Raw genomic sequence first — 56167 nt, forward strand, 5'->3', positions numbered from 1 at the left:
CTGGCGTGAACAGCATGGAAATCAAGGCGAAAATCGTGAAGAACTTCTTGTAGTCGAAGTCACGCCGCGAAATCGCGTAGGCGTAAGTCGACGTGAACGTCGAGCTCATGATGGTCCCGACCACCGTCACGATGACGGTGATGATGAAGGACTTGCCGACCTGGCCGCCCATGCCGGTCAGGTACTGGTAAGACGCCAGTGTCCAGTGCTTCGGCCAGAACTGGTACCCGTAAAGGGTGATGTCCGATTCCTTGGTCAAAGACAGGATGATGATGAAGAAGAACGGCAGCACACAGCTGAGGGCGAAGATGCCCAAGAAGATGTTGAAGAACAGGTTCGTGCCGGCACTGAACTTGCGGATGTCCACCGCGCTAATCGTTTTTTTCTTTTTAGCCACGAGTTATCCCTCCTAAAACAGTGCTGAATCCGGCTGAACCTTGCGAACAATCGCGTTGGAGCCCAGGATCATGATCGAGCCGACCACCGACTGAATCAAGCCAGTCGCGGTACTCATGCCGATGTCGTTGGTCGTGGTCAACGCGCGGTAGACGTAGGTATCGAACGTCTGCGTCACGTTGATCAACGTACCCGAGGCGCGAGGCAGCAGGTAGAACAGCCCGAAGTCTGACCGGAAAATGCCGCCGATGTTGATGATCAGCATCAACGTGGCAATCGGCAGGATGTGTGGCAACGTGACGTTTTTAATCTGCTGCCACTTGTTGGCCCCATCCATCATGGCCGCATCGTAGTAGGAAGGATCGATCCCACTGGCGGTGGCGAAGTAAAGGATACTGTTGTAGCCGATCCCCTTCCAAACGCCCATGAAGACGATAATGAACGGCCAGACGTACGGCGTGTTGTAAAAGTCGATGGCCGTGCCACCGGAGCTTGTGATGATGTGGTTGATAATCCCCTTATCCGCGCTCAGGAAGGCGTAAAGGAAGTACGCCAGAATCGCCCAGGACAGGAAGTACGGGAACAGCATGGAGGTCTGGTAGACCCGCAGCAGCTTCATGTTGCGCATCTGACTCATGACGATCCCGAAGAAAATGGCAAAGAAGAAGTTGAGCAACAGGAAGGTCAAGTTGTAACCCACGGTGTTGCGCAGGACAAGCCCGAAGTCCGCGGACTTGAAGAAGAAAATAAAGTTCTGTAAACCGACCCACGGGCTGTGGAACAAGCTGTATAAGAAGCCCCCGTCCGAGTATTGGAAATTCTGAAACGCGACGACGTTGGCCAAAACGGGAATGTAGAAGAAAATGATCAGGAAGAGTGTCCCTGGTGCGACCAGCAGGAAAAACGTGCTGTTCTTTTTCATCTTAGCGACGAAACCTTTACTGCTACCCCCGACGACGGCTGACTGCTTAGTCTGCATCGTCATCCCTCCTTATCAATGTATGAACTCATTGTAAGCCCTTCACATTTGTGACACAGTCGTCAAATTTAGGGAGTTAGTTGTCAAATTATTGTTGCAATTATAAGATTTTTCGCTATCCGGCCGGCCGCTGGCGCCGCCACTGACCGGCTCAATCCCAGTGGTGGCCCGGGTTCCCAGCCATAAGCCGGCGCCGACCAAATTGGTTCCCCCGGCGACCAGTCGTTCCCCTACCACGTCAAAGACGCCCACCCCGCGGTTGCGGAATGGGCGTCGTCGTTAACGGTCAGTTGCGGTCGGCGTCGCCGAGCGTCGCGTTGACCAGGCTCAGCACCACGGCCAAAATCACCTGGGCCCCAAAGCCCGAGAAGGTGATGCCGGAGACGAACCAGGTCATCAGGCTGAGCATGAAGCCGTTGAGAATCAGCAGGAACAGGCCGAGCGTCAGGATGGTCAGCGGGAAGGACAGCACCTTCAACACCGGCTTGACCAGCCCGTTGAGGATGCCCAAGACCACGGCGCCGGTTAAGGCGGCGGTCCAGCTGGCGATGAACAGCTGCGACGGGAACAGATGCGCGTAAACCAGAAACACGATGGTGGTCAAAATGACCTTGCGCAGAAAATGCATTAGAAGTCACTCCAGTCGTCGTCGTGATCTTGGTGGTCGCGGTGGCTCGGCTGGGTGGGCCGGGACTGGTGCAGCGTCTCTTCCTTCACGTTGTGGGCGGTTTTACGCGCGTGGTCCAGGTGGTCCTGCCAGTCGGCGTGGTTGCTGCGGTACGGGTGCCCCGCCTGCTTTGGGCCGCCGGCGTTGCGAACCAGCCACCAGATGAACAGGCCGATCACCACCGGCCAAAACAGCACGTGGATCAAGGCGAAGCCCAGGGCGAACACCATCATGATCGCCATCCCGGCGATGAACAGGATGATTGGAATCATCAGAAAAGGCATGTCGATCTCTCCTTTGCTACTTTGTCGGACAAGAATAGCCGCGCCAGCACGACGCGGCCACCCCGCGAATGCCTAATCGTTGTCCGTGTCCTTGAGTTGCACGTTGCCGCTGGTCGTGGTGACCTTCAGCTTCCCGACCCCGGTGCCGGGGCGGTCCAGCGACACCGACTTGGCCTTGCCGGACACGTTGATGCCGCTCATGCGACTCTTGACGCCGCCGAAGCGGGTGCGAGCCTCGCCGGTCACGGCGACGCTGGCCGGCAGCGCAATCTTGACGTTGCCATTGACGGAGCTTGCGGTCAGCTGGGTGAAGTCGGAAGCCAACGTCGTGCGAATCGTGCCGTTGACCGTCTGCAGGGCCAGCGTCTTGGCCGCGCTTGAGACCTTGATGTCGCCGTTGACGGTTTCGAGCATCAGGTCATGCACGGTGCCGTCGGTGACCTTGATCGAGCCGTTGACGCCTTCGATCTCAAGCATCACCGCGGTGAGCTGGTTGAACGTCAGCTCGCCGTTGGTGCTTTTGACGTAAAAGTCCTTGCCGCTCAGTCCGTTGAGAATCAGGCCGCCGTTCAACAGCCGCACGGCCACGTGGTCGTAGTCGCGCTTCGGCAGGTGAATGGTCAGGTCGGCCTGAACGCGGCGGTTCGGCACCTGGAACACCAGGTGATCGTCGTTGGCCTCGATGTGGCTGCGGTCCAAGAAGGCCTGCAGCGGTGTGTCGGCCTGCATCTTGCCGAACAGCTTGATCTCGGCGTTGACCTGAATGCCGGCCTGGTCCCAGGTGTCAATGGTGATGTCACCGTTGGCCACCTTGAGGTCCAAAATCGTGGCCTGGCTGTCGGCAAAATCGAAGGTGTGGCTGAACCGCTCGGTGGCGATGCCTGGCACCCGCACCGTGACGTCCTTCCAGTCCACATTGTCCAGCACGTTGTTCATGGTCTTTTTGACCAGCGAACCGATCTGCGACGTCGCGTCGTTGACCGTCTTGCCGATGTCGGTCAAGGCGTCCTTGGCCTGGTCCTGCCAGTCATCCGGCAGCACCTTTTCGGCGAAGGTCTTCTTGGTCAGCTGGTGCTTTTGGCGGTTGAGCTCGGCGATCTGAGCCTTGAGGTCGGCCACCTGAGTCGCTAGCTCGCCTTGCTTGGTCGTCAGCGTCAGGTTCTCCTGCTTCAGGCGGCCGCGCTCCTTGTACTTCTCCTCAGACAAGGTGTCGAGGTCCTCCATCGTGTCCAGCACGATGATCTGCTCGGCGTTGGCGGCGAGCTTGGCGTTCACGCTTTTGACCTGGGCTTGGGCGGCGTCGAGGTTGCCGGCCAGCTCGGCCAGCTGCGTGTTGAGCAGGGCCAGCGCCTCTTCCGCCGGGGTTTCCTGGTGCGTGTCTGCTTCGGTGTCGTTCTTATTCGGGTCTGCGGGGTCTGCTGTTGGGTGGGTCGCGTTCGTCTGGTCGGCTGCAGGGTCTACGGGTGCGGCAGTTGGGGTCTTGGCCTTCGCCTTCGCGAGGTTTTCAAGGAGCACCAAGGCTTCTTCACTGGTGATCACACCCTGCTTCACTAAATCTAAAATCCGTTCACGTTCATTCATGGTATTACCTCCACGTTTTGACTGCCTCTGTAGTTATAGTATGCCAGCCTGCGCGACGGGGTGCATAGGTCCTAAGGTTGATTTTTGACTCAGCCTCACCGCCGGGCGAAAAAAGGCCCCGCACCAGCGGGGCCTTGCATCACAGCACGTCTTCTTTGGCGTTGGAGTTGAGCTCGAGGAGCTTGCCGGTCTTGAGGTACAAGATCCACTCGCAGATGTTGGTGACGTAATCCCCGATCCGCTCCAGGTACGAGGACACCAGCATGTAATCCATCGAGCTGACGATGGTGTCGGCGTCTTTGGTCATCTCGTCGATGCACAGGTGGTAGACCTGCGTGGAGTAGCCGTTGATGCCGTGGTCCTCCTCCGCGATTTCCCGGGCGCGATCGGCATCTTCTCTGACGTAGGCATCGAGCACCTCATCGACCATCCGCTTGACGGCGCCGGCCATGTCGGCGATCACCTTCTCGATTTCGGGGGTGCGGACCTCGCCCTTGACGCGAATCGTCGACTTGGCGATGGACACCGCGTGGTCGCCCATGCGCTCCAGGTCGGAGCTGGCCTTCATGATGGTCACGATCATGCGCAGGTCCGAGGTCACCGGCTGCTGCAAGGCGATCATCTCGAAGCTGCGCTTTTCAAGGTCGACCTCGCGCTTGTTGATGTGCTGATCGTCTTCGATCACGGTGTGGGCCAGCGCCTTGTCGTGATTCACGAACGCCTTGACGGATTTGAAAATGGCCTCGTTGACCATCATTCCCATCTCTGAGAAGCGCACGTGGAGTTCGTTGAGTTCGTCTTCAAAAAGCCGTCGCATGTCTAGTCCTCCTAGGGCTGTGCCGCTACCCGAAGCGGCCTGAAATGTAGTCTTCCGTCTCTTTTTGTGTCGGGTTGAGGAAGACCTTCTTAGTGGCGTTGACCTCGACCAGCCGCCCCTGCAGGAAAAAGGCGGTGCGGTCGGAAATGCGGGACGCTTGGTGCATGTTGTGCGTCACCAAAATAATCGTGTACTGCTGGCGCAGCTCCAAGAGCATGTTTTCGATCTGGGTGCTCGAGATCGGATCCAAGGCGCTGGTCGGCTCGTCCATCAGGATCACGGACGGCCGCACCGCCAGCACCCGCGCGATGCAGACGCGCTGCTGCTGACCGCCGGACAAAGACAGCGCCGACTTGTGCAGCTTGTCTTTGACCTCGTCCCACACGGCGGCGGCCTTCAGGCTGGTTTCGACCGCCGAATCCAGCGTCGCGCGGTCCTTGACCCCGGCCAACCGCAGCCCGTAGCAGACGTTGTCGTAGATCGAGAACGGGAACGGGTTAGGTTGCTGGAACACCATCCCCACCCGCTTGCGCAGCTGCACCACGTCTTGGGTCGGCGCGTAGACGTCTTGGCCGTCCAGGCGGATGTCGCCGGTGATGGTGACGCCTGGGATCAGGTCGTTCATGCGGTTGAGGGTGCGTAGGTACGTCGACTTGCCGCAGCCGCTGGGGCCGATCAGGGCCGTGATTTCGTTGGCGTTGAAGTCAAGGTCAATGCCGAGCAGCGCCTCGAACTTGCCGTAAAAAAGGTGGACGTCGCGGCTGGTTATCACCTGGTTCGTCATCGTGGCCTCCTTAGCCGAAGTGCCCGGACACGTAATCGTCCGTGGCCTTGATCTTCGGGCGGGTGAAGATCTTTCTGGTCTCATCGAATTCAATCGCCTGCCCGGCGTAGAAAAACGCGGTGTAATCGCTGATCCGGGCGGCCTGCTGCATGTTGTGGGTGACGATCACGATGGTGTACTGATCCTTCAGCGCCATCAGCGTGTCTTCGACCGTCGAGGTGGAGATCGGATCCAGTGCCGAGGCCGGCTCGTCCATCAAAAGCACATCGGGCTTCATCGCAATCGCCCGGGCGATGCACAGCCGCTGCTGCTGGCCGCCGGACAGTGCCAGGCCGCTTTGGTTCAGGTTGTCTTTGACCTGATCCCACAGCGCCGCCTGGCGGAGGCTGGTTTCCACCAGCTCGTCCAAGACGGCCTTGCGCTTTTCGCCGAAGCGGCGCGGGGCAAAGGTGATGTTGTCGTAGATCGACTTGGCGAACGGGTTGGGCCGCTGAAACACCATGCCGATGTGCTTGCGCATCTCGTAGACGTCGACTTGCGCCGAGTTCACGTCGAGGCCGCGGTACATGATTTCACCGGTCACCCGGGTGCCGTCGATGGTGTCGTTCATGCGGTTCAAAGACCGCAGGAAGGTCGACTTGCCGGAGCCGGAAGCGCCGATCAGCGCCGTGATTTTGAAGCGCTCGAAGGGCAACGACACCCCGTGAATCGCCTCGTGGTCGCCGTAGTAGACCTTGAGATCCTTGGTTTCGATCGCAATTTCGTGCTGGTCGCGCGGCAGGTCCTTGATGTAGCGGTCGTCCAAAGCGTAATTTTGCATCTTATCTCCTCACTTCGGCGTCACGCCGCGGTCATCTTCTTGTAGAGGCGGTTGCCCAGGGTACGGGCCAACACGTTGAACAACAAGACGGCGATGATCAACACGGCCGAAGCCCCGGCCGACACCGCGGCGGCGTCGGGCTGAATGCCCTCCGAGTTGATCTTCCAGATGTGAACCGCCAGCGTTTCGGCCGGCCGCAGCGGGTTCAAGGGGCTGGCGATGTTCAGCGGGTTCCAGTTGCTAAAATCCAGCGCCGGGGCGCTTTGGCCGGCGGTGTAGATCAACGCCGCCGCCTCGCCGAACACGCGCCCGGCCCCGAGAATCATCCCGGTCAGGATACCGGGCAGCGCCTCGGGAATGATCACGTGAATCACCGTTTCCCAGCGCGACAGGCCCAAGGCGAGCCCGGCCTCGCGCTGCGTGAAGCTGACCTGGCGCAGCGAGTCCTCGACGTTGCGGGTCAACAGCGGCAGGTTGAACATGGTCAAAGCCAGCGCCCCGGAGATGATTGAGAAGCCAAAGTGAAACTGCAAGACGAAGACCAGGAAGCCGAAGAGCCCGACCACCACCGACGGCAGGGAGCTCAGAATCTCGATAGCGGTGCGAATCACGTCGGTCAGCCAGCTTTTCTTGGCGTACTCGGCCAGGTAAATGCCGGCGCCCAGTGCCAGCGGCACGGCGATCACCATCGACAAAAGCAGCAGGTAAAAGGAGTTGAACAGCTGAATGCCGATCCCGCCGCCGGCCTCGAAAGCCTTGGCCGGGCTGGTCAAAAAGTGCCAGGAGACATGCGGCAGCCCCTGCCACAGGATGTACCCCAGCAGGCTGGCCAGAATCACCACGATCACACCGGCAATGGTGTAAAGCGTGGCGGTGGCGAACTTGTCGACTTTCTTGGGATCCATCACTTCATCTCCCCCTTCTTGCCAATCCAGCGAATCAGCAGGTTGAACGCCAAGGACATCAGGAGCAACAGCAGCGCCAAGGACCACAGCGCGTTGTTTTCAAGCGAGCCCATCACGGTGTTGCCGATGCCCGAGGTCAACACCGACGTCAAGGTCGCCGCCGGGCTGATCAGGTTGGTCGGCAACAGCGCGGCGTTACCGATCACCATCTGCACGGCCAGCGCCTCGCCGAACGCCCGGGCCATCCCGAACACGATGCCGGTCAAGATTCCCGGCATCCCGGCGCGAATCACGACGCGCGAAATCGTCTGCCAGCGGGTGCCGCCAAGCGCCAGACTGGCCTCGCGGTAGTGGCGCGGCACGGCCTTCAAGGCGTCGACGGTCATCGAGGTGACCGTCGGCAGGATCATGACGAACAGCACGAAGGTCCCAGCCAGGATGCCAAAACCCGTGCCGCCGAAAACGTGGCGAATGAACGGCACAACCACGGACAGGCCGATGAACCCGTAGACGACGCTGGGAATGCCGACCAAAAGCTCGATGACCGGCTGTAGCACCTTTTTGCCCAGCGTCGGCGAAATCTCGGTCATGAAAATCGCGGCGCCAACCGCAAAGGGCGTGGCCACCACGGCCGAAAGCAGCGTCACCCCGAACGACCCGACGATCATCGGTAAGGCCCCGACCTGGGCGGCGCCATGCGCGTCCTTGACCGCCGGCGACCAGGTGGTCTTGCTGATGAAGTCCCAGAGGTTGACCCCGTCGGTGAAGAACGTCGCCAGGCCGCGCGAGGCGACGAAGGTGAAGATGGCGACCACCACCACCACGATCAAGGTGATGCAAAACAGGCTGATCAGCTTGCCGCGCCGCTCGATTCGCGCCGAGCGGGAGCGGTGAAGCATCGCTTCTTTGATTGGATCCATGGGCTTCCTCCTAACGCTTGGTGACGTTGCCGTCGGCGTCGCGTTCCACTTGCATCTTCGTCATCGGGATGTAGCCCATTTTGGCCACCAGCCGCTCCTGGGTCGCAGGCGATTGCACATAAGCCAAGAAGCGCTTGGTCAGCCCCGTCGGCTGGCCGCGCGTGTACATGTGCTCGTAAGACCAGATCGGCCAGGCGTTGGTGGTGACGTTCGCGTCGGTCGGCTTGACGCCGCTCAAGGCCAGTGGCTGCACGGTCTTGTCGACATAGGAAAAGGCGACGTAAGACACCGCGCCGGGGGTGCTGGCGACGATCGACCGCACCATCCCCGTGGAGTCTTGCTCCTGGGCCGCCTTGGGCTGGCGGTCCTGCAGCACCCACTTCTCGAACGTCGCCCGGGTGCCGGAGCCTTGGGCGCGGTTGACCACCACCACCGGCAGGTCGCGGCCGCCGACCTGCTTCCAGTTGGTGATTTCGCCGGTGAACAGGCGCCTAAGCTGGACCACGTTCAAGCTGGTCACCCCGACCTGCTTGTTGACGATCGGCGCGATGCCGACGACCGCCACGCGGTGGTCGACCAGCTTGGCCGCGTCGATGCCGTCCTTCTCCTGGGCGAACAGATCCGAGTTGCCGATTTCCACCGCCCCCTGCTGAATCTGCGACAGACCGGTGCCGGAGCCGCCGCCCTGTACGTTGATGAACACGCCGAGGTTGTCGGTTTGAAACTGCGAGGCCGCGGCCTCGACCAACGGCTGCAGGGCACTTGACCCCACCGCGGTGATCGATTCCCCGGCGCTTTGGGCGCCGCACGCGGCCAAAATTGTGAGGCAAAAGGCTGCCAGAATTGCGAGAATTTTCTTCACGTTGGACCCTCCGAATTCGTAACTCTAACCAGTTTAGCAACCCAATGTAAAAATCCTACCCGGCAATTGTAAAAATCATGTAAAATCATTCGGCTTCAGTATACGCCGCCGGGGCCGGAGACGGTACCACGATTTGCACCCGGTAGCGCCGTCACCCAAGGATCGCCGCGTTGCGCCCGGTAGCGCCGGCGAAGCCCACGGTGGCCCTCGTCGCCAAGCGACCGCGGCCGTCCCCCGACGCAGCGGCGCGGGTCGCCGCGGTCCTACGCCACGCTGTTAGGCAGCGTGACGGTGAAGGTCGAGCCGATGCCGACTTGGCTCTTCAGGTGCAGCTCGCCTTGCAGTTGCTGTACCATTTCATGCACGATGGCCAGCCCCAGGCCCGTGCCGCCGTTGTGGCGGCTGCGGGCCTTGTCGACGCGGTAGAACCGCTCGAACACCCGGGCCTGGTCTTCCTCGCGGATGCCGATGCCGGTGTCGGCCACGGCCAGCTGCCAGCCGGCCGCGGTGGCAGCGGCGGTGATGGTGATGCTGCCGCCTTCGCGGTTGTAAAACACCGCGTTGTTCAGCAGGTTACGCACCACCTGCGAAAGCTTGGCCGGCACGGTGGTCACCGTCAGGTCCGTCGGCACCTCGATGTCGATGCGCAGGTGCTTGGCCGCCACCGGCGCCTGCAGCGGCCGCAAGGCGCGTTGCACCAGGTCTTGCACGTTGACCGCCGCGTTGGCCTGGGCGGCTTCCGGCCGCGAAAGCGTCAGGATGTCTTGAATCAGCTGGGTCAGGCGCAGGCTTTCGTCGTGGATGATGGTGAGAAACTGGTCGAGGGTGGCCGGGTCGTTCTTGGCGCCGTCCATCAGGGTCTCGGTGAAGCCGCTGATCGCCGTCACCGGCGTCTTGAGCTCGTGGGAGACGTTGCCGACAAAATCCAGCTGCATCTGCTCGACCTGGCGCAGGTAGGAGACGTCGTAGAGTATCACCAGCACCTGCAGCCGGTCGGTGCCGGTCAGCGCGATCACGTTGGCATCCACCGCCTTTTGGGTGGTCATCAAGGTGACCTCTTGGTGGTGCGACTTGCGGCTGCGGTAGGTGTGTTCGATCAGGCGAGCCAGCGCGTAGGTCTTCACGTCGTCCAGGTAGTTGTGCTGGCGCGGCGAGATCTCGTGGCCGACGAACTGCTGCATCGCAGGATTCGCCAGCAAAACGGCGCGGTCGGTGTCGATCAGCATCACGCCCTGCGGCAGGTGGTCGATCAGCCGGTCGAAGCTGGCCTGGCGCAGCGCGACCTTCTGGCGCAGATGCGCGGCGGTTTGGTCCAGCCGCTCGATTTCGCGGGTCAGCTCGGCAAAGGGCGACCCGGGCGACGCGATGATCGGCTCGACTTGGTGTTCCTTGCGGATGGCGGCGACGTTGTGGGCCATCTGCGCGACGTGGCCGTGCCAGTAGCGGTTGCGGCGCAAAATCCAGGTCGCCAAGGCGGCGCAGCCGGCGGCGTAAAGCACCACGAAGGCGAGCCCCAGCTGCGGCGCGACGCCGAACAACGTGGCCTTTTTCTGCCAGACCCCGACGAAAATATTGTCGCGCCGCCCGACGTAAATCTGCTCGGGCCGGCCGCTGACCAACAGCACCGTGCTTTCGTCGATAATCGTGCGTTTGCGATCCACCAGGTCCTGCAGCAGGTCCTCGCGCTGCGTCTGGGGCTTGCCGGTCAGCCGGGTGATGGTCACGTGGTTGTCTTTGGCCAGCCGCACCGCGACGCTTGCCGTGCCGCCCAGATCCGCGTAGGTGCGATACACCGCCTGCAGGTGGGTGCTTTGCTGGGTGTACAGCAGGTGGTCGACGCCGATCAGCAGTAAGAAAAAGCCTGAGACTGCCGCGATGCATGCCCAGGCGTAGTGCCGAACGACCTTAATCATGCGGCACCTCCATTTGATAACCGAAGCCCCGCACCGTTTTGATGTACACCGGGTGCTTGGCATCGTCTTCGATTTTGTCTCTCAGGTGGCTGACTTGAATGTCCACCATGCGGGTCTCGGCCGGGTAGTCGAAGCCCCACACGCCGTTCAGGATCGCCTCGCGCGACAAGATGTTGCCCAGTCGCGTGGCGAAAAAGGCCAGCAGCTCGAACTCCTTGGGCGTCAGGGTCACCGGCACGTTGCGCTTGGTCGCCCGCATATTGTCCGGGTCGATGGCGAGGTCGCCGATCACAATCTTCGGGGTGCCGCTTGGGCTTTGGGCGACCTGGACGCGCCGGTCGATGGCCTTGAGCCGCGCGATGATCTCGCGCGGCGAGAACGGCTTGGTGACGTAATCGTCGGCGCCGAGCTCCAGGCCGACGATTTTGTCCGTCTCGTCGTCCTTGGCCGTCAGAATCATAATCGGGGTGGCGTTGTTGGCGTTGCGCAGCTTGCGCGTGATCTCGAAGCCGTCAAGCCCCGGCAGCATCAGGTCCAAAATAATGAAGTCAAAGGCCCCTTGCAGCGCCAGGCTCAGCGCCGTGTCGCCGTCTGCGGCGGTGGTCACCGCGTAGTGCTCCTTTTCCAGATTGTACTTCAGTAACGTCACGATGGCGGGTTCGTCATCGACCACTAAGATCTTTTTCATTGCGTCCTCCTAGTCTGCGTCAGGCGTGGGGTTGGGGTCGAAGGTGACCATGCCCAGCTCGTGCGGGGCCCCGGCAAAAATCGCGGTTTCCGCCAGCTTGATGCGGCCGTCCAACCGCTGCACCTTCAGCCGGCAGTAGGTCGGATGCGCCTGCAGCGCGGCGTAAAGCTCGGCCGCCGTGGCGACCGGCACCTGGTTGGCCAGCAGCACGATGTCGCCGGCCTCAAGCCCCATTTTGGCCGCCGGCGTGTCGGGCAAAACGGCGACCAGCCGCACCCCGCTTGCCGTCGCCGAGATGTAGGCCGCCCCGCGTCGCGCCGCCACGCGCGTCGCCACGCACAGGCCAAGCGAAAGCACCGCCAAGGCAATCTGCACCCACAGGCCCAAGTCCTGGTGCCACCAGCCGATGCCGGCCGCAAGCGCCGCCGCCACCCCACCGATCAGGTAGGCCCGGCCGATCGGGTCAAGCGCGGTGCCGGGCAGCTGCTTGCGGGTGGTCAAGGCCGCGCCAATCACCAGCGGCAGCCCGATCAAGGCGAAGCGGTGATCCAAAACGGTCAGCTGCGGCCAGTACGGCAGCCGATTGAACCAGTCGCCGCTCACCGGCAGCACCAGCGGCACCCAGTAGAACTGGCGCCTGGCGTAGGTCGCGACCTGGACCCCACGCCGCGAGCCGCGAACGCTGGGGACGTCGATCGGTGGGTTCAAGAAGCGCAGCAAAAGCCCGTTGCCCAGCCACAACAATGCAATCAGTGCCGCCAGTCGCCAGCTCCAGGCAACGCCCCCAGCGCGAAGGGCCGCCACGTTCAGGTAACGCGTCGCGGCGACGACCACCAGGCCGGCCAGCCCCAACGGCCAGGCCCCAAAGCCCAGCCCGGACAGCAGCAGTCCGGCCACGCACAGCCCAGACAGCGCCAGTCCCACCGCCGGCGGCAGCAAGAGCCCCAGCAAGACGCTGGCGCCGCTGACCACCAGGGCCAGCGCCGCGCCGCCGATCAGCCCGGCCCACCAGTTGGTCCAGTGCCGATCGATGGCCGTCAGGAACACGGACCGTTCGTGACGCACCCGCCACAACCGCCAAAAAAGTGCCACGGCCAGGCCGACCAGCGTGACCGGCCCCACCATCGTTATCAGAATCTGCATCGGCATGTACCCTTCCCTTCACAGTGTAGTATAGCATGGAATACTTTACTGAAAAAATCTGGTAAATTTCTTGTAAAGGCGGGTTTACATTGACCCCAGGGCGAAGCCAGGCGCAGTTAGCGAACCGAGTAGCGTGGCGCTGGCGCTTGAAGCGGTCCTTGCTTCGAGTGCCAGTGCGAGCTAATCGCGTTCGCGTTGCCTGGCGTAGCCCGACGACCAGGGCGGAGCCAGGCGCAGTTAGTGGGACGGCTAGCGCAGAGCTGGTGCTGGCGGCCAATTTCACGTCGCCGCACCACATGAGCTTAAAAATTGACGGCTGCGGTGGCAGGGCTTACACTGGCTTTGGATGATTATTCTAGGACAGGGAAGCGGCTCCCGGACAGGGCCGTTGCAATGCCACTGCCCCAGGGGGAATGGCCGGGAGATAAGCATTCCCAGTACCCCCGCCCATACCAAGCCGAACCTGGCTTTCAACACACGTGTTTTCGCGTTACGGCTCCCCTCGATGGGACCGAATACCAGGGTGTACGCCACCACCCACGCCCAGTGTCACTGGCTCTCCTACTCGCTTGCGAGGTAGCTGCGGAGAGCCTCGGCGCGTGGCTTGTTTCAACCGGCCTTGAACGCAGCACCACGTCGCGGCCAATCCTGCAAAATTGCAACGAATCAGCAAAAGTACCGAGGCTGCCGGGGTTACGTGACCCTTGGTGGCTTCGGCGCGTCCGGCACAATTCAAACTTGTGCCGGACGTTTTTTTGTCTGCGGCTGGCCGCAAAAAAAAGACCGCCACGCAGGCGGTCCAAAGGCCCAAACAATCAGATGCGCAGGAAGCGGCGCATGGAGACAACCGCCCCCAACGCCCCGATCACGATGCCGATCAAGGCGATGCCCAGATCCAGCCAAAACAGGAACGGCAGGGTCGGGAACAGCGAGAAGCCGTTGGCGGCCACCGAGAAGTTGGCGTTTTTGTACACCAACCCGTAGCCGAAATCGACCACGAGCATCGGCAAAAGCGAGCCGAACAGCCCGGTCCAGGCCCCTTCCAGGAGGAACGGCCAGCGGATGTAGCTGTTGGTCGCCCCCACCAGGCGCATCACGCGAATCTCGTCTTCACGCGAGAGAATCGTGATGCGGATGGTGTTGCTGATCAGGAACACCGCGACGAACAGCAGCAGGATGGTGAAGCCGATGCCCCAGCGCTGAATCGTGTCGACGGTCGAGAACAGCTTCTTGGCGGTGTTGCCGCCGTACGACGCCTCGGACACGTGCTTGAGTTTTTCGGCCTTCTTGGCGACGGTGATGGTCTGCGTCGGCTTCTTGGTGTCGACCAGGAAAATGTTGGTCAGCGGGTTCTGGTCGCCGGAGAACATCTTCCACTGCGAGCCGTAAGTGCCGACGATCGAGTTGAGCTCCTGCTTGGAGGAGCGGAACGTGATCTTTTCGACCTGCGGCATCGCCTTCAGCTGCTTCTTCAGCGCCGCCTGGTCGGCCTTCTTGGTGCCTTTTTGGATGTAAACCCGCACCCGCACGTCGTTTTCGACCTGGCTGGACACGCGGTTGACGTTGGCGATCAAAGCCAGGAAAATCCCGACCAACAGCAGCGTGACGGTCACCGCGGAAACCGCGGCCACCGACATCCAGCCGTTGCGACGCAGGCTTTTGAGGGAGTCTTTGACGTGACGCTTCAATACATTAGGCTTCATTACCGTAGCTCCCTCCCTGTTCATCGCGAATCAGCCGGCCGCCGGCGATTTCAAGCAGCCGGTGCGGGTGACCGTTGACGATTTCCCGGTTGTGGGTCGCCATGATCACCGTGGTGCCGTCGCCGTTGATCCGCTCGAGAATCTCCATAATGCCCTCGGAGGTTTCCGGATCGAGGTTCCCCGTCGGTTCGTCGGCGATTACCACCTGCGGGTCGTTGACGATCGCCCGGGCGATCGCCACGCGCTGCTGCTCCCCACCGGAAAGCTCGCTTGGGAAGCGCCGGAGCTTTTGTTCAAGCCCGACCAGCTTCAAGACGTGCAGCACCCGCGGCTTGATCTCCTCGTCCGGGGTCTCGATGACCTCCATCGCGTAGGCGACGTTCTCGTACACCGTCAGCCGCGGCAGCAGCTTGAAGTCCTGGAACACAACGCCCAGCTCGCGCCGAAACATCGGCACGTCCTTGGGGCCCATCTTGGCGAAATCATGCTTGCCCACCGTGATGGTGCCTTCGCTTGGCGTCAGCTCGTGGTACAGCATCTTGATGAACGTCGACTTGCCGGCGCCGCTTGAGCCGATCAGGTACACGAACTCGCCGGCGTCCACCGTCAGGCTCAGGTCCTTGATCGCGATGACGCCGTTGTCGTACTGCTTCATCACATTTTTCAATTGAATCATGGATTTCGCTCCTTTTTAAAACTATGGCAAAAGTATAGCATGTCAATACGTCAAACCGATAACAGCCTTGTTACAGTTGCTCACTTCGGGTTGGCGCCTGCGAGCTCCCACTGCAGGTAGGCGTAGATGAAGGGGTTGAGATCCCCGTCCATCACGGCTTGCCCGTTGCCGGTTTCGTAGTTGGAGCGGTGGTCCTTGACCATCGTGTAGGGATGGAACACGTAGGAGCGAATCTGCGAGCCAAAGGCGACCTCCATCTGGGTCCCCTTGATGGCCGCGGCCTCCTTGGCCTTGATCTCCTGTTCGCGCTGGTACAGCTTGGCCTTGAGCATCCCCATCGCCGTGTCCTTGTTTTGGAACTGGCTGCGCTGGGCCTGGCTGGAGACCACGATGCCGGTCGGAATGTGGATCAGCCGCACGGCGCTGGAGGTCTTGTTGATGTGCTGGCCGCCGGCGCCGCTTGAGCGAAAGACCTCCATCTTGATGTCTTCGGGGCGGATCTCGATGTCGATGCTGTTATCGAGCTCCGGCATCACGTCGACGGAGGCGAAGCTGGTGTGGCGCCGCCCGGCCGAGTCGAACGGCGAGATGCGAACCAGGCGGTGAACGCCTTTTTCGGAGCGCAGCATGCCATAGGCGTTGTCGCCCGAGATCAAAAGCGTCACCGACTTGATGCCGGCCTCGTCGCCGGCCAGGTAGTCGGCGACCTCCACGGTGTAGCCGTTTTGCTGGGCCCAGCGCTGGTACATGCGCAAAAGCATCGAGCCCCAGTCCTGCGACTCGGTGCCGCCAGCGCCGGGGTGGATTTCAAGAATCGCGTTGTTGGCGTCGTACGGGCCGCTGAGCAACAGCGTCAGCTCGTAGCGCGTCATTTTCTCCTGCAAGGCGGTGAGGTCGGACTCGACTTCGGCCTGCAAGTCGGCATCTGGCTCTTCTTGCAGCAGCTCGAAGGCGACGTCCAGCTCGTCCAGCTGGTCTTGCAGCGCGATGAAGTTGTCGTGCTTGGTCTTAAGCACGTTGTTGGCGTCGATCACTTCCTGGGCGCGTTGGCGGTTGTCCCAAAAGCCGGGTTCGGCCATGCGGCCCTCGTTTTCGGCGATGCGTTCGTTCAGCGCATCGAGGTCAAAGCGACCCCCTAAACTGATTTATTTTGGTCCGTAACTGGGCCAGGGTGTTTCTCATTTCTGCGATTTCCATCGAATGGTCATCCTTTCTTTCGTTGAGACAAGAACAGCCAGGTCGCCCTGGCTGCTTTTTTTAACGCCGAATGTTCTGGCGGATCTGGGCCTTCATGAACAGGCGGGTCACGCCGTCGTCCATGTTGGCAATCATTTCCTCAAACATGCGGTAGGCTTCTTCTTGGTACTCGACCAGCGGGTTCATCTGGCCGTAGCCACGCAGGCCGACGCTTTGACGCAGCTGATCCAGCACGTCGATGTGGTCGGTCCACAGGGAGTCGACGACGCGCAAAATGACAACCTTCTCGAATTCAAGCATCTGGTCCTTGTCGCCCAGCTGCTTGAGCTTCTCGTCGTAGTTGGCCTCGGCCAGCCCCATCAGCATGTCGATCAAGGCCTGCTGGGACTTGCCGTCGAGGTCCTTGCGGTCGAGGTCCTCTTCGCTCACCATGTTGGACGTGACGTAATCGTAAATCGCGTCAAGCTCCCAAGACTTCGCTTCGCCTTGGGTGTGGGCCTGCACGATGCGCGACACGCAGCGGCTGATCATCGCCATCAAAACCGGGCGCAGGGTCTCGGTTTCGTTGATCACCTGCTGGCGCTGCTTGTAGATGACCTCGCGCTGTTCGCGCATGACGTCGTCGTACTGCAGCGTGTTCTTACGGGTGTCGTAGTTGTTCCCTTCGACGCGCTTTTGGGCGGATTCAACGGAGCGGCTGATCATGCGGCTGCGGATCACCTGCTCGTCGTCTTCGACCTTGAAGCGATCGAGCATCGCCTTGATGCGCTCGGACCCGAAGCGCTTCATCAGGTCGTCTTCAAGCGACAGGTAGAACTGCGTCGAGCCCGGATCGCCTTGGCGCCCGGAACGGCCACGCAGCTGGTTGTCGATCCGGCGGCTTTCGTGCCGCTCGGTGCCGATCACGGCCAGGCCACCGACGGCGGTGACGCCGGGGCCGAGCTTGATGTCGGTGCCGCGCCCGGCCATGTTGGTCGCGATGGTGACGGCGCCGCGCTGGCCGGCGTTCATGACGATTTCGGCTTCACGGGCGTGGTTCTTCGCGTTCAAGACGCTGTGCGGAATGTTCGCTTCGTCCAGCATCGCCGACAGTCGCTCGGAGGACTCGATGGCCACCGTGCCGACCAGGATCGGCTGGCCCTTGGCGTGGCGCTCCTTAATGTCTTCGGTCACGGCGTGGAACTTCGCGTCCAGGGTCGGGTACAAAATGTCCGGCGCGTCGACGCGGATTACCGGCTTGTTGGTCGGAATCGAAATCACGTTCATGTTGTAGATTTCGCGGAACTCTTCTTCTTCCGTCTTGGCCGTCCCGGTCATCCCGGACAGCTTGTTGTACATGCGGAAGAAGTTCTGGTAGGTGATGGTCGCCATGGTGGCGTTCTCGTCTTGGATCTCGACGCCTTCCTTGGCCTCGATCGCCTGGTGCAGGCCATCGGAGAAGCGGCGGCCTTCCATCGCCCGGCCGGTGAACTGGTCGACAATCAGCACCTCGCCGTCGGACACCATGTAGTCAATGTCTTTGAGCATGATGTAATTGGCCCGCAGCGCCTGGTCCATGTGGTGGGTCAAGGCCGTGTTCTCCGTGTCGTACAGGTTCTTCAGGCCGAAGATTTTCTCGGCCTTGCGGATGCCGTTTTCGGTCAGCGAAATGGTCTTGGTCGGCCAGTCGATCGTGTAGTCGTCCTCTTCCTTGAGGGTCTTCACGAAGCGGTCGGCGCGGATGTAGAGGCCATTGCTCTTCTCGGCGCCGCCGGAGATGATCAAAGGCGTCCGGGCCTCATCGACCAAGATCGAATCCACTTCGTCGACGATGGCGAAGTTCAGCGGCCGCTGAACCATCTGCTGCTTGTAAACCACCATGTTGTCGCGCAGGTAGTCGAACCCAAGCTCGCTGTTGGTCGAGTAAGTGATGTCCGAGTCGTAGGCCGCCCGCTTCTCATCGGAGCTCAGGTCGTGGGTGTTCAACCCTACGGACAGGCCCAGCCAGTTGTACAGCTCGCCCATTTCGGTCGCGTCACGGCCGCTCAGGTACTCGTTGACCGTGACCACGTGGACGCCTTGGCCGCCCAGCGCGTTGAGGTACACCGGCATCGTGGCGGTCAGGGTCTTCCCTTCCCCGGTCTTCATCTCGGCGATGTTGCCTTCGTGCAGCGTGATGCCGCCGATAATCTGCACCCGGAACGGGAACAGCCCCAAGACGCGCTTGGCGCCTTCACGCGCCACCGCGAACGCCTCGGGCAAAATGTCGTCAAGCGTCTCCCCGTTGGCCAGTCGTTCCTTGAAGGCCGGGGTCTTTGCCTGAAGCTGCTCGTCGCTCAGCGCGGCGTACTCGTCTTCGTATTTTTGAACCTTATCCGCGATTTTACCAAGCCGCTTAACTTCGCGCTTGTCGCTTTCTACCCATGTCTTTAGTACGTTCGCCATGTAAAATATCCTCTCTGTCATGTTGATATGCGCATAATACCTGACAGTATCCTAGTTATTTTAGCATTGTTCATAATTCAATGAAAGGCCCGAACCCCAAAACTGCGCCAGGTCCAGGCCAAGTCGCCGGTGAATCAAAAAAGGCAGGCCGCGTTGGCCTGCCGTCGTGCTGTTATTCGTCGGTTTCGATCAGACCGTAGCGGCCATCGCGGCGCTTGTACACGATGCTGGTGCCGTTGGTGTCTGCGTCCTCGAAGATGAAGAAGTTATGCCCGAGCATGTCCATCTGCAGGATGGCCTCTTGGGAGTCCATCGGCTTCAGGGACACGCGCTTGGTCCGAACCACCTGCAAGCTGTCGTCGTCGGTTGGGGCGGCCTCCGGGGTGTCGACCTGGATCGGGGCGAAGCCCTTTTCGCGGGACTTGCGGTTAATCTTGGTCTTGTACTTGCGAACCTGCCGCTCCAGCTTGTCGGTCACCAAGTCGACGCTTGCGTAAAGATCCGGGCTGGTTTCCTCAGCCCGCAGCGTCAGGTAGGCCAAAGGGATCGTGACCTCGACCTTCGCCGTCTTGTCCGGGTACACTTTCAAGTTAACGTGCGCAATCGCCTCGACTGAGCTTTCGAAGAACTTGTTCAGCTTGCTGATGCGCTTTTCAACGTAATTCCGAATGGCATCGGTGACCTCGATGTTTTCGCCACGAACGTTGTATGTTAGCATAAAACTTCTCCCCTTTCATCCGCCTGAGGTAGAATCAGGCGCGGGTGGTCGGGCGTTAAAGCCCTTTCACCCTTCTTCTCTATTATAGCGAACTCGCGCTTCAGAAACAAACCATATTCTGTTAACGAATCAGGGAGAAACTGTGAATCTCCCCGCGGTACCCCGCCGCCACCAGCGCCTGCTGGGCGTGGTAGAGTGTGCGGCCGGTGGTGTACAGGTCGTCCAGCAACAGCACCCGCGGCGCCGGGTGAGCCGGCAGCGTCGCCGTGAAGGACTGCGGCGTCGCCAGGCGTTCTCGGCGCGTTTTCTCCGCCTGGGGCTGGGCCGTGTCGGCCTTGGTCAGCCACTCACTCAAGCGCAGGTGGCCGAACAACCCGACCACCGGGTCAAAGCCGCGCCGGGCCAGGTGCTTGGGCTCGCTGACCAAGGGCACCAGTGCCAACCCGCGCCGGTTCAGGTCCAAGCAATCGGCGAAGGCGTCGTGCAGCTGGTAGTGGCCCTGGCCCTTGTATTGCTGAATGAACAACCGCATGTCCTCACCGTAAGTAAATAAGGCGCGGTGGTGCAAGGACGGGTAGCCGGCCGCCGCCCAGCGCCGGCAATCGCGACACAGGCGCGGCGAGTTCGCCCGGCCGCACCCCGGACACGCGGTCGCCGGCGCGATGCGCGTGAACCGGGCCTGGCAGCGGGGGCACAGCCGCGCCAGCCGCAGCGGCCTGAGGCTGACCAGCGCCGCGAGTGCGAAGTCTTGGGTCAGCGGCCGGTGGCACCACCGGCAGGTCATCGCCGACCTCGGCGGTTCATCGTGCGAATCTCGTGCAGCGCCTTGGCGATCGCCCAGGTGAAATGCCCGGCAAGGTACCACACCGGGTCGTCCGGGCTGGCCTTGGCCCGACCGGCGCGACCCGCCATCTGCACCAAGGCGCTGGCGGGGAACTGGGCGCGTTCCGCCGCCAGCACGATCACGCCGCAGCGCGGGATCGTGACGCCACGCTCCAGGATGCTGGTGGTGACCAGCACCGCCACTCGCCCGGCGCGAAAGGCCGCCACGGTGGCCAAGCGGTCGGAAGCACTGGCGTGGACGCCGGCCGCCGCGATGCCCTTGCCCACCAGCGCCTCGGTCAGCGGCGCGACCCAGCGGGTGTCGGGCACGAACACCAGCGCCTGGCGCTTGGCCGCAAGGCACTGCCGCAAGCAGCGCCACAGCGCCGGGGGAAGCACCGCCGGCAGCCCCGCGGTTTTCACCAAAAGTACCGCAGGCTCTGGCAACGGCGCCTGGTGGAAGCGGCGCGGCAGGTAGCTCAGGCCGATGGCACCGCGGCGAGCCAGCCGCCGCGTCGCAACCGGCGGCGTCGCGCTCAACAGCACGGTCGGCCCGACCACCGCCTGGGCACAGGCGTAGGCCAGCATCGGCGTCTGCGAGAACGGGAAAGCGTCGATCTCATCGATGATCATCAGCCCGAAGTGGTGGTAAAACCGCAGCATCTGGTGCGACGTCGCCACCACCAAGGCGGCATCCGGCTGCGGCCAAGCGACGCCGCCGTGCCACACCGCAATGGGCGTCGTGGCAAAGGCCGCAGCCAGCCGCGGGGCCAGCTCCAACACGACATCGACGCGCGGCGACACCACCGCCACCCGCTGGCCGGCCGCAAGCGCCTGGGCGATGACGGGGAACAGCATCTCGGTCTTCCCCGCCCCGGTCACCGCCCACAGCAGGTGGTCGCGCCCGGCCGCAACCGAGGCCACCACCGCCTGCGCCGCCGCGGCCTGATCTTCGGTCAGCTCGCCGCGCCAAGTCAGCGGCCCCGCCACCGGCACCGGGCCGAGCGCCGCTCGCACCAGCCGGCTTGCGGTGGTCACCCGCCCCATGCCGACGCAGGCTAGGCAGTACCGCTGGCCGCCGGGCAGGGCGGCAAAATCGCTTTGGCCACACCGGACGCAAACCGGCCGGCCGCGCCGGTTTTCCACCGCGGCAAGCACGGTGGTCTGTGCTACACTGAGACTAGCCAGGCGGCTTGCTTCCGCCTCCAACACTTGCAGCATTTTGCATCACCTCACAAGGAGATTACGCATGTCAGCCGATTACCGCACCATCGCCGGACCGGGCGAGAACACTTTAATCATCAAAAAATCGCGCTTCATCACCCGCCTGGGCCGCGTCACCACCGAGGCCCAGGCCCAAGCCTTCATCGCCGCGGTGCAAAAGCGCGAGTACAAGGCCAACCACAACGTGCCGGTCTACCTGCTGGGCGACCAAGACCAGATTCAACGGGCCCAAGACGCCGGCGAACCCGCCGGCACGGCCGGGGTGCCGGGGCTTGAGGTGCTCAAGGCGATGGGGTTGCACGACGTGGTCGCGGTGACCACCCGCTACTTCGGCGGCATCAAGCTCGGTGCCGGCGGCCTGATTCGCGCCTACGCCAACAGCGTTCAAGACGCGGTCCACGCCGTCGGCATCGTGCGTCGCGTCGCCATGCGCAAGCTCTCCTTGCGCCTGCCCTACCACCTGCTGGGGCCGGTGCAGCGCTGGGCCGAAGCCACCGGGGTGACCATCGAAGACACCGACTACCAAGCGCAGGTCACCCTGACGCTGGTGGTGAAAGCGGCCGCGGTGCCGGCGACCATCGCCGCCTTGCGCGACCTGACGCTGGGCCAGGCGCTGCCGGTGATCGGCGAGCCGGTCGCCCGGGAGGTGCCGGTGACCGACTGACCCCACCCCTGGACGCCAAAAGCCCCACCCGCAGGCTTGCGGGTGGGGCTCTTGGGTCTTGCTACTTGATGCCCTTGTTGGTCTTTGAATCCTTGTCGGCTGGCGCATCGTCCTTGGCCGTGGCCTGGAAAATGTCGGGCTCCTCGGGCTTCTTGCCGGCCTTCTTGGCGACCTCTTCGAGGCCCTCTTCGGCCTCTTCGTTGGCCTCGTCCATGTCGTAGGCCAGCCGCACCTTCTGGCGAATCTCCGCCTTCATGTCAGGGTGCTCGTCCAGGTAGGTCTTGGCGTTCTCGCGGCCCTGGCCGATGCGCTCATCGCCGTAGCCGTACCAAGAGCCGGACTTGTCGACGATGTCTTTTTCGACCGCCATGTCGATGATCTCACCGGTTTGGGAAATCCCGTGACCGTACATGATGTCGACTTCGGCCACCTTGAACGGCGGGGCCACCTTGTTCTTGACGACCTTGATCTTGGTGCGGTTCCCGATGACGTTGGTGCCGTCCTTGATCTGCTCGGCACGCCGCACCTCCAGGCGAACCGTCGCGTAGAACTTCAAGGCGCGACCGCCCGGGGTGGTTTCGGGGTTACCAAACATGATGCCGACCTTCTCGCGGATCTGGTTGATGAACAAGGCGATGGTCTTGGTCTTGTTGATCGAACCGCTCAGCTTGCGCAGCGCCTGGCTCATCAGCCGCGCCTGCAGGCCGACGTGGGCATCACCCATTTCGCCTTCGATTTCGGCGCGTGGCACCAAGGCCGCCACGGAGTCGACGACGACGATGTCGACGGCCCCGGAGGTCACCAAGGCGTCGGCGATTTCAAGTCCTTGCTCGCCGGTGTCCGGCTGCGACAGTAGCAGCTCGTCGATGTTGACGCCAAGGGCCGAGGCGTACTTGGGGTCCATCGCGTTTTCGGCGTCGATGTAAGCCGCGGTGCCGCCGGCCTTTTGGACCTCGGCCACGGCGTGCAGCGCAATCGTCGTCTTCCCCGAGCTTTCGGGACCGTAAATCTCGACGATGCGGCCCCGCGGGAAGCCGCCGACGCCCAGCGCGTTGTCCAGCGCCAAAGAACCGCTTGAGATCGTGGAGATGCGGGTGTCGACCTTGTCGCCCATCCGCATGATGGAGCCCTTACCGAAGTTCTTTTCGATCTTCTTCAACGCAGCGTCAAGCGCTGCCTGTCGTTCATCTTTAGCCAAAGAGAACCCTCCAATCAGGTTTTGTCTTCCCTTATTCTACAAGAGCGTTCGGGGAAGTGCAAGGAAAAATCGAACGGGTGTTCTGATTATTTTGCCGCCGCTCGCAGCGCCTGTAGCGCGGTGAACAGGCCGGTTTTAACCGCGCGAGCGCGAACCAGCTGGCGGTTGCCCGGGAAGTGGTACAGCGTCGCCGTCGTGCCGGCGGCCGTCGACAGCCCGATCCACACGGTACCGGCGGCCACGCCTTCGTTGGGGCCGGGGCCGGCCACGCCGGTGAAGCTCAGGGCCAAGTCGGCCTCGGCCTGCTCCCGCGCCGCCTGGGCCATCGCCTTGGCCGTCGCCTCGCTGACCGCGCCATCGGCGTCAATCGTCGCCTCGTTGAGCCCGAGCAGCGTCGCCTTGGTGTGGTTCGAGTAGGTGACAAAGCCGCCCTTGAACCACGCGGACACCCCGGCGACCCCGGCCAGCGTGGCCTGGAAGGCGCCGGCGGTCAAGGACTCCGCGGCGGTGATAGTGCAGTGCGACGCGGCCAGGGCCTTGACCAGCTCGGCCTCCAGGCTGTTGGCGTCGCCGTAGCCGTAGAAGTACTGGCCGACGCGACCTAGCACCGTCTGTTCCAGCGGGTCAATCAGCGCCTGCGCCGCCGCCTGCGTCTGCGCCTTGGCGGTGATGCGCAGCGTGACCTCGGTGTCTTTGATGTAGGTGGCCAAGGTCGGGTTGGTCTGCGCATCGATCAGGTCGGCCAACTCGGTGGCCAAAAGCGACTCGCCGATGCCAAAGAAGCGCAGCACCCGGCTTTCAAGCACCGCATCCCCGTGGACCAGCCGGCTCAGGTAAGGCACCAGCTGGCCGGACACCATCGGCGCAAACTCCTTGGGCGGCCCGGGCAAAAGCACGTAGCGCCGGTTGCCGACCGTGCTGACGGCGCCGACCGCCAAGCCGACCGTATTGGGCAAAGGCGTGGCCCCGGCCGGCAGCATCGCCTGCACCCGGTTGTTCGGGGTCATCACCTTGTGCCACTGCTTGGCGTAGGCGTCAAGCACCGCCAGGCTCGGCTGGTCCACCACCAGGTCAACCCCCAGGTGAGCGGCCAGCGTCTGCTTGGACAGGTCGTCTTTGGTCGGGCCGAGGCCGCCGATCAGAATGATCAGATCCGCGCGGCTTTCGGCCAGCGTGATGGCGGCGTCCAGCCGCGGTCCGTTGTCGCCGACCACCTGCTGGTTCAGGCTGTCGATACCCAGCGTCGCGAGTTCTGACGCCAGCACCGACGCGTTGCTGTTGACGATCTGGCCGAGCAAAATCTCGGTCCCCACTGCAATGATTTCTGCTTGCATTTTGCCACCTCTAATAGATTATGCGTTCCGCCTCAGTTTACCACGCCGGCGGCCAAAAAGATTGGGGACGGGCCGTGCCCTGGCAAGTCGCGCCCAAAACTTGTATCCTGAAGACAACTAGGCCGCCGCGCTCGTAACGGCGGTCAAAACCAGGAGGGACCGCTATGCTGAAACCCGCAGCCATCCAAGACCTAGACCAGCTCACAGAACTAGCCGCCCAATTGTGGCCACACCACAATGTCGGCGCCCTTAAAGCGGAGCTCGCCGCGATTATAGCACGGGACCAGTCGCAGTTCTTCTTGATCGGCGCAATCGATTCGCCGATCGGCTTCGCCCAGTGTTCGCTGCGCCACGATTACGTGGAAGGCACCAGCACCAGTCCCGTCGGCTACCTGGAGGGGATTTTCGTCAAGCCGGCCGAGCGCCGCCGCGGCTACGCCAGGGCGCTGGTCGCCGGCTGTGAGGCCTGGGCCAAGGCGCAGGGATGCACCGAGTTTGCCAGCGACTGCGAGCTCGACAACCTCGCCAGCCTGCGGTTCCACCAGGCGCTGCACGTCACGGAAGCCAACCGCATCATCTGCTTCACCAAGGCACTGTGACTGCCGGGCAGGCAACGCGACGGTGCCACAACCAGCCCTTTTGTAGGTGACCCCACACCAGCCGAGCCAAAGCCAGCCGGCCATCACCCTAGGCGACCGGCCGGCCCGGCCCCGAGCGTCATCCCGCGCAAATAAGACGGCCACCGCGCATTCCCAAGTTGGGCAAATGCGCGGTGGCCGTCTTGTGTGTCAGTCTAGAACGAATCCGCGAACACGCCGCGGTTCTTGTAGAAATAGTCGATGCCGGAGTACAGAGTGAAGAACACGGCGGCGTAGAACAACACCAGCCCGATTGGGAAGCCCGCACCGAAGTCCTTCATCAGCAGGAAGATGATGGCAAACATCTGCGTGGCCGTCTTGATTTTGCCCGGCCAGGCCGCCGCCAGCACCTCGCCCTCCTTGGAGAGCAGCAGGCGTAGGCCGGTGACCGCCAGCTCCCGCCACAAGATGATGGCGGTACCCCAGGCGGGAATCGTGCCGTTGGCGGTGAGGAAAATGAACGCGGTCATCACCAACAGCTTGTCGGCCAGCGGGTCGGCGAACTTGCCGAAGTTGGTGACCAAGTGGTTGCGCCGGGCGATCTGCCCGTCGGCGAAGTCGGTCGAAGACGCGCCGACGAAGATTACCGTCGCGACCACTAGGCTCCAGCCGATTTTGGTGCCGCCCAAGGTCAACGCGCCGCTGGGCCAGTCGAAGACCAGAATCAGCGTGAACACTGGAATCAGAAACATCCGAATCGCGGTCAGCTTGTTAGGAAGGTTCATCTTACTCACCTGATTCCGAGGAGCTAGTCGCGGCATCTGCGGTGAAGGTGATCGTGCGAACGATGCGGGTGCCGTTGGACGCATCCACCGCGGTGCCGTTGAGCTTGATGGTGGTCTGCGGCATGTTGCCGGAGCGAATGCTGAAGGTCGTCGCGCCGTCCGGCAGCGCCACGTCCTGGGTGGTGCCGGCGGCAAGCGTCGCCTGCCAGGTGACCGCGTTGTTGACGGTCAAAGAGACCCAGGCGGCGGCGTCACCGGCGCCGATGGTCAGCTTGTTGCCGCTGGCCGGCAGATTGGTGATCGTCGCGGTTTGCTGCGCGGTGTCAGAGGCCGCGACGTTGATCGCCAGCTTGGTCGCCGCCTTCTTCTTGCTCGAGGATGCGGCCGCCTTCTTCTTGCTGGCCGAAGCCGCCTTCTTGCTCGAGGCCGCCGCCTTTTGGCTTGCGGTGTCGGCCTTCTTGTTCGAAGACACCGCGACGGACGAGGAATCGGTCGGAATCGTCTGGCGGTCGCCGGACTGGGCCCGCCAGGCCACCCAGTAAACCACGCCGACCAAAATCACGGCCAGCACCACGATACCGACGGCAAAGCCGTGGCGGCGCAGCTTCTTGGCCGGGCTGTTGACCACGGCCCGGGTCTTGCGCGTCGTGTTCTCAACCGACTGGGTCGCGTATTCCTGCGGCTGCGTGTCCGGAATGTCCTGTTGGAATTGCGTCAGCAAGGCGTCTGCGTCCAGCCCCACCGTCTCTGCGTACTGCTTGATGAAGGCGCGAACGTAAAAATCGCCGGGCAGGGCCGCAAAGCGTCCCTCCTCGATTGCAATCAGATAACGTTTCTGGATTTTGGTGATCTGTTGCAGATCATCCAGGGTGTACCCCTTTTCAATCCGGGCCGTCCGCAGTTTTTGCCCAATTTCATCCATGTGTTTTCTTCACCCGCTAGTCTTAGAATGTCTATTTTCAGTATAGCATGAATCCCCACACTGATGAATTAAGAAATTGTTGAGAAGCCTACTGCAGCCAGCCGCCGGTCACGTACAGGGTCTGGCCGGTCAAGTAATCGGCCGCCGGGTCCAAGAGCATCCGGACAAAATAACGCACATCCGCCGGCTTGGCGAAGCGGCCGGCGGGAATGTCGGCCTCAACCGCCGCAAGCGTCGCCGCGTCGAAGGTGCGATTCATCTTGGTCGCCACCGCCCCAGGCGCCACCACGTTGGCGGTGATGCCCAGGCTTGCGACCTCCTTGGCGTAGGCGTGAACGAACGCGGATTGGCCGCCCTTGACCGTGCTGTAGGCGACCTCCATCGCGCTGCCGCTGCCACCGTAAACCGACCCGATGAAGATCACCCGGCCGTGGCCGCTGCTGGCCAGCTTGTCCTGCAGCTTGGCGACCAGGGCCATCGGCGTCAGCAGATGCACCGCCGCAAGCGCCGCAAGCTCCGCTTGCGTCGTGGCCTTAAACAGGTGGTAGTAGGTCTGCCCGGCGGCAAAAATCACCGCATCCACGGCGAACAGCTGGCCGACCAGGTCATCCAGGTGGTCGCCGTCGGTCAGGTCGTACTGCAGGCTCAAGAAGTCCTGCTTGGGGTAGGCCGCGGCCAGCTCGGCACAGGCGGTCGCCACCCGCTGGGCATTCTTGTGGTAGTGCAGGTACAAAGACCAGCCGTCTGCGGCCAGCTGGGCGGCCACCGCCGCCCCGATGTCGCCCGACGCGCCGATCACTAGGGCCCAGCGCCTCATGCCTCCACCTCCGGGAACACGTGGCAAACCGTCACAGCGTCCAGATCGAACAGCTGACCCGCCGCCTGGTGTAGGTCGTCCAAGGTGACGTCGCGCATCACCCCGGCCAGCTCAAAGGCGTTGACCGCCGTGAAGCTTTGGGTACTCAGCTGGTTGGCCATGCTGTCCAAGGCGTTCATCCCCTGGTAGTACTTGCCAAGCCCCGCCTGCTTCAGCCGGGCGAACCGCGCGGGGTCCAGCACCTGGTCGGCACCCTTGGCGATCACCGCGACCAAGGCGTCGGACAGCGCCTGGGGGTCCTCGGTGTCGCCGGCGAAGGTCAGGAAGTTGTAGGTCGCCCCGGCCTGGTAGTCACAGTCAAAGGAGTCGTCGATCAGCCCCTGGTCGTACCAGTCCTGGTACAAGGCGCCGGAGTCGCCGAACAGCATCTCGAGCAAAAGCCGCACCGCGACTTGAAAGCGGGTGCCGGCCAGGTCGTCTGTGACCGGCCGCTGGCCCTTGATCGCCACGGCCGCCTTGGGCCGCGCGACCGGCAGGCTCAGGCTGCGGTAAGGCAGAATCGTCGCCACGTCGTAGTCGGGGGCGACGCCGCGGGTGATGGGCAGCGCCTTCGCGAAGGTTTTGGCCGCCTGGTTGGCCGCAATCAGGTCCAGCGTCGCTTGCGGGTCGACGTTGCCGACCACCGTCAGCGTCATGTTGCTGGGCTGATAGAAGGTGCGGTAGGCGCGGTGCAGCGCCGCCGGGGTGATCTCGGCGATGGACGCAAGCGTCCCGGTGACGTCTTGGGCGACCGGGTGCGTGGGGTACAAGTTGCCGAGCAGGCCGTAGTACAGGCGCCAGCCCGGGGTGTCTTGGTACATCTGGATTTCCTGGCCGATGATGCCTTTTTCCTTGGCCACCGTCTTGTCCGTGAAGTACGGGTCCTGGACAAAATCCAACAAGGTGGTCAGGTTCTCGGCCACCGCCCGGCTGGTTGAGAACAGGTAAGCCGTGGTGTTGGCGCCGGTGAAGGCATTGCTGGCCGCCCCGGTGGCGCCGAACAGGTCAAAGGCGTCGTGGTCGGCCTTTTCAAAGAGCTTGTGCTCCAAAAAATGCGCGATGCCGGCCGGGTCTTCCACCATCTCGCTTTCCCCGGCCGGCACGTACCGCACGTCGATGCCGCCGTAGTTGACGGCAAACAGCGCGTAGGTCTCGTGGTAGTCGGGCTTGGGTACGATCAAGACGCGCAAGCCGTTCTCAAGCGTGACGTCGTGCAGGGTCTCCCCGACCTCCGGATAAGTCTGAGCCATCAGTTCCCCTCCTTGTTGGACAGCAGGTACACCGCCTGCAGCTGCATGGTCGAAGCCACCTGCTGCACCGCCTGCTTGGACACCGCGGCCACGCCGGCGGCAAAGGCCGCGTAGCCGTCTTGGTGCGTCGGCACCAAGGCGTGAAGCAACGCCTGGCGAGCCAGGAAGCGCGGCGCGTCGTAGGCGATCAGCCGGCCGTTGAGCAGGCCATCCTTGATTGTGGTCAAAAGCGCATCGGTGAAGTCGCCAGTCTGCACCCATTCAAGCTGCTGGGCAATCAGCCCCGTCACCACCGCCGCGTCGGCCGGGTCGATGCCGGTTTGAACCTGAACGAAGTGGCGAAACGGGTCCAGCGTTGCGCTGGCGTAGTAAGCCTTGCTGGCCTTTTCCCGCACATTGGTGAAGAGCAAGGACAAGGCTGAGCCACCGAACAGCTCGACGGCCACCAGCCCGGCGTAGTAATCGGCCCCGTAAAGGTCCACGTCGATGTGGTAGCCGAGGTCGAGCTTGGCCTGATTGACGCTGACGGCCACGGTTTGGCGCCGCACGGCCGCCGTGGCCTGATCGATCTGAACCAGGGCCTGGGCCGGGTTGCGCGGGGCAAAGCCCAGCGTCGCGGCCAGCTCGGTCACCGCGGCCGGGTTGACATCCCCCAGCACCACGATTTCGATCTGGTCTTGGGCCAGCATGGTCTGGTAGGTGTGCCACAGCTCGGCGTTGGTCAGCGCCGCAAGCCCCGCCACCGTGCCAAAGCTTGGCACCTGCTGGGCGGGGTCTTCGAAGTACAGCGCCTGCAAGCCCAGGCTGGCCTGGGTCTGGCGGTCCTCGTCCAGGCTGTTGAGGTAATCGATCAGGTTGGCCTGCTCCCGCTCAAACACGGCGGCATCGAACTGCCCCGCCTGCGTCAGCGGCCGGCCCAAGCACTCGCGCAAAAAGGCGAAGCCCTGGGCCAACAGCGGCGCCTGCGCCAAGGTGTCGGCCACCAGGTCCAGCGTCGCCGTCACCCGGTGCAGACCGCCTTCCTTGCCGACGCCGATGCCAAAATTGGCCCCGTACAGCGTCTCCAGCTCCGCGGCCAAGGCGGCCTGGGTCGGATACGCGGCGCAGGCCGTCTCCAACACGCTGGTCAAAAGCGTCCGGGCGGCGTACTGATCGGCTTGGGCCGGCGCCAGAAAATGCACCGCGATGCGGGTGGTTTTGAATTTGGTCGTGGGAATGACGTTCAGGTGAACGCCGGAAGTCAGTTCGATTCTCAAGCTCTCTACTCCTTGGTGCCGGGGACCCGGCACAATTGTTGATGGCGGCGCGGCGCTGGGGTCGCGGTTCAACCCGGCGCTGCCGCGGCCTCGCGCTTGCGGTGGCGACGGCCGGCGCCGCCTACTGCTGGCCGTCTTGCGGGTCGGGCTGGGCGAAGACCTTGCGCGGCTTGGCGCCGTCGGCCGGGCCGATCACCTGGTTTTGGGCCAGGTCGTCGATCAGCCGGGCGGCGCGGTTGTAGCCGATGCGGAAGCGCCGCTGCAGAAGCGACGTCGAGGCGGTTTGCTGCGCGATCACGAAGGCCTTGGCCTCCGGGTACAGCTCGTCGTCGGACTCGGCGGAGCCGCCTTCCTTGACCTCACTTGGCTGCATGTCTGCCTCGTAGGCCGGGGCCACCTGATCCGTGATCGCCGCGACCACGGCCTCGACGTCCTCGGACGGAATGAACGCGCCCTGGATGCGAACCGGCTTGGCGGCGTCGATCGGATCGTACAGCATGTCGCCGCGGCCCAGCAAGGTCTCGGCGCCGTTCGTGTCCAAAATGGTGCGGGAGTCGACCCCGGAAGACACGGCAAAGGCAATGCGCGACGGCACGTTGGCCTTGATCAGGCCGGTGATGACGTCGACGGATGGCCGCTGGGTGGCGATGATGATGTGAATGCCGGCCGCCCGGGCCATCTGGGCCAGCCGCACGATGGCGGTTTCGACCTCGGCGCCGGCGACCATCATCAGGTCGGACAGCTCGTCGACGATCACCACGATGTAAGGCATTTTGGTCAAACCGGCCTCGGGCTGCGCCTGGGCCTTCTGGTTGAACTCGGTCATGTTGCGAACGCCGGTGTCCGAGAAGCGCTGGTAGCGCTTGTCCATCTCGGCGAGCACCTTGTTCAGGGCCGACGGGGCCTTTTTGGCCTCGGTCACCACCGGCGTCAGCAGGTGCGGCACCCCGTTGTAAACCGACAGCTCGACGCGCTTGGGGTCGATCAGCATCAGCCGCACGTCGCTGGGCTTGGTGGTCATCAGAATGCTCGTGATGATGACGTTGATCATCACCGACTTCCCGGACCCGGTCGCCCCGGCGATCAACAGGTGGGGCATCTTGGTCAGATCGAAGGTCACGACCTGGCCGGCGACGTCTTTGCCCAGTGGAATCACCAGCGGCTTGCCCGGGTGCGGCGGGGTCTTCTCCAGCACCTCCCGGTAGCCGACGGTGGCGATGCTGGCGTTGGGGACCTCCAGGCCGATCAAAGGCTTGCCGGGAATCGGCGCCTCGATGCGGATGTCCTTGGCGGCCAGCGCCAGCGCCAGGTCGTCGGCCAGGTTCACAATTTTGGAGACCTTGACCCCGACGGCCGGCTGAATCTCGTACTGCGTGATGCTCGGGCCCAGCGTCGCCGCCTTGACCGTCACCTGTACCCCAAAGCTCTCAAGCGTCTGCTTGAGCTTGACGCGGTTTTGCTTAATCTTCTCCAGCTCGCCGCTTTGGTCGGCCGGCGGAATCGCCGACAGTAGGTCCAGGCCCGGCAGCTGGTAGTCGCTGGCCGAATCCGTGGCCAGCTCGGCCTCATCATCCGTGGCCACCGGCGCCGGCTCGGGCGCCGGCTCGGGCGCTGGTTGCGGCTGCGGCGCCGGTTTCTCCGCCACGTTGATCTGAAAATCATCCTGCGGCAGCGGGTCGGGCAGCACCTTGGCCGCCGGGTCGCCTTGGGGGTCGGCCACCTCAGACGCCGGTGCGGTCGCGGCCGGCTGCGGCTTAGCCGCCTTGGGCTGCCGGCGCGGCCAGTGCCAGCCACCCAGCCGCTCGGCCAGGCCGTTCCAGGCGCCGGCCAGCTTGCCGCCGGTCCAGGAACACGCGGCAAAAAACTGCGCCGGCGTGATGCCCAGCAGAATCGCCAGGCCGACCAGGGCCACCAGGGCGAACAGCACCACCGCCCCGACGCGGCTGATCAGGGGGGCAAACAGGTTGAACAAACCGCCGCCAAGCAGGCCGCCGCCGACATCGGTGGCGGCGCTGGCCCGGGCGAAGTCGCTTTTGAGCAGCCGCCAGGTCACCAGCAGGAAGTGGTCATGCACGGCCAGCTTGCCCATGCTGTTGGCCGTCCAAAGCCCCAGGCCGGATAGCGCCACCAGGGTGCTGCCACCCCAGTAGCGCGGCGCGACCTTGGGCAGTCGGCCGGCGACCAGAAGCCAGATGCCCAAGGCAAACAAGCCGGCGGCCAGCACCTGATAGGCGTTGCCGACCGCCAGGCGCAGGCAGTTGGCCAGCCCGGTGCCGATCAGACCGAGGTGAAACCCGGCGAGCAGCGCCACAAGCATGAAGCCCACGCCGATCCAGTTCAGCGTGTGGTCGGTTTTTTTGCGGCGCGGCGTCGGGCGGCGCTTGCGCTTGGTTGCGGTTTTTCTGGTTGCCATCGGTCTCCTCCACAAAAGCTACTGCTTGTTCATCGCGGCCTTCAGCGCCAAGGCCAGCGGACTTTCGCCGGCGTCTTGGTCCTGGCCGCTGTACTGCTTCAACAGCTTGGCGTCCTCACGCTTGCTGGACCGCTTGGCGCCTTTCTTGATTGGCTCGGTGTTGCCGCAGTTTTGGCACTTGAAGTACTCGCCCTTGGCCCCTTGCAGCACCACCATCTTCTTGTGACACTGACTGCAGCGGTGGTTGGACAGCCGGGCGTCTCTGGCGCGGCTGTAGCTGCAAGTCGGGTTGCTGCAGACCAGCCGCACCCCGTTTTTGGTCGTTTTCTCCGCCAGCCGCGACCCGCAAGTCGGACACAGCTTCTGCGTCAGGTTCGGGTTGCGGTAGGCGACGTCGCTTCTGCGAATCTCCCGCACCAAGGTGGTGGTGGTCGCCTTGATGTCGGCGATGAAGGCGGCACGGGTCACCGTGCCGGCCTCGATGCCGGCCAAGGCCGCCTCCCACTTGGCGGTCAGATCAGGCGTGACCAAGGCGGGGTTGACGAGCGTGAGCAGCTGGTTGCCCTTGGCCGTCACGGTCAGGCCGCGGCCGACCTTTTGCATCAGCTGGCTTTTTTGCAGCTTCTCGATGATGTCGGCTCGCGTCGCCGGGGTGCCTAGCCCGTGTTGATCCATCCGGCCCAAAAGCGCCGCTTCGCTGAGCAAAGGCGGGGCCTGGGTGGTGCGAACCACCACCGCCGCGGTGCCGGCCAGCGTGTCACCGACGGCAAGCGGCGCATCCTGACTTATCGCGACGTCCTTGAAGCCCGGCGCCACCACCGCGGTGGTCGTCAGCGTGAAGGTTTCGCCGGCGCCGGCCAGCGTGTAGGTCGTGACCGTGGCGCGGTAGGCCGGCTTGAACAAGTCGATGAAGCGGTCGGCGATCAGGCGGTACAGCTTGAGCTCCGTAGCACTCAGGTGGCTCAGGTTGACCGGCTCCTCGGTGGGAATCAGGCCGTAGTGGTCCCGCACCTTGGCGTCGTTGTAGACGCCGGGGGTCGCGGCCGCGTTGCGTGAGAGCTGCGCCGCCGTTTTGCTGTAGCCGCCGATGGCCTGAAGCCGCCGCGGCATGGTCGCCGCGAGATCGCGAGTCAAATAGCGCGAGTCGGTTCGCGGGTAGGTCACCAGCTTCTCGCGTTCGTACAGCTGCTGCAAGCTGTTGAGCGTCTGCTTGGGCGACAGGTCGAACTGGTCGCTGGCCGCCTGCTGCAGCGTGTTCAAGTCGTAGGGCAAAGGCGGCGTTTCGACGACGTCTTGTTGCGCCGCCGCGGTCACCACAAGCGCCTGATCGGCCAACGCTTCGGCCAGTTGATCGGCTTCATCCTGGCTCAGGCACCGGGCGAGCTTGGCGGTACCCTGCGGCGTCGTCACGCTCAGCTGCCGGTACGCTTGCGGCACGAAGGCGGCGCGTTGTCGCTCCTGCTCCGCCACGAAGGCCAGCGTCGGCGTCTGCACCCGCCCGGCGGCGAGCGAATCTTGGTACTTGACCGTCAAGGCGCGTGAGACGTTCAGCCCCACCAGCCAGTCGGCCTCGGCCCGGGCCAGCGCGGCCTGATACAGATTCTCGTACTCGCTGGCCGGCTTGAGGTTGTCAAAGCCGTCTCGAATCGCCGCGTCGGTTTGCGACGAGATCCACAGCCGCAGCAGGGGCTTGTCGAACTTCAGGTAATCAAAAATGTACCGCGCGACCAGCTCCCCTTCGCGCCCGGCATCCGTGGCGATAATCGCCGCCTCAACGTCCGCTCGCTTGGCCAGCTTGGCCACCACGTTCAGCTGCCGCCGCGTCTCCCGCAGCGGCGTGATGCCCAGCGACTCGGGCATCATCGGCAGCGTGTCGAAGGTCCACTGCGCCCATTCCGGGTGGTAGTCCTCCGGCATTTTAAGCGTCAGCAGGTGGCCCAAAGACCAGGTCACCAGGTACCCGGCGCCTTCAAAGTAGCCCTCCTGCTTCTTGGTCGCCCCGAGGACCCGGGCGAGCTCCTTGCCCACGCTGGGCTTTTCGGCTAAGACGAGTTTCATGCGACCTCCTAATCAGTGCTTCTTCTATAGAAAACGGTTGCTCACTTGAGCTTATCGTGCGGGTAGGTGTGAACGCGCTGCAGCCCGGCGAAGTCCTGCTGCCGAAGCGCCTCGTAAATCACCAGCGCCGCGCAGTTGGACAGGTTCAGGGCCCGGACGTCTTCGGTCATCGGAATGCGAACTGCCAGCTCTTCATGCGCTCGCATGAAGGGCTCGGGCAGGCCGGTGGTTTCCTTGCCGAACATGAAGTAATGATCGACGCTGGTGTCAGCCAGGTCGACATCCGAGTACGTTCGCGACGCAAACTTGGAGACCAGGTACAGGTGCGTCAGATCCGGCACCGTCGCCATGAAGTCGGCCAGTGAGTCGTGGTACTGAATTTTGACCGCGTCCCAGTAATCCAGCCCGGCGCGTCGCAGGTGCTTGTCGTCCGTTTCAAAACCCAGCGGCCGAATCAGGTGCAAAAAACTGCCGGTGGCCGCGGCCGTCCGGGCAATGTTGCCGGTGTTAGCCGGGATCAGCGGTTCGAACAATACAATGTGGTTCGCCATAATTTCCTCCACTCGCGCCGCAAGCGACACGGCGCCATTCTGAAGTCTAGTGTAGCACAAGTTCGCCGCCGCGGCGCGGCGGGCAAGCGCCACGCGGCGGCGCTGGCGGTGGTCGGGCGGTACTGAAACGACACGTGGCGCCGGGCAGACGCGGCAGCGGCCTGCTTGGTCCGTCGCTCGGGGCATGGACCGCCCCCAGCGCCGCCCCGGCGCTACCCGCCTCGCCAACCACGCCGGCCGCCGCTCTGGCCACGTCGAGCTACAGCCGGCAACGCGGCAGCGGCCTGCTTGGTCCGTCGCTCGGGGCATGGACCGCCCCAAGCGCCGCCCCGGCGCTACCCGTCCCGCTAAACCCGCCGGCCGCCGCTCTGGCCACAAAAAAACGCATCGCCTCGGTGTCAAGCACGGCAAGGCAATGCGTTAGTGAAGCTTTCCATCGCTAACTTTTATCAATTTCCCAAAAGCAAGCCCTGATAAAAGCCAGAAATAAAAATGCTTAAGAGTAATTTAACACCCGGTGTCAAAGAATTCAACCCTATTTTTCACAATTGTTCACCTGTAACAATTCGACCCCCACGTGGATGCTGGCCGGCGGCTGCTCAAGCATCGCCGCGCGGCGCTCCGCCGGGGCCTGCCAGGTCAGGGGCGTCATCGCCATCAGGTCGGCAAACTGTGCCTTTGTCAGCGGAAAGTCGTAGGCGATATGTTGTACAGTTGTTTTCGGATAATGCACAATAAACCGTTCCTTCACCTCCGCATTGGAGTAGGTCGCCTTGTCCGTGTCGTGGTACAGCCCGACGCGCAGCTCGCGCAGGTAGTCGCTGGCCGGAATCACCTTGAACAGGCGGCCGTCCGGCGCCAACACCCGGTCGAACTCGGCGTAAGCCCCTGGCGAAAACAGGTCGACGATGGTCGTGAAGCTGCCGGCCAAAAACGGCAGTCGCGCCAGGTCGGCGACGCAAAAAATGGCTGGCGAATTCAACCCGCCGGCCAGCTGAATCGCCGGGGCGGAGATGTCAAAGCCGACGCCGGTCGCCCCGCTTGCTGTCAGGTAGGCGGTCGGGGTGCCTTCGCCGCAGCCGATGTCCAAGAAGCGGTCGGCCTCGGTCAGCTGCGCTTGAATCGCATCGAGGAACGGCTTGAAGAACCCGGCGTCCAGCATGCGCCGCCGGGCCGCCAGCATCGGGGCGAGGTACTCCGTGGCCACCGGCTTGTTCAGGAAGTTGACGGTGCCCTTCTTGGCCAAGTCGAAGCGGTGCTGGTTCTCACACGTCAGGCTCAGGCCGTCGACGGCCAGCGGCTTGTGACACACTGGGCAGGCGAACAGTGGCCCAAGGGCCGCCATCGCCGCCGCCTTTTCACTGATTTTTCGCACAGATTGTGCTCCTCTCTGTCACTTCCCCCGAATTTAAAGTAGACTAGGGGAAAACCCCCAAAGGAGGGTAACATGCTTTCGGTCTATAAATTCGATGATACCGTGGGGAAGATGAAGGCACAAGACAAAATCGAGGCCAACGTCTGGATCAACGTGGTCGATCCGACCCCCGAAGAGCTGATGAAGCTGCAGAAAAAAGCGCGGGTGTCCGAAGACTTCCTGCTGTACGGCATGGACCCCGACGAAGGGGCGCGTTACGAGTACGACGAGGACTCGGACGCTCACCTGATGATCTACGACATGCCGGTCGCCGCGCTGGACCCCAAGGGCCGCGCGACTTACCAAACCGTGCCCTTGGCCATCATCATCACCAGCACCGCCCTGATCACCATCGACGCCAACCCGCAGCCGCTGCTCGCGCTGTTTGCCGAGGGCAAGGTGCCAAACTTCAACCCCAAGCTCAAGAACAAGGCGGCGCTGTTGATGCTTTACAAGGCGACCGTCGCCTACCTGGCCTACCTCAGAGACATCAACAAGGCCAGGGAGGCGCTTGAAAACAAGCTGCAAAACAACCTCAAAAACGAGGAACTCTACGCCTTGATGGGCATTCAGCGCGGCTTGGTCTACTTCATGATGAGCCTCAAAACCGACCGCAACGTGCTGCTGCAGCTGCAGCGCAGCAACCCCTTGCGCCTCAACGAGGAGGACCAAGACCTCCTAGACGACATCTTGATTGAAAACCAGCAAGGGACCGAAATGGCGCAGATTTCCAACTCCATCATCAACGAAACCGCCGACACCTACTCGTCGATCATCTCCAACAACATGAACGGCGTGATGAAGTTTTTGACCGCCTACTCGATCATCTTGACCATCCCCACCCTGGTCTTCTCGTTTTACGGCATGAACGTCGAGCTGCCGCTGGCCAACATGCACGTGTCGTGGATCATCACCATCGTCATCTCGCTGGTGATCGCGATTCTGCTGGGCTTTCAGTTCTGGCACCGCAAGTACTTCTAAGCCGAATATGCAGCCGGTAGCGGCCGCCATCGTGCGGTTCGCCGGTGCCACCGCCGCCAAGTCGATTCGGACTTGGCGGTTTTCGCGTCCCACCAGCGGCTAAAATGCGGCGAATTCCGAACTTTGGCGGCCGCCAAGCAAAAATAAATTGACTTTTCCCGAATTTAACCGTATATTTCGGGGTGGTGCGTAAAACACCCGCCGAGCCCGGTGCAATGTTCGGCTTTTGACGAAAGGACGATTTTCATGGAAATTTTTGATTACGAAGACATCCAACTGATTCCCAACAAGTGTGTGGTTCGCTCACGCAGCGAAGTGGACACCACGGTTGAATTCGGCGGCCGCACGTTCAAGCTGCCGGTGGTGCCGGCCAACATGCAGACCATCATCGACGAGCCGCTGGCCGTCCAGCTGGCCCAAAGCGGTTACTTCTACGTGATGCACCGCTTCAACCCGGAAACCCGCACGGCCTTCATCCAGGACATGCACGACAAGAACCTGTTCGCCTCGATCTCCGTCGGGGTCAAAGACAGCGAGTTCGCCTTCATCGAGGCGCTCGCCCAAGCCAAGCTGGTGCCTGAGTACATCACCATCGACATCGCCCACGGCCACGCGCAGATCGTGATCGACATGATTCAGCACATCAAGCGCCTGCTGCCCCAAAGTTTCGTCATCGCCGGCAACGTCGGCACCCCGGAAGGCGTTCGCGAGCTTGAAAACGCCGGCGCGGATGCCACCAAGGTCGGCATCGGCCCGGGCAAGGTCTGCATCACCAAGCTCAAAACCGGCTTTGGCACCGGCGGCTGGCAGCTGGCGGCCTTGCGTTGGTGTGCCAAGGCGGCGCGTAAGCCGATCATCACCGACGGCGGCATCCGCAACAACGGCGACATCGCCAAGTCCCTGCGCTTCGGCGCCACGATGTGCATGATCGGCTCGATGTTCGCCGGTCACATCGAAACCCCGGGCAAGAAGGTCGAAAAGGACGGCAAGCTCTACGCCGAGTACTTCGGCTCCGCCTCCGAGTACCAAAAGGGTGAGCGCCACAACGTCGAGGGCAAAAAAATCCTGCTGCCGGTCAAGGGTCACATCCAAGACACCCTGACCGAAATGCAAGAGGACCTGCAATCCGCCGTGTCCTACGCCGGCGGCCGCGACCTCGCCGCCTTGACCAAGGTCGATTACGTCATCGTCAAGAACTCGATTTTCAACGGCGACCAATACTAAACAGCAAGCCAGCCCCGCGCAGTTGCGCGGGGCTGGCTTTGTCCATAGCGTCATTCGGCCGGCCGGTAGTCCAAGGTGCTGCCGACCACCACGCGGGGCCGAATCGCCGGGCTCAGGTACAGCGCGTTGGCCAGGCCACCGTCCTTAGGTTGCGGGGCAAACATCAGCGTGACGTGGCCGATGCTTTGGAGGTTGGCGTTGGCCAACGCCCCGACCGCGGTGATCGTGTAGGTCGTCTCGTCGATGGTCAGCGTGTCGCCAGCGGCCAGGCGCAGCTTGCGCTGGGCCGCCTGGTCCAAGAAGCGCTGGATCACCGCGACCTGGCGCAGGGCCGCCGTCGCGCTGTCGTCAAAAAGAATCACCATCGGGTCGCGGTCGCTCAGCGCCTTGGGCCCGACCGCCGTAATCGTTGCCTTGATGCTCATGCTATCGCCTGCTTTCTGCTTTTGCCTCAATTGTAACACGCCTTGCATGGTATACTGAAAGCGTTCAAACTGACTGAGGAGGCACTTAACTTATGAAACAAACCGTGATTCTCGGCGGCTACACCAAGCGTGGCGGCGCCGGCATCTACCGCGCCGCGTTCGACAGCGCGACCGGCGAGCTGACCGAACCGACCCCGCTGGTCTCAACCATCGGCAGCCCGACCTACCTGGCGGTGTCCAAGGCGAACTTCGCCTACGCCGTCGATGCCGGTCAAGGCGTCGGCGGGGTGGCCACCATCGACCTGAACCAGACCCCGGCCAAGGTGATCGCTGAAGTGCTGGTGCCGGGCTCAAGTCCCGCCCACATTTCGATCGACGAAACCCGCCAGCTGGTTTTTGCCAGCAACTACCACGAAGGCCGCGTCAACGTCTACAAGATTCAGCCGGACCACACGCTGGTGGCAACCGATGTGGCGCAGCACGACAACGCCTTGCACGGTCCCAAACCCGAGCAGGCAGACGGCGCCCATGTCCACTACGCCGCGTTGACCCAAGACCAGCGCTTAGCCGTGGTCGACCTGGGCATCGATCAGGTCAGCACCTACCCGGTTTCGGCCGCCGGCAAGCTCGGTGAGCCGACCATCCTGAAGCTGCCGGCAGGCTACGGGCCGCGCCACCTGGCCTTCAACTCGGCTCACAACATCGCCTACCTGCTGGGCGAGCTGTCCAGCCAGGTCAGCGTCTTGCCTTACGACCCGGCCACCGGCGCCTTCACCCTGGGCCAGACGCAATCGACCATTCCGGCCGACTGGCACGACTTCAACGGCGCCGCCGCGATTCGCATCAGCGCAGACAACAAGTTCTTGTACCTGAGCAACCGCGGCCACAACAGCCTGAACGTCTACGCCATCTCGGCAGACGGGCTGAGCCTGAGCCTGATCCAGCAGCTGCCAACCGAAGGCGACTTCCCCCGCGACTTCGCGCTGGACCTCACCGAGTCCTACGTGCTGGCGGTGAACCAGAAGTCCGACAACGGCACCTTGTACCGCCGCGATGCCGCGACCGGCCTGCTGACCGAAATTCAAAAAGACATCAAGACCCCGGAGGCCGTCAACGTGTTGTTCCTCAACGCCGACTAATCCGGTTGCGCCGCCTCGCTTGCCGAGGCGGCTTTTTGTTTGCCTGTGCGGCAGCCACGCCACAATACGCGTCATGGCATAAATTAGTAATGCCATAAACAAAGTTTTCTGGTATCCTAGAACACAGACCTGCAAACTCAGCACCCCGCGTGCGGAACGGAAGTGACTCATGTATCAGCTATGCACAGACTCCGGATGTGACCTGCCCCAAACCCTGCTTGACGACCACCACGTCGCGGCGATTCCCTTTCACTACAGCGTCAACGGCACCTTGATGACCGACGCCTTGGGCGAGACGCACGCCAGCGACGCGGTTTACGCCAAGCTGCACGCCGCTGAAGCGGTGTCGACCACGCAGATCAACGTCGGCGAGTACCACGCCTTCTTTTCGCCCTTCGTCGCGGCCAACGTGCCGGTGCTATACCTCGGCTTCTCCGGCGCCTTGTCCGGGTCGCTGGACAGCGCCAGGCAGGCCCGGGCACTGCTCTTGGCCGACCACCCCGGCGCCGTCATCACCATCGTCGACACCCTGGGGGCCAGCGGCGGCGAGGGCCTGTTGGTCCTGCACGCCGCGGCGATGCAGGCGGCCGGCGCCACGCTTGACGAAGTGGCCGCCTGGGTCACGACCCACCGCCAGTTCATGCACCACTGGGTCACCGTCGACGACCTGGACCACCTGGTTCGCGGCGGTCGCCTGCCCAAAGCGGCCGCCGTCATCGGTGGCATGCTCAAAATCAAGCCGATGCTTGAAATTGACGCCACCGGGCGCGTGAAGCTCAGCGGCAAGGCGCGGTCGCGCAAGGCCGCCTTGGGGAAGCTGGTCGCCGCGGCCACCGCGGCTTACGACGCCGACCCCCAGCAGACGCTGATGCTGGCCACCGCCGGCGACTGGGCCGCCACGGCGGTGGTGGCCGAAGCCATCCGCGCCGCCCGGCCGGCGGTGCAGCTGCTGATTCGCCCGGTCAGCTTGACCATCGCCTGCCACACCGGCTACGGCTGCATGGCGGTGTTCGGCATGACCGCCACGACGCGGGTTTAAGACGTCAACAAGGCCCCTGACTGCCTGCAGGGGCCTTGTCTTCGGTGCGACCGCCATCATTCAGAAGCGACCGTCCGGTACTGACGCGCGAACTGCTTGGCCGACACCACGCGGTGATTGGTCACATCCAACACATCGCCTGGATAGCCCAGCACGTACATGCCGTAGCCGGCAAAACCGCCGCCCAGCGTCCCCACCGCACCGACTTTCAGATTCGTCGCCGCATCCGGCGAAAGGCCGGCCATCAAAATGCGCAGATGCCCGTCCAACCAGCACAAGTAATGCGCCGCAAAAGCCTGCTGCACCCAAGGCGGCTTTGGCGCCGCTTGGTCAATCACCCACACCGTCGCCGGGCGATTCTTGTACCACACCATCATCACACCCATCCCTCTCCTGAATCACCCACAGGATAGCACCGCATTCCGGCGATTGCGCGAACAATTCTGTCACCTCGGCCGCAGGATTGACCGGGTAGTCCCGAGGTCCGGGCCAAAAACCGCTTGCAATGCCTCAGGCAGCATGGTAGGCTACTTCCAGACAAACATTAGCGGCGCGGCCGCCAACGTTCGCCAAAATAAGGAACGACAGAGAGCGTTCTTTTTGGAGGAAAATTGAATATGCAAACTTCAGCAGCGCGTTCTACTGACCATCTGTCGCACGAGCAAAAACTCGTGATGGCATCCACCGCATCGGGCTTTTCGCTAGAGAACATGGACATCATGTTCCTCTCGTTCGCATTGACACCGATCATCGCCGAACTCCACATTTCAAGCGGAGCCGCGGGATTGATCGGGTCGATCACCAATGTCGGCATGTTGGTCGGTGGGGCGCTTTTTGGTCTGCTCGGCGACCGCATCGGCCGGGTCAAGACCTTCTCCCACACGATTCTGATTTTCGCCATCGCCACGGCGCTGATGGCCTTTGCCAACAACATCTGGCTGATTTACGCCCTGCGCTTTTTGGCCGGCATCGGGGCCGGCGGTGAGTACGGCGTCGGCATCGCGCTGATCGCCGAGAGCTTCGTGTACGACCGCATCGGCCGCATGACCTCCGTCGCCGCCATCGGTGGCCAGATCGGCGCCATCATCGCGGCGCTGGCCGCCTCCGTCATTTTGCCGCTGTGGGGCTGGCATGCCCTGTTTTTGCTCGGCGTCTTGCCGGTGGCCCTGACCTTCTTCGTGCGAGCTCACCTGCACGAATCGGCGACCTTCCTTGAGGCCCGGGCGAAGGCGAAGCAATTGCACCAGCGCGTCGCCTTCTCCGAGCTGTTCAAGACCCGCCACCTGGCCGCCCAGACCCTGGGGCTGATGGTGATGACCATCGTCCAGATTGCCGGCTACTTCGGCCTGATGAACTGGCTGCCGGTGATCGTCCAAAAGCAGCAGGGCCTGTCCGTCTCCGGCTCCGCCCTGTGGATGGTCGCGACCATCTGCGGGATGTGCGTCGGCATGGCCGTGTTCGGTAACATTCTCGACCACCTCGGCCCCCGCTGGGCGTTCGGCCTGTTCCTGACCGCCAGCGCCTTGATCGTGTTCGCCATCACCCTGGCGCATTCCAGCGCCGTGCTGGTGATTATCGGCGCCGTCGTCGGCTTCTGCAGCAACGGCATGTTCGGCGGCTACGGGGCCGTGATCAGCCAGCTGTACCCGGCTCGCATTCGCTCGACGGCCAACAACGTGATCATGAACGTCGGCCGCGCGATCGGCGGCTTCTCCTCCGTGGTCATCGGCCTGTTGATGGACCACTACACGCTGACCATCACGATGGGCTTCCTGTCGGCCCTGTACATCATCTCACTGGTCACAATGCTGGGCCTGCCGGGGCTGCGCGACCTCAGTCACCGGGCCCGGGCCTAAGCCCGGCCGCAGCATCGCGCCAAAAAGGCTTCCCTGCCAGTCACGGGGAAGCCTTTTTGGTGCCGGCCGCGCCGAAGCCACCGCCGATCGACTCGGGCGGTGGCTTGGTGGTTGGTGGCCTGATTGCGGCGATGCGGTGGCGGCGAGGCGGGAATGCCCGGCCCCGCCGCGGTTGGTGCAAGCCCCCTGTCAGTTCGGCACCGCAGCTACCTCGCGTGGCGAGTAGGCGCCGGGCTGTGCGGCAGGGGGATGGTGGTCCACACCCTGGTGGTCGGCCCCAATCGGAGGAGGCCGTTGCGCGAAAACGTCGACGTTGTTGCCTGGTTCGGCATGGCATGGGTGGGGGTACTGGGAATGCTTATGTCCCGGACCTTCCCCCTAAGCAGAAGAGTTGCAAGCGCTGCGGCCGCGGCGCCTTCCCTGCCCGTTGACAATCATCTGACTATAATGTAAGCCCTGCCAATCTCACTGTCAACTTTTGAGCTCACGCGCCACCAAAAAACCGACCTGCAGGCGCAGGCCGGTTTTGGCGGTTGAATCTAGTAGGCGATCACCTTGGTGCCGTGGGCCTCTTGCACCCCGGCCGCCGCCATCACCGCGTCGACGTTGGCGGCCGTGACGCCGCCGCCCGGCAGGATCGCGATGCGCCCGGCCGCCAGGGTCACCAGCTCGCGCAGGTGCGACAGCGTCGCCGAAATCGGCTGCGTCAGCGGCCCCCCGTGGGTCAAAATGCGCTCGACGCCGTGGGCGACCAGCCAGTCGATGGCCGCCGGCTGCTGCGCTTCGGGAATCGCGTCGAAGGCCATGTGCATCACAACGGTCGCGCCACCGGCCGCGGCAATCAGGTTGGTCATCGCCTCTTCATCGAGCCAGCCGTCCGGCGTCAACGCGCCGAAGGTCACCGCGTCGACGCCGAGCTCCTGGGCGACGAACAGGTCGGTCTCCATGATTTTGAGCTCCGTATCCGAGTAGACGAAGTTGCCGCCGCGGGGGCGGATCATCGCCACCACCGAGACGTCGTGGTCGTGGGCGTACTGCGTGGTCGCCGCCATCACCCCACGCGAGACGGTGGTGCCGCCGGCCGGCAGATTGTCGTTGAGCTCGATGCGCAAAGCCCCGGCCGCGATAGCCTTGGGGACATTCGTGAAGTTTTCAACACAGACTTCTTTGATCATGATTAGACCTCCCAATTAAACCAGCAGCAGCGCGAACACCACCACGCCCAGTGCGATGCGGTACCACCCGAACGGCTTGAAGTCGTGGGTCTTGACGAAGCGCAGCAGCCACTTGATTGACACCACCGCCACCAGGAACGACACGACCATCCCGGTCAGAAGAATCGCCCACTGATCGCCGGTGAAGCTGTTGCCGTTCATCAAGAACTTGCCGATTTTGAGGATCGACACGCCGACCATGGTCGGAATCGCCAGGTAAAACGAGAACTCCGTGGCGGCGACGCGGCTGGTGCCCAAGATGATGGCCCCGAGAATCGTGGCGCCGGAGCGGCTGGTGCCCGGCACAATCGACAGCGCCTGGAACAGCCCGATGAACAGGGCCGTCTGGAAGCTGATGTCGGCCACCGTCGCGATGCGCGGCGCCCGGTCGCGAAAGGCGTTTTCGATGATGATGAACAAGATCCCGTAGACGATCAGGGTGGTGGCGACCACCACCGGCGTGTGCAGGTGCTCGTCCATCCAGTCGTTGAGCGGCAGGCCGATGACGACGGACGGCAGCACCGCCACGATCACCTTGGCCCACAAAAGCCAGATGCTGTTGCGCTCGGGCTTGGGCTTGCGCCAGTCCAGCGGGTTAAGCTTGTTGAAGTACAGCAAAATCACGGCCAGGATGGCGCCGAATTGAATGACGTACTCGAACATCGCCATGAAGTCCTTGCTTTGGTTGATCGTCACCACCTGGCTGACCAGGTCAATGTGGCCCGTCGAGCTGATCGGCAGGAACTCGGTGAGCCCCTCCACGATGCCGATGACGATGGCCTTCAAAATGTCTAGCATTGCTTCCTCCTCTAATCTCCAATGCTTCCAGTATACAGGCTCAGCCGCCGGCCGCCACCGGTTTGCAAAAACTTATGGGAAATTTTCGCGGCCGCGGTGATATTTCCCGGGAAATATCACCGCGGCCAAAAGAGACCAGCCTCGCACCACGCGAGGCTGGTCTCTTGAATCCCGGCTACTGGCGGTCTTTGGCGCCCATCACGAAGGCGGCGACGCAGCCAAAGCCGGTGTGGCTGGCGATGGTCAAGCCGATTGGGCCGACCTGAATGTTGGCGGTCGGCGCCTGGGCCAGGATGCGGTCCTTGACGAAGTTGGCCGCGTCCCAATCGCCGCTGGTGGCGATCAAAAGCGGCTGCTCCGGGTCGCTCGGCAAGGCAGCCAGCAGGTGGTCGGCCAGCGCCTGCAGCGACTTTTTGCGCGAGTGGATTTTGCCGACCATCCGCAGGTGACCGGCCGGGTCGACGTCCAAAAGCGGCTTGATGTTCAAAAGCGTCCCCAGGGTCGCGGCGGTGCGAGACACCCGGCCGCCGTGGTACAGGTAGTCCAGCGAATCCACGGTGAACCAAGACTGCAGGCGCAGCGCGTTGCCGTCGAACCAGGCGGTCAGCTCGGCCAAGGTCGCCCCGCTGTCGCGTAGCCGAATCGCCTCAAGCACCATGCGGCCCTCACCGGCGCTGGCGCCGAGCGTGTCGACAATCGCGATGGTCGCGTTCGGGAACTCCTCGAGCAACAGCTCGCGAGCCTGCCGGGCGCTGTTCAGCGAGCCGGACAGTCCGCTTGAAAAGCCGATGTAGGCGATCGGCGTCCCCGCAGCGACGTAGGGCCGAAAGAAGGCGGCGTACTCGGCAATGTTAATCTGCGCCGTGGTCGGCATCACGCCGCTTTTGATCTGGGCGTAAAAGTCCTCGAGCTCGTAAGTCGCGCCCATGTCGTCGGTCAGCTCTTGCTCGCCCACGGTGAAGTGAAACGAAACAATGCCCACTTGCTTCTCTTTCAGGGTGGCCAGCGGCAAGTCGCAGGCTGAATCAGTCAATAATTGGTACATCTTCCCACTTCCTCATTCCTAGCTTGTCGCCTAAGGATACCATATCCGAAGGCAGTGCGGCAGTTAAGTGCAACTTTGTGTGTAGCACCGGGTGCCACAGGTCCAGGGTGGCGCAGTGCAGCGCCTGGCGGCCGATCAGCCGCTGGCTGCCGCCGTACAGGTCATCGCCGAACAGCGGATGACCGATGGCGGCAAAATGAACCCGGATCTGGTGCGTCCGGCCGGTGTGAAGCGTCACCAGCACCAGGCTGGCCTGGCCGCTTCGCGCAAGCCTCCGGTACTCGGTCACCGAGGGCTTGCCCCCCAGCACCACGCCGCGCTTCATGTAAAACTCCTGGGTGCGGCCGATCGGCAGCACCAGCCAGCCGTGCGGCGCAAGCGCCGCCCCCTGCACGAAGGCCAAGTAGCGCTTGACCAAATCCCTTGAGTGCAGCTGGCGGTCCAGCAGGCTGTGAACGAAGCCGTGCTTGGCGAACAGCATCAACCCGCTGGTGTCGCGGTCCAGCCGGGTGACGACGTGAATGGCGGTGCTTTCCGCCCCGCTGGTCGCCAGATAGGCCTTGACGAAGTTGGCCATGCTGTCGTTTCCCTTGGCCGCGTCCGGAATCGAGGCGACGCCGGCCGGCTTGTTCACCACCAGCAGGTAGGGGTCCTCATAGACGATGTCAAGCGTTCCGGGCGTCGGGACGACGGTGTCGACCGGTACTTCCGGCGCCAGCTGCACCAGCACGACGTCGCCCGGGCGTAGCCGAAAATCGGTGGTGCGTTGCCGGTGGTTGACGAAGACGTAGCCCTTGCGGTACTTCATCCGCTTGAGCTGGATGCTGGACAGCCCCTGCGCCTTCAAGAAGCTGCCGAGCTTGATTCGCGCCGCACCCGTGTAGGTCCACTTGAACCTCACGGCTGCTTCTTGGCGCCGATGAAGGCGTCCTCCACCCGGTCCCAAAAGTGCATGTGCCGGTACCTAGCGAAGTGAATCCGCTCGTCGGCGATGCGAAAGCGAATCTCGGTGACCAGCTGCGGCGTGATGGTGAACTGGTCGATGGTCATCAGGTAGTCCTGGAAGGGCTCGGGCCGCAGCACCACCCACTCGTCCGGCGCCAGGATCAAAGGCGCCGCCAGCGTCCGGAACACGCGGTTGTTGATCGAGGCAATCTCGGTCACCTGCATCGCGTCCAGCCGCGGGTGGATCACCGCCCCGCCGTTACTCTTGGAGTAGGCGGTCGACCCGGTCGGCGTGGCGACGCACAGGCCATCGCCGCGGAAGCTTTCAAAGAAGTTCTCCTTGATGTAGACATCGGTTCGCATGGTGCCACCGGTGCGTTTGAGCGTCGCCTCGTTGAGCGCCAGGTAATGCGAGGTGGTGCCGTCCTCGTAGTCGGCCAAGACGTCGAGCAGCGGGTAGGACACGCTTTCGCCCGAGTCGTTCTTCAAGGCCTCCACCAGCTCCTCGAGCTCGTAGTCGCGCCAGTCGGTGTAAAAGCCGAGGTGGCCCGTGTGAACCCCGATGAACCGCACCGTGGCCAGCGCGTTGGCGTAGCGGTGAAAGGCAGACAAAAGCGTCCCGTCGCCGCCGATGGTGATCACGACGTCGGGATGGTCATCGGCCAGGGTGAAGCCGGCCGCCGCCAGCAGCGTTTTGAGCTTAGTTTCGGCCTGGCGCGTCTGAGCGCCGGAGTTGGCCACAATCGCAATGCGCATCTAATCATCCTTCTTGTCTGACGCGTGGTACGGCGGCAGGCTTTGGCCCTTGCCGTAGGAGAACAACTGCTGGGCCTCCTGAATTTCCTCGCGAATCTCGGACATCTCGGTGTCCAGCATGAACGAGGCCTCGGCCGCGCGTTTGAGCCGCTCCTTGAGCGCCGTCGGGAACTCGCCTTGGTACTTGTAGTTCAGGCTGTGTTCGATGGTGGCCCAGAAGTTCATCGACATCGTGCGAATCTGAATCTCGGCCAGCAGCTTTTTTTCGCCATGCACCAGCTGGACCGGATACTCGATCACCATGTGGTAGCTGCGGTAGCCTGAGGGCTTGACGTTGGTGACGTAATCGCGCTCCTCCACCACGTCCATGTCCTTGCGCTGGTGAATCAGCTCGACCACTTCGTAAATGTCCTCGACGAACTGGCACTGAATGCGCAGCCCGGCGATGTCTTGCATGTCCGACTCCAGCAGGTCATCGGTGATGTAGCGCCGCGACTGTTTTTCGATGATCGAATCCACCGGCTTCACTCGCCCGGTCACGATTTCGATCGGTGAGTGGGTGCTGGCCTGAAGGAACTGCATCCGCATCCCCCGGAACTTGAGCTTCAGTTCCTTGACGGCTTGCTGATACGGCATTAAAAACGTGTCCCAGTCTCGTTGCATGCGATGGCCTCCCCTGATTTCTCATCTATTCTACCATATCTCCCCCTCAATTAGGGTCAGGCTGTATACTGGAGGCGGAGGTGAGACCATGCATTCAACCGAACAGGAGCTCAAGGCGCTGTTGACCCCGGACCAGGCCGCGGCGATTCAGGCCGCCTTCGCCTTTGAGGCGCCCTTCACCCAGACCAACCTGTACTTCGACACGCCAGACGCCGCACTGGCCGCTCGCCACCTCGGCCTGCGGGTGCGGCGCTTTGCCGAACGCGCCGAACAGACGCTCAAGGTGCCGGCCGGGCCCAACCGGCGGCTGACGGAGATCACCGACCCGCTCCCCCAGGCCGGCAATCTGACCGCCGGCGGGGCGGTCGAGGCGGCGCTTGCGGCGCAGGGCATCGCCTGGGCGACGCTGGTGCAGGTGGCGACGGCGACCACCACGCGGCGGCTGAGCCGGCAGGCGGCAGGTTTGCTCACGCTCGACCAAACATGCTATCCTAATCAGACACAGGATTTTGAACTCGAACTTGAGGTGCAAAATTTCGCTGTGGGTAAAAATTTTTTTATGATGCTGCGCCAGCGTTTTGGCCTATCAGACCGCGGTTTAACCAACAAAGTAACCCGGGCTCTGCAAAACAGCAAAAATTTGTGAACGTAAAATTTGTTGTTTTGTAAAAATCTGGTAAAGTTAATGTAAATAATACCTTTACAATTTTGGAGGAAACGCAATGCTCGAACTCTTCTTGTTCGTGAATCCGATCAATCGCCGCTGCCGCCAAGCCGAAACCGCCGTCACCGAGCTTCAACGTGATTTGCCCGGCAAGGTCACCGTCCACTTCGTTCCGATTGTCACCATTCAGGTCATCGACCAGTTCATGCGCGAGACCCAGCTGAACCACCGCAACCTCGCATTGCGCAACCACCTGTTCAACGTCGCCTACCAGCTGTCTTTGGACTACAAGGCCGCCCAGTTCCAGGGCAACAAAAAGGCCCGGGCCTTCCTGATGGCGGCCCAGGACATGCTGGATCACGATCCGCACCACTACGACCCGGCGTTCGCCTTGGCCCAGGCCGAGCGAGTCGGCCTCAACCTCGAGGTCCTGGCCGCCGACCGCGCCCAGGAGGCGATGCGCCAGTGCCTGGCCTCCGACCACGCGATTGCCCAGGAAATGGGCGTGACCGCGGCGCCGACCGCCGTGGTGTTCAACGTCGCTTCCAGCCGCACAACCGGGCTGCGCCTCGAGTCGCTCGCCTCCTACCAGGCGCTGCGCCAGGCCTGCGCCAGGCTGATGCTCGACCCCACCTACGGCCACCCGCGGCGTAAGCGGGTGCGTTAGGCGCGACCATTTTGCAGTCGGGCGGTCGACGCCGGCTGCAACACCGGTTCTCGGCCGGCCGCCGCGAGCTTCGCCTCGAGCGTGGGGTACCACGCCGGCGGCTGGCGCCACTGCCACCCGGTGGCGGTCGGTCGCCAGGCACCGCTGGCCGTCAGCACCCGGTGCCACTGCGCCGCCACCGCCGCCAGCAACACCCCTGCAGGCACCAGTGGGGTGCGATCAGCCGCAAAACGCTGCCAAAAAGCCGCCTCGGCGGCTTTTTTGATGTCCAGCAGGTCGCCGAAGGTCAATAGCCACCACGCTCGCAGCTGCCACTCCGGCAGCGGCAGTCCGATCAGGCCGCTCGGCGCCGCGTGAACCAGCCACGGCACCCCGGCCAGGTTGCGGTGCTGCGCCGCACTGGCCGCCTGAAGCGCCATCGCCTTGGGCTCGCGGTGGCGCAGCGCCGTGGCCACCCCAAGCGCCGACTTGGTCGGCAGCGGTCCGGTCGCCTGCCGGAAGCGGCGACTTGCGGTGGGGCGGTACCACGTCACTAGAAGCCCCTGCCCCAGCTGCCACAACACCAGCCGATTGGCGCGAACGTCTAGGAACCACAGGTGCCAACCGTGGCGCCTAGATTGGGCCAAAAACTTGGCCTGAAGCGCCTTGGGCTGCCGCGCGAAGTACCGCTTGCCCATGATCCACACCACCGGGATGCCCAGCCTGCGGTAGCCTTCGGAACGCTCGGCCAGCCGTTCCAGGCTGATGGGGCTGCACTGAAACTCCAGCGCCAGCGCTCGCCCCGCCTGTTGCCACACCACATCGGCGCGTTGGCGAATCTGCGGGTAGTACTGCTCCAGCACCGGCGCAAACCCACGCCTTTGCCCGTAAGCCATCAGCCAGAGCTTGCCGGCCAGGTGTTCGGCGCTTTCCGGTTCGCTGGCGGCGCAAGGCGGCCCCAGGTGGTAAAAATGCGCCGGCATCACCCGGCCGTTGCGAATCCCCACCGGCTGGCGACAGGCCGGGCAGACAAAGTCACCAACCAGCGCCTTGGCCTGCTCGTGGTCGCGTAAGGTCACCGGGTGGTGGCTCGCATCAAGGGCAACAAACATATCATCACCTCCACTCAGACATTACGCAGTGGCGGCGCTGATTCCCTCATCGGTCTTAATGAGATTCGGCCACCTCGCCTGAGCCGCCCGTCCCAACCGCGCCGTGCCACCTTGGGAACGCAAAAACCGGCCGCCGCGAGGCAACCGGTTGCGTTTTTGAGGGGTGCGGTCAGTTCTTGAAGCTGTGAATCGGCGCCGGAATGCGGCCGCCGCGGTTGATGAACACCGAGGCGTCGCCGGTGTTGACCGGCATGATCGGGGCCACCCCGAACAGGCCGCCGAACTCGATGCTGTCACCCACGCCCTTGCCCGGCACGGGAATCACTCGCACCGCTGTGGTCTTGTTGTTGATCATGCCGATGGCGGCCTCGTCGGCGATCATGCCGCTGATGGTGGTCGCCGGCGTGTCGCCCGGCACGGCGACCATGTCCAGGCCGACGGAGCAAACGGCGGTCATCGCCTCGAGCTTCTCCAGCGTGATCTGGCCGGCCTGGGCCGCCTTGATCATGTTGGCGTCCTCGGACACCGGAATGAAGGCACCGGACAGGCCACCGACGCGTTCGGCGGCCATGATGCCGCCTTTTTTGACCGCGTCGTTCAACAGCGCCAGGGCCGCGGTGGTGCCGGGGGTACCGACGTGGCTGAGGCCCAGCGTCTCGAGAATCTCGGCCACGGAATCGCCGGCGGCCGGCGTCGGCGCCAGGGACAGATCGACGATGTTGAACGGCACGTTCAGGCGGCTGGCCGCGACCTTCCCGACGAACTGCCCCATCCGCGAGACCTTGAAGGCGGTCTGCTTGATCAGCTCGCAGATTTCGCCAAATGAGGCCTTGGGCTTGCCGGCGATCGCGCGTTGCACGACGCCCGGGCCCGAGACGCCGGTGTTGATCGCGACGTCGCCTTCGGACACGCCCCAAAAGGCCCCGGCCATGAACGGGTTGTCCTCGACCGCGTTGGCAAAAATCACCAGCTTCATCGCGTTTTCCGCACGAATCGCCGCGACTTGCTTGACCACTTCGCCCATCGTCTTGATCGCGTCCATGTTCAGCCCGGATCGCGTCGAGCCGACGTTGACCGAGGCGCAGACGCGGTCGGTGGCGGCCAAGGCGGCCGGAATCGCCTGCATCAGCGCCCAGTCGGCCTTGGTGCAGCCGTTTTGCACCGTGGCGGTGAAGCCGCCGATCAAGTCGACGTCGACCGCCTTGGCCGCGTCGTCCAGCGCCTTGGCCAAGCGCCCGAAGTCGGGGTTGGGGTCGGCCCCGGCCAGCATCGCGACCGGGGTGACGGCGATGCGCTTGTTGACGATCGGAATGCCGTACTCGTTTTCGATGGCGTTGGCCACCGGCACTAGGTCGGCGGCCACGCGCACGATTTTGGCGTAAACCTTCTCGGCGGTGGTGGCCATGTCGCCGGTCACGCAGTCGAGCAGCGAGATGCCCATGGTGATGGTGCGAATGTCCAGATTCTCCTCGCGAATCATCTGGATGGTCTCTTGAATCTGCTGAGTTTCCATGGGCCCTCCTACAGCTTGTGCATCGCGTCAAAAATTTCCTGCCGCGCGATGCGAATCTCGACGTCGATGCTTTCTCCGAGTTCCTGCAGGTCAGCCTTCACGGCGGTGAAGTCGGCGCCGTCCGGTAGCGACGCGAGCAGCATCATGGTGAAGGCCCCTTGCATGATGGTCTGGGAGACGTCCAAAAGGTTGATGTGTTGTGCGGCCAGGCGGGTGGTGACCGCGGCCACGATGCCCACCTTATCCGTGCCAATCACGGTGATGATCACTTGCATAAGATCCCTGCTTTCGTCATGTTTGGGCCTATTTTACCATACCCTTTTCCAAAAAAGGCTTGCATTCTGCGGCGGGGCCGGTTATTCTAAGCCACAGTGAACCGAATCAATCGGCTCCAAGAAGGAGGACCATTCGCATGCCAGAAGTTAACGCAGTATCGGTCAAAATTCGCCGCTTGGCGGATGCGAATTTGGGTCCCTTCTTGGCGCCCACCACGTCTCGCCCTTAACCGGCTGCCACGCCAACGCGTGGCCCGGCTTGGGTCATTGAGTCGTTATTTCGCCATCCAACAAGCGGGCAACCGCTTGTTTTTTTGTGTCCAGAGCGGCACGGTGCGTCCTTAGCGGGACGGCTAACCTAGCGCTGGTGCTGGTGGCCCGAACTTGGTCACAAGCACCGGTGCGTAGCTAGACGCTCCCGCGCTGCACCGCTCGCCGCCCTGGCCACTGTCGACATGCAAACACCGCTAGCCTGCCCAAGTGGCAGCCGGTGCGTCGATCGTCACCCCAGATGGAGGAATTTAGTCAATTGACTTCAACCGCAATCGTTTTATTTCAGTCTCAAGATCACTACCGCGTCAGCCTTGACGGCCGGGAATGGCCGGCCACGCTGCGCGGTCGCCTGCGCTACGAACTCAACCAGCGCCACACCGCCTTGGTGGTAGGCGACCGGGTGACCGGCGAACTCACCGCAGACGGCTTCGTCATCTCGGCGCTGGTGCCTCGCACCACGTTTTTGACCCGGGACTCCGGCAGCTACACCGACCAGGTCCAGGGCATCGCCGCCAACCTGACGCACGTCGTAATCGTCACGTCGGCCAACCACGAGTTCAACTTGAATCGCCTGCGCCGCTTCCACGGCATCGCCCAGGCCAGCGGCGCCGAACCGGTGTTTTTGATTAGCAAAACCGACCTGGTCACCGCCCCGGCGCTGGCCGCGCTTCAGGCCAGGCTGACCGCCACCTTCCCGAACAGCCTGCAGCTGAGCATCAACCGCGACGCCGATCCGCAAGTCGCGCTGGCACCGCTTTTGACCCCCACCGCCGTTTTGGCCTTCGTCGGCTCCAGCGGCGTCGGCAAGTCGACGCTGTTGGCCAACCTGCTGGCGATTCGGCTCAAAACCCTGACCATCCGCGAGGACGACAGCCACGGTCGCCACGCGACCACCGCCAGGCAGGCGTTCGTGCTGCCGGCCGGCACCGTGGTGATCGACACCCCGGGGATGCGGGCGATTGGCGTCGAGCAGGCCGGGCTCGGCCTGGCCGCCCAGTTCGAGGCCCTCACCACGCTGGCCGCCTCGTGCAAGTTCCGCGACTGTCGCCACCGCAGCGAGCCGGGCTGCGCCGTTCAGCAGGCGCTGGCGACAGGCGAGCTGGACCCCGCCGAGTTTGCGGCGTATCAGGCCTTTGAAGCGGCGATGCAAAAGGCGCCGACCAAGGCCCAACGCACCGCGGCCAAGCAGCAAAGCAAGCTGATCAAGCAGGTCAAACACCGCAAGGACCTGGACCGCGGCGCTGGCCGCAAGGGCAGCCGCCGATGACAGGCCTCGGTGCGTTTTTGCGGCGCGAATGGCGCCTGAGCCTTCGGGCCACCGCCTGGGTCGTGGCCAGCGCCGCCTTGAACGTCTTGTACACGGTGACCTCGGGCAATGCGCTGACCCAGCTGTCGCACCGCAACGCCGGCGGCTTCCTGCACGCCCTCGGGCTGACGCTTTTGGTGCTGGGTGGTTTTGCCTGGCAGCGCTACGCAACCACGGTCACCCAGGCTCAGGTCAACGAGCAGGTCGCCACGGACGTGCGTCAGGGCATCGCCGGCCGGCTGGCGGCGACCACGCCGGCGGTTTTTCACCGCCACGGGGTGCCGACCTACCTGTCTTGGCTGACTAACGACGTCACCACCATTCAGGAGTACGGGCTGGAAAACTTCTGGCTGGCGCTGTGGCAGGTGCTGACGGTGGTGATGGCCACGGTCACGCTTTGGCGCTACCACTACAGTCTGGCCCTAGCCGCGCTGGCCCTGACCGGCCTGATGCTGGTGGCGCCGCGGCCGCTGACGCCGGCGATGAACCGCACCAACCTGGCGACCACCCAGGCCAATGAGGCCCTGACCACCGCCTTGACCGACCGCCTGAACGGCTTCGACCAGCTCGCGATGCTCAACCGCAGCGAGCAGCTGACCACCGCCGCCAACCGGCAGTCCCGGCATTTGCTAAAGGCGCGAGTGGCCTACGCCCGGGCGACCGGGCGGCTATTCGCCGTCACCAACGGCGTCAGCTTCTTGTGTCAGCTGGCGATTCTGGCGCTGACCGGCTGGCTGTTTCTCGGCCACCACGTGCCGCTTGGGACCTTCGTCACCGCCGAGACGCTTTCGGGGTCGCTGTTTTCCAGCCTGACCGGCCTGGCCGCCAACGTCGCTGAGATCAAAACCGTCACCCCAATCCTGGCCAAGTTCACGGCCGTGCCGGTGCCACCGCGGCCGACCGCCCCGCTGGCCGGGCCGCTGCAACACGCCTTGCGCCTGACCAACATCCACTACACCTACCCCGACGCCGCCACGCCGGTGCTTGACAACGTCAGCTACCGCTTTGCGGCCGGTGGCCACTACGCGATCGTCGGCGAAAGCGGCAGCGGCAAGTCGACGCTGTTGGCCGTGCTGGCCGGGTTGATCGAACCGCAGACCGGCCGCTACACCTTCGATGACCAAGACGTCGCCACCGTCGCCCCGGCCGCCTTGCGGGAACAAATCGCCCTGGTCACCCAGCGGCCCGTGCTGTTCAACCTGACCCTCAGGGAGAACCTGACGCTGGGCCAACCGGTCACGGCGGCCGCGCTGGCCCAGGCGATGCAGGACACCGGCCTGGACGCGGTGGCCGCCGCCTTGCCCCAGGGCCTCGAGACGCGGCTGGACCTTGACGGGGCCAACCTCTCCGGCGGCCAAAAGCAGCGGATCGCGCTGACACGCGCCCTTTTGTCCGACCGCCCGATCCTGCTTTTGGACGAGGCGCTGGCCAATCTCGACCCCGCAAGCACCCGGCAGGTTGAGACGGCGCTGTTGGCCCTGCCGAATCGCA

General features: G+C 63.1%; 54 protein-coding genes (1 of these 54 cut by a window edge). 11 read left to right on the forward strand and 43 right to left on the reverse strand.

Features of this window, described 5'->3' with window-relative positions:
- From ACYVRZ_RS10980 to ACYVRZ_RS11080, 21 genes are all read right to left on the reverse strand, one after another.
- On the reverse strand, positions 1-397 hold a 397-nt coding region (locus ACYVRZ_RS10980), incomplete at its 3' end, for an ABC transporter permease family protein (protein ID WP_461226855.1).
- Between the two features lie 12 nt (positions 398-409).
- A complete protein-coding gene (locus tag ACYVRZ_RS10985) occupies positions 410-1381 on the reverse strand; it encodes an ABC transporter permease (RefSeq protein WP_420844668.1) in 972 nt (323 codons plus the stop codon).
- Between the two features lie 280 nt (positions 1382-1661).
- Positions 1662-2003 carry a phage holin family protein gene (locus ACYVRZ_RS10990; RefSeq protein ID WP_262315504.1) on the reverse strand — a complete coding sequence of 114 codons (342 nt, stop codon included), beginning with the start codon at positions 2001-2003 and terminating at the stop codon, positions 1662-1664.
- Positions 2003-2326: a hypothetical protein gene (locus ACYVRZ_RS10995; protein ID WP_461226858.1), complete on the reverse strand. Its 324-nt coding sequence runs from the start codon at positions 2324-2326 to the stop codon at positions 2003-2005. The genes ACYVRZ_RS10990 and ACYVRZ_RS10995 overlap by 1 nt, the downstream gene beginning before the upstream one ends.
- A gap of 72 nt (positions 2327-2398) precedes the next feature.
- Positions 2399-3907, reverse strand: a complete 1509-nt coding sequence (gene liaX, locus ACYVRZ_RS11000; RefSeq protein ID WP_461226859.1) for a daptomycin-sensing surface protein LiaX — start codon at positions 3905-3907, stop codon at positions 2399-2401.
- 139 nt (positions 3908-4046) lie between these two features.
- Entirely contained in the window at positions 4047-4724 is a 678-nt protein-coding gene (gene phoU / locus ACYVRZ_RS11005; protein ID WP_461226861.1) for a phosphate signaling complex protein PhoU, read from the reverse strand.
- Positions 4725-4749: 25 nt separating this feature from the next.
- A complete protein-coding gene (pstB, locus tag ACYVRZ_RS11010) occupies positions 4750-5508 on the reverse strand; it encodes a phosphate ABC transporter ATP-binding protein PstB (protein WP_461226863.1) in 759 nt (252 codons plus the stop codon).
- Between the two features lie 10 nt (positions 5509-5518).
- Positions 5519-6328 (reverse strand): phosphate ABC transporter ATP-binding protein PstB, encoded by an 810-nt coding sequence (gene pstB / locus ACYVRZ_RS11015; protein WP_461226865.1) that lies wholly within the window; start codon positions 6326-6328, stop codon positions 5519-5521.
- 20 nt (positions 6329-6348) lie between these two features.
- Positions 6349-7233 carry a phosphate ABC transporter permease PstA gene (gene pstA / locus ACYVRZ_RS11020; protein ID WP_262315510.1) on the reverse strand — a complete coding sequence of 295 codons (885 nt, stop codon included), beginning with the start codon at positions 7231-7233 and terminating at the stop codon, positions 6349-6351.
- Positions 7233-8153 (reverse strand): phosphate ABC transporter permease subunit PstC, encoded by a 921-nt coding sequence (gene pstC / locus ACYVRZ_RS11025; RefSeq protein WP_461226867.1) that lies wholly within the window; start codon positions 8151-8153, stop codon positions 7233-7235. The genes pstA and pstC overlap by 1 nt, the downstream gene beginning before the upstream one ends.
- Positions 8154-8163: 10 nt before the next feature.
- Positions 8164-9015, reverse strand: coding sequence for a phosphate ABC transporter substrate-binding protein PstS family protein (locus tag ACYVRZ_RS11030; RefSeq protein ID WP_461226869.1), 852 nt, complete (start codon positions 9013-9015; stop codon positions 8164-8166).
- A gap of 263 nt (positions 9016-9278) precedes the next feature.
- Positions 9279-10928, reverse strand: coding sequence for a two-component system histidine kinase PnpS (gene pnpS / locus ACYVRZ_RS11035; protein ID WP_461226871.1), 1650 nt, complete (start codon positions 10926-10928; stop codon positions 9279-9281).
- Positions 10921-11616: a response regulator transcription factor gene (locus ACYVRZ_RS11040; RefSeq protein WP_262315514.1), complete on the reverse strand. Its 696-nt coding sequence runs from the start codon at positions 11614-11616 to the stop codon at positions 10921-10923. The genes pnpS and ACYVRZ_RS11040 overlap by 8 nt, the downstream gene beginning before the upstream one ends.
- Before the next feature lie 9 nt (positions 11617-11625).
- A complete protein-coding gene (locus ACYVRZ_RS11045; RefSeq protein ID WP_461226873.1) occupies positions 11626-12759 on the reverse strand; it encodes a PDZ domain-containing protein in 1134 nt (377 codons plus the stop codon).
- Positions 12760-13574: 815 nt separating this feature from the next.
- Complete coding sequence (gene ftsX, locus ACYVRZ_RS11050; RefSeq protein ID WP_262315516.1) at positions 13575-14462, reverse strand: permease-like cell division protein FtsX; 888 nt, start codon at positions 14460-14462, stop codon at positions 13575-13577.
- A complete protein-coding gene (gene ftsE, locus ACYVRZ_RS11055) occupies positions 14452-15138 on the reverse strand; it encodes a cell division ATP-binding protein FtsE (RefSeq protein ID WP_461226875.1) in 687 nt (228 codons plus the stop codon). Before ftsE ends, ftsX begins: the two co-directional genes overlap by 11 nt.
- A gap of 80 nt (positions 15139-15218) precedes the next feature.
- Positions 15219-16335, reverse strand: a protein-coding gene (prfB, locus tag ACYVRZ_RS11060; protein ID WP_461226877.1) for a peptide chain release factor 2 whose coding sequence is annotated in 2 segments (ribosomal slippage) — positions 15219-16262 and positions 16264-16335 — 1116 coding nt in all. Because the reading frame shifts where the segments join, the coding sequence is not laid out codon by codon here.
- A gap of 60 nt (positions 16336-16395) precedes the next feature.
- A complete protein-coding gene (secA, locus tag ACYVRZ_RS11065; protein WP_461226879.1) occupies positions 16396-18759 on the reverse strand; it encodes a preprotein translocase subunit SecA in 2364 nt (787 codons plus the stop codon).
- Between the two features lie 172 nt (positions 18760-18931).
- Positions 18932-19477: a ribosome hibernation-promoting factor, HPF/YfiA family gene (hpf, locus tag ACYVRZ_RS11070; RefSeq protein WP_461226881.1), complete on the reverse strand. Its 546-nt coding sequence runs from the start codon at positions 19475-19477 to the stop codon at positions 18932-18934.
- Between the two features lie 121 nt (positions 19478-19598).
- Positions 19599-20261, reverse strand: a complete 663-nt coding sequence (locus tag ACYVRZ_RS11075; protein WP_461226883.1) for a ComF family protein — start codon at positions 20259-20261, stop codon at positions 19599-19601.
- A complete protein-coding gene (locus ACYVRZ_RS11080) occupies positions 20258-21520 on the reverse strand; it encodes a helicase-related protein (RefSeq protein WP_461226885.1) in 1263 nt (420 codons plus the stop codon). The genes ACYVRZ_RS11075 and ACYVRZ_RS11080 overlap by 4 nt, the downstream gene beginning before the upstream one ends.
- Positions 21521-21548: 28 nt before the next feature.
- On the opposite strand from ACYVRZ_RS11080, the gene ACYVRZ_RS11085 reads away from it, so the two are divergent.
- A complete protein-coding gene (locus tag ACYVRZ_RS11085; protein ID WP_461226887.1) occupies positions 21549-22187 on the forward strand; it encodes a YigZ family protein in 639 nt (212 codons plus the stop codon).
- A 61-nt stretch (positions 22188-22248) separates the two neighbouring features.
- Here the strand turns inward: ACYVRZ_RS11085 and recA are convergent, their stop codons facing one another.
- Together recA and ACYVRZ_RS11095 are read right to left on the reverse strand one after the other, a co-directional pair.
- A complete protein-coding gene (gene recA, locus ACYVRZ_RS11090) occupies positions 22249-23385 on the reverse strand; it encodes a recombinase RecA (protein WP_262315525.1) in 1137 nt (378 codons plus the stop codon).
- Positions 23386-23471: 86 nt separating this feature from the next.
- Positions 23472-24719, reverse strand: a complete 1248-nt coding sequence (locus tag ACYVRZ_RS11095) for a competence/damage-inducible protein A (RefSeq protein WP_461226889.1) — start codon at positions 24717-24719, stop codon at positions 23472-23474.
- A 164-nt stretch (positions 24720-24883) separates the two neighbouring features.
- Here ACYVRZ_RS11095 and aac(6') point away from each other — a divergent pair, with 164 nt between their 5' ends.
- Positions 24884-25318, forward strand: a complete 435-nt coding sequence (gene aac(6'), locus ACYVRZ_RS11100) for an aminoglycoside 6'-N-acetyltransferase (RefSeq protein ID WP_461226891.1) — start codon at positions 24884-24886, stop codon at positions 25316-25318.
- A gap of 194 nt (positions 25319-25512) precedes the next feature.
- Here the strand turns inward: aac(6') and pgsA are convergent, their stop codons facing one another.
- The 9 genes from pgsA to ACYVRZ_RS11145 form a co-directional block, all read right to left on the reverse strand.
- Entirely contained in the window at positions 25513-26082 is a 570-nt protein-coding gene (gene pgsA, locus ACYVRZ_RS11105) for a CDP-diacylglycerol--glycerol-3-phosphate 3-phosphatidyltransferase (protein ID WP_461226893.1), read from the reverse strand.
- 1 nt (position 26083) lies between these two features.
- Positions 26084-27004 carry a RodZ domain-containing protein gene (locus ACYVRZ_RS11110; protein WP_461226895.1) on the reverse strand — a complete coding sequence of 307 codons (921 nt, stop codon included), beginning with the start codon at positions 27002-27004 and terminating at the stop codon, positions 26084-26086.
- 88 nt (positions 27005-27092) lie between these two features.
- Complete coding sequence (gene ymfI, locus ACYVRZ_RS11115) at positions 27093-27821, reverse strand: elongation factor P 5-aminopentanone reductase (RefSeq protein ID WP_461226897.1); 729 nt, start codon at positions 27819-27821, stop codon at positions 27093-27095.
- Positions 27818-29113 carry an EF-P 5-aminopentanol modification-associated protein YfmH gene (gene yfmH, locus ACYVRZ_RS11120; protein WP_461226962.1) on the reverse strand — a complete coding sequence of 432 codons (1296 nt, stop codon included), beginning with the start codon at positions 29111-29113 and terminating at the stop codon, positions 27818-27820. The genes ymfI and yfmH overlap by 4 nt, the downstream gene beginning before the upstream one ends.
- Positions 29110-30366 carry an EF-P 5-aminopentanol modification-associated protein YfmF gene (gene yfmF, locus ACYVRZ_RS11125; RefSeq protein ID WP_461226899.1) on the reverse strand — a complete coding sequence of 419 codons (1257 nt, stop codon included), beginning with the start codon at positions 30364-30366 and terminating at the stop codon, positions 29110-29112. The genes yfmH and yfmF overlap by 4 nt, the downstream gene beginning before the upstream one ends.
- Positions 30367-30487: 121 nt before the next feature.
- Positions 30488-32779, reverse strand: coding sequence for a DNA translocase FtsK (locus tag ACYVRZ_RS11130; protein WP_461226901.1), 2292 nt, complete (start codon positions 32777-32779; stop codon positions 30488-30490).
- 18 nt (positions 32780-32797) lie between these two features.
- A complete protein-coding gene (locus ACYVRZ_RS11135; RefSeq protein ID WP_461226903.1) occupies positions 32798-34837 on the reverse strand; it encodes a DNA topoisomerase 3 in 2040 nt (679 codons plus the stop codon).
- 41 nt (positions 34838-34878) lie between these two features.
- Positions 34879-35388 (reverse strand): tRNA (cytidine(34)-2'-O)-methyltransferase, encoded by a 510-nt coding sequence (locus ACYVRZ_RS11140; protein ID WP_461226905.1) that lies wholly within the window; start codon positions 35386-35388, stop codon positions 34879-34881.
- Positions 35389-35923: 535 nt separating this feature from the next.
- A complete protein-coding gene (locus tag ACYVRZ_RS11145; protein ID WP_461226907.1) occupies positions 35924-36763 on the reverse strand; it encodes a putative RNA methyltransferase in 840 nt (279 codons plus the stop codon).
- 72 nt (positions 36764-36835) lie between these two features.
- On the opposite strand from ACYVRZ_RS11145, the gene ACYVRZ_RS11150 reads away from it, so the two are divergent.
- Both ACYVRZ_RS11150 and ACYVRZ_RS11155 read left to right on the forward strand, forming a co-directional pair.
- Complete coding sequence (locus tag ACYVRZ_RS11150) at positions 36836-37783, forward strand: magnesium transporter CorA family protein (protein WP_461226909.1); 948 nt, start codon at positions 36836-36838, stop codon at positions 37781-37783.
- Positions 37784-38029: 246 nt separating this feature from the next.
- A complete protein-coding gene (locus ACYVRZ_RS11155; RefSeq protein ID WP_461226911.1) occupies positions 38030-39007 on the forward strand; it encodes a GMP reductase in 978 nt (325 codons plus the stop codon).
- Between the two features lie 50 nt (positions 39008-39057).
- Here ACYVRZ_RS11155 and ACYVRZ_RS11160 read toward each other — a convergent pair whose 3' ends face one another.
- Positions 39058-39432, reverse strand: coding sequence for a PTS glucitol/sorbitol transporter subunit IIA (locus ACYVRZ_RS11160; protein ID WP_461226913.1), 375 nt, complete (start codon positions 39430-39432; stop codon positions 39058-39060).
- Between the two features lie 92 nt (positions 39433-39524).
- Between ACYVRZ_RS11160 and ACYVRZ_RS11165 the strand changes: the two genes are divergently transcribed.
- Both ACYVRZ_RS11165 and ACYVRZ_RS11170 read left to right on the forward strand, forming a co-directional pair.
- Positions 39525-40571, forward strand: a complete 1047-nt coding sequence (locus ACYVRZ_RS11165) for a lactonase family protein (RefSeq protein ID WP_461226915.1) — start codon at positions 39525-39527, stop codon at positions 40569-40571.
- A 169-nt stretch (positions 40572-40740) separates the two neighbouring features.
- Positions 40741-41610: a DegV family protein gene (locus tag ACYVRZ_RS11170; RefSeq protein WP_461226917.1), complete on the forward strand. Its 870-nt coding sequence runs from the start codon at positions 40741-40743 to the stop codon at positions 41608-41610.
- Positions 41611-41666: 56 nt separating this feature from the next.
- Here ACYVRZ_RS11170 and ACYVRZ_RS11175 read toward each other — a convergent pair whose 3' ends face one another.
- Entirely contained in the window at positions 41667-41987 is a 321-nt protein-coding gene (locus tag ACYVRZ_RS11175; protein WP_461226964.1) for a role in replication, read from the reverse strand.
- Between the two features lie 240 nt (positions 41988-42227).
- Here ACYVRZ_RS11175 and ACYVRZ_RS11180 point away from each other — a divergent pair, with 240 nt between their 5' ends.
- The gene (locus tag ACYVRZ_RS11180) at positions 42228-43466 is read left to right on the forward strand and encodes an MFS transporter (RefSeq protein WP_461226919.1); all 1239 of its coding nucleotides are present in this window, start codon (positions 42228-42230) and stop codon (positions 43464-43466) included.
- Between the two features lie 539 nt (positions 43467-44005).
- On the opposite strand, the gene ACYVRZ_RS11185 is transcribed toward ACYVRZ_RS11180, so the two are convergent.
- From ACYVRZ_RS11185 to ACYVRZ_RS11210, 6 genes are all read right to left on the reverse strand, one after another.
- Positions 44006-44641 carry a copper homeostasis protein CutC gene (locus tag ACYVRZ_RS11185; protein ID WP_461226921.1) on the reverse strand — a complete coding sequence of 212 codons (636 nt, stop codon included), beginning with the start codon at positions 44639-44641 and terminating at the stop codon, positions 44006-44008.
- Between the two features lie 15 nt (positions 44642-44656).
- Positions 44657-45478: an undecaprenyl-diphosphate phosphatase gene (locus ACYVRZ_RS11190; RefSeq protein ID WP_461226923.1), complete on the reverse strand. Its 822-nt coding sequence runs from the start codon at positions 45476-45478 to the stop codon at positions 44657-44659.
- 175 nt (positions 45479-45653) lie between these two features.
- Positions 45654-46523 carry a DegV family protein gene (locus ACYVRZ_RS11195; RefSeq protein ID WP_461226925.1) on the reverse strand — a complete coding sequence of 290 codons (870 nt, stop codon included), beginning with the start codon at positions 46521-46523 and terminating at the stop codon, positions 45654-45656.
- Positions 46504-47424, reverse strand: coding sequence for an RluA family pseudouridine synthase (locus ACYVRZ_RS11200; RefSeq protein ID WP_461226927.1), 921 nt, complete (start codon positions 47422-47424; stop codon positions 46504-46506). The genes ACYVRZ_RS11195 and ACYVRZ_RS11200 overlap by 20 nt, the downstream gene beginning before the upstream one ends.
- Entirely contained in the window at positions 47421-48224 is an 804-nt protein-coding gene (locus ACYVRZ_RS11205) for an NAD kinase (RefSeq protein ID WP_262315548.1), read from the reverse strand. Before ACYVRZ_RS11205 ends, ACYVRZ_RS11200 begins: the two co-directional genes overlap by 4 nt.
- Complete coding sequence (locus tag ACYVRZ_RS11210) at positions 48225-48887, reverse strand: GTP pyrophosphokinase (protein WP_262315549.1); 663 nt, start codon at positions 48885-48887, stop codon at positions 48225-48227.
- Positions 48888-48975: 88 nt separating this feature from the next.
- Here ACYVRZ_RS11210 and ACYVRZ_RS11215 point away from each other — a divergent pair, with 88 nt between their 5' ends.
- Positions 48976-49533, forward strand: a complete 558-nt coding sequence (locus ACYVRZ_RS11215) for a CYTH domain-containing protein (RefSeq protein ID WP_461226930.1) — start codon at positions 48976-48978, stop codon at positions 49531-49533.
- A 76-nt stretch (positions 49534-49609) separates the two neighbouring features.
- The gene (locus ACYVRZ_RS11220) at positions 49610-50218 is read left to right on the forward strand and encodes a DsbA family protein (RefSeq protein ID WP_461226932.1); all 609 of its coding nucleotides are present in this window, start codon (positions 49610-49612) and stop codon (positions 50216-50218) included.
- Here the strand turns inward: ACYVRZ_RS11220 and ACYVRZ_RS11225 are convergent.
- The 3 genes from ACYVRZ_RS11225 to ACYVRZ_RS11235 form a co-directional block, all read right to left on the reverse strand.
- Positions 50215-51309, reverse strand: a complete 1095-nt coding sequence (locus ACYVRZ_RS11225; RefSeq protein WP_461226934.1) for a competence protein CoiA — start codon at positions 51307-51309, stop codon at positions 50215-50217. The two genes, ACYVRZ_RS11220 and ACYVRZ_RS11225, sit on opposite strands and share 4 nt — an antisense overlap.
- A gap of 169 nt (positions 51310-51478) precedes the next feature.
- Positions 51479-52822, reverse strand: a complete 1344-nt coding sequence (locus ACYVRZ_RS11230; protein WP_461226936.1) for a DUF711 family protein — start codon at positions 52820-52822, stop codon at positions 51479-51481.
- Positions 52823-52830: 8 nt separating this feature from the next.
- Positions 52831-53097, reverse strand: coding sequence for an ACT domain-containing protein (locus ACYVRZ_RS11235; RefSeq protein WP_461226938.1), 267 nt, complete (start codon positions 53095-53097; stop codon positions 52831-52833).
- Between the two features lie 529 nt (positions 53098-53626).
- Here ACYVRZ_RS11235 and rsgA point away from each other — a divergent pair.
- Both rsgA and ACYVRZ_RS11245 read left to right on the forward strand, forming a co-directional pair.
- Positions 53627-54637 (forward strand): ribosome small subunit-dependent GTPase A, encoded by a 1011-nt coding sequence (gene rsgA, locus ACYVRZ_RS11240; RefSeq protein WP_461226940.1) that lies wholly within the window; start codon positions 53627-53629, stop codon positions 54635-54637.
- Positions 54634-56167 carry the 5' portion of an ABC transporter ATP-binding protein gene (locus ACYVRZ_RS11245; RefSeq protein WP_461226942.1) on the forward strand. 170 nt of this gene lie beyond the right edge of the window, so the window shows 1534 of its 1704 coding nt (coding positions 1-1534); its start codon is at positions 54634-54636; its stop codon lies off the right edge, out of view. The genes rsgA and ACYVRZ_RS11245 overlap by 4 nt, the downstream gene beginning before the upstream one ends.

It is taken from the genome of Lacticaseibacillus suihuaensis, from assembly GCF_054785075.1.

What these genes read in the sequence shown, in the direction of transcription:
- ACYVRZ_RS11165 (WP_461226915.1), top strand. Translation starts at nt 39,525, where the DNA reads ATGAAACAAACCGTGATTCTCGGCGGCTACACCAAGCGTGGCGGCGCC.
- liaX (WP_461226859.1), bottom strand. Translation starts at nt 3,907, where the DNA reads ATGAATGAACGTGAACGGATTTTAGATTTAGTGAAGCAGGGTGTGATC.
- ACYVRZ_RS11185 (WP_461226921.1), bottom strand. Translation starts at nt 44,641, where the DNA reads ATGATCAAAGAAGTCTGTGTTGAAAACTTCACGAATGTCCCCAAGGCT.
- ACYVRZ_RS11140 (WP_461226905.1), bottom strand. Translation starts at nt 35,388, where the DNA reads ATGGCGAACCACATTGTATTGTTCGAACCGCTGATCCCGGCTAACACC.
- ACYVRZ_RS11175 (WP_461226964.1), bottom strand. Translation starts at nt 41,987, where the DNA reads ATGATGGTGTGGTACAAGAATCGCCCGGCGACGGTGTGGGTGATTGAC.
- ACYVRZ_RS11225 (WP_461226934.1), bottom strand. Translation starts at nt 51,309, where the DNA reads ATGTTTGTTGCCCTTGATGCGAGCCACCACCCGGTGACCTTACGCGAC.
- ACYVRZ_RS11160 (WP_461226913.1), bottom strand. Translation starts at nt 39,432, where the DNA reads ATGAGCATCAAGGCAACGATTACGGCGGTCGGGCCCAAGGCGCTGAGC.
- ACYVRZ_RS11095 (WP_461226889.1), bottom strand. Translation starts at nt 24,719, where the DNA reads ATGCAAGCAGAAATCATTGCAGTGGGGACCGAGATTTTGCTCGGCCAG.
- ftsE (WP_461226875.1), bottom strand. Translation starts at nt 15,138, where the DNA reads ATGATTCAATTGAAAAATGTGATGAAGCAGTACGACAACGGCGTCATC.
- pnpS (WP_461226871.1), bottom strand. Translation starts at nt 10,928, where the DNA reads ATGATTAAGGTCGTTCGGCACTACGCCTGGGCATGCATCGCGGCAGTC.
- ymfI (WP_461226897.1), bottom strand. Translation starts at nt 27,821, where the DNA reads ATGAGGCGCTGGGCCCTAGTGATCGGCGCGTCGGGCGACATCGGGGCG.
- ACYVRZ_RS10985 (WP_420844668.1), bottom strand. Translation starts at nt 1,381, where the DNA reads ATGACGATGCAGACTAAGCAGTCAGCCGTCGTCGGGGGTAGCAGTAAA.
- ACYVRZ_RS11190 (WP_461226923.1), bottom strand. Translation starts at nt 45,478, where the DNA reads ATGCTAGACATTTTGAAGGCCATCGTCATCGGCATCGTGGAGGGGCTC.
- ACYVRZ_RS11045 (WP_461226873.1), bottom strand. Translation starts at nt 12,759, where the DNA reads ATGCAGATTCTGATAACGATGGTGGGGCCGGTCACGCTGGTCGGCCTG.
- pstC (WP_461226867.1), bottom strand. Translation starts at nt 8,153, where the DNA reads ATGGATCCAATCAAAGAAGCGATGCTTCACCGCTCCCGCTCGGCGCGA.
- ACYVRZ_RS11130 (WP_461226901.1), bottom strand. Translation starts at nt 32,779, where the DNA reads ATGGCAACCAGAAAAACCGCAACCAAGCGCAAGCGCCGCCCGACGCCG.
- pstB (WP_461226863.1), bottom strand. Translation starts at nt 5,508, where the DNA reads ATGACGAACCAGGTGATAACCAGCCGCGACGTCCACCTTTTTTACGGC.
- pstB (WP_461226865.1), bottom strand. Translation starts at nt 6,328, where the DNA reads ATGCAAAATTACGCTTTGGACGACCGCTACATCAAGGACCTGCCGCGC.
- ACYVRZ_RS10995 (WP_461226858.1), bottom strand. Translation starts at nt 2,326, where the DNA reads ATGCCTTTTCTGATGATTCCAATCATCCTGTTCATCGCCGGGATGGCG.
- ACYVRZ_RS11075 (WP_461226883.1), bottom strand. Translation starts at nt 20,261, where the DNA reads ATGACCTGCCGGTGGTGCCACCGGCCGCTGACCCAAGACTTCGCACTC.
- ACYVRZ_RS11135 (WP_461226903.1), bottom strand. Translation starts at nt 34,837, where the DNA reads ATGAAACTCGTCTTAGCCGAAAAGCCCAGCGTGGGCAAGGAGCTCGCC.
- ACYVRZ_RS11110 (WP_461226895.1), bottom strand. Translation starts at nt 27,004, where the DNA reads ATGGATGAAATTGGGCAAAAACTGCGGACGGCCCGGATTGAAAAGGGG.
- ACYVRZ_RS11195 (WP_461226925.1), bottom strand. Translation starts at nt 46,523, where the DNA reads ATGTACCAATTATTGACTGATTCAGCCTGCGACTTGCCGCTGGCCACC.
- ACYVRZ_RS11155 (WP_461226911.1), top strand. Translation starts at nt 38,030, where the DNA reads ATGGAAATTTTTGATTACGAAGACATCCAACTGATTCCCAACAAGTGT.
- ACYVRZ_RS11210 (WP_262315549.1), bottom strand. Translation starts at nt 48,887, where the DNA reads ATGCAACGAGACTGGGACACGTTTTTAATGCCGTATCAGCAAGCCGTC.
- ACYVRZ_RS10990 (WP_262315504.1), bottom strand. Translation starts at nt 2,003, where the DNA reads ATGCATTTTCTGCGCAAGGTCATTTTGACCACCATCGTGTTTCTGGTT.
- ACYVRZ_RS11180 (WP_461226919.1), top strand. Translation starts at nt 42,228, where the DNA reads ATGCAAACTTCAGCAGCGCGTTCTACTGACCATCTGTCGCACGAGCAA.
- phoU (WP_461226861.1), bottom strand. Translation starts at nt 4,724, where the DNA reads ATGCGACGGCTTTTTGAAGACGAACTCAACGAACTCCACGTGCGCTTC.
- ACYVRZ_RS11215 (WP_461226930.1), top strand. Translation starts at nt 48,976, where the DNA reads ATGCATTCAACCGAACAGGAGCTCAAGGCGCTGTTGACCCCGGACCAG.
- ACYVRZ_RS11085 (WP_461226887.1), top strand. Translation starts at nt 21,549, where the DNA reads ATGTCAGCCGATTACCGCACCATCGCCGGACCGGGCGAGAACACTTTA.
- ACYVRZ_RS11230 (WP_461226936.1), bottom strand. Translation starts at nt 52,822, where the DNA reads ATGGAAACTCAGCAGATTCAAGAGACCATCCAGATGATTCGCGAGGAG.
- ACYVRZ_RS11235 (WP_461226938.1), bottom strand. Translation starts at nt 53,097, where the DNA reads ATGCAAGTGATCATCACCGTGATTGGCACGGATAAGGTGGGCATCGTG.
- ACYVRZ_RS11040 (WP_262315514.1), bottom strand. Translation starts at nt 11,616, where the DNA reads ATGAAAAAGATCTTAGTGGTCGATGACGAACCCGCCATCGTGACGTTA.
- ACYVRZ_RS11220 (WP_461226932.1), top strand. Translation starts at nt 49,610, where the DNA reads ATGCTCGAACTCTTCTTGTTCGTGAATCCGATCAATCGCCGCTGCCGC.
- hpf (WP_461226881.1), bottom strand. Translation starts at nt 19,477, where the DNA reads ATGCTAACATACAACGTTCGTGGCGAAAACATCGAGGTCACCGATGCC.
- ACYVRZ_RS11150 (WP_461226909.1), top strand. Translation starts at nt 36,836, where the DNA reads ATGCTTTCGGTCTATAAATTCGATGATACCGTGGGGAAGATGAAGGCA.
- pstA (WP_262315510.1), bottom strand. Translation starts at nt 7,233, where the DNA reads ATGGATCCCAAGAAAGTCGACAAGTTCGCCACCGCCACGCTTTACACC.
- ACYVRZ_RS11205 (WP_262315548.1), bottom strand. Translation starts at nt 48,224, where the DNA reads ATGCGCATTGCGATTGTGGCCAACTCCGGCGCTCAGACGCGCCAGGCC.
- ftsX (WP_262315516.1), bottom strand. Translation starts at nt 14,462, where the DNA reads ATGAAGCCTAATGTATTGAAGCGTCACGTCAAAGACTCCCTCAAAAGC.
- ACYVRZ_RS11170 (WP_461226917.1), top strand. Translation starts at nt 40,741, where the DNA reads ATGTATCAGCTATGCACAGACTCCGGATGTGACCTGCCCCAAACCCTG.
- ACYVRZ_RS11080 (WP_461226885.1), bottom strand. Translation starts at nt 21,520, where the DNA reads ATGCTGCAAGTGTTGGAGGCGGAAGCAAGCCGCCTGGCTAGTCTCAGT.
- secA (WP_461226879.1), bottom strand. Translation starts at nt 18,759, where the DNA reads ATGGCGAACGTACTAAAGACATGGGTAGAAAGCGACAAGCGCGAAGTT.
- pgsA (WP_461226893.1), bottom strand. Translation starts at nt 26,082, where the DNA reads ATGAACCTTCCTAACAAGCTGACCGCGATTCGGATGTTTCTGATTCCA.